General features: G+C 67.9%; 54 protein-coding genes and 1 pseudogene. 36 read left to right on the top strand and 19 right to left on the bottom strand.

Annotated elements, in window-relative coordinates; genetic code table 11:
• From ACFVYA_RS29735 to ACFVYA_RS29720, 4 genes are all read right to left on the bottom strand, one after another.
• Positions 1-2,598: caspase family protein (locus tag ACFVYA_RS29735; RefSeq protein WP_387049646.1), on the bottom strand; the 2,598-nt coding region annotated here is incomplete at its 3' end.
• Complete coding sequence (locus ACFVYA_RS29730; protein ID WP_387049644.1) at positions 2,588-3,451, bottom strand: hypothetical protein; 864 nt, start codon at positions 3,449-3,451, stop codon at positions 2,588-2,590. The genes ACFVYA_RS29730 and ACFVYA_RS29735, both read right to left, overlap by 11 nt.
• An 888-nt stretch (positions 3,452-4,339) precedes the next feature.
• Complete coding sequence (locus tag ACFVYA_RS29725; RefSeq protein ID WP_387049642.1) at positions 4,340-8,506, bottom strand: caspase family protein; 4,167 nt, start codon at positions 8,504-8,506, stop codon at positions 4,340-4,342.
• Positions 8,496-9,362, bottom strand: a complete 867-nt coding sequence (locus ACFVYA_RS29720; RefSeq protein ID WP_387049640.1) for a hypothetical protein — start codon at positions 9,360-9,362, stop codon at positions 8,496-8,498. The genes ACFVYA_RS29725 and ACFVYA_RS29720 overlap by 11 nt, the downstream gene beginning before the upstream one ends.
• 1,133 nt (positions 9,363-10,495) lie before the next feature.
• Between ACFVYA_RS29720 and fxsT the strand changes: the two genes are divergently transcribed.
• The 3 genes from fxsT (at position 10,496) to ACFVYA_RS29705 (ending at position 16,701) form a co-directional block, all read left to right on the top strand.
• Complete coding sequence (gene fxsT, locus ACFVYA_RS29715; protein WP_387049638.1) at positions 10,496-13,042, top strand: FxSxx-COOH system tetratricopeptide repeat protein; 2,547 nt, start codon at positions 10,496-10,498, stop codon at positions 13,040-13,042.
• 179 nt (positions 13,043-13,221) lie between these two features.
• Positions 13,222-15,531 carry a P-loop NTPase fold protein gene (locus ACFVYA_RS29710; RefSeq protein WP_387049637.1) on the top strand — a complete coding sequence of 770 codons (2,310 nt, stop codon included), beginning with the start codon at positions 13,222-13,224 and terminating at the stop codon, positions 15,529-15,531.
• Positions 15,532-16,200: 669 nt separating this feature from the next.
• Positions 16,201-16,701 carry a hypothetical protein gene (locus ACFVYA_RS29705; protein WP_387049635.1) on the top strand — a complete coding sequence of 167 codons (501 nt, stop codon included), beginning with the start codon at positions 16,201-16,203 and terminating at the stop codon, positions 16,699-16,701.
• A 6-nt stretch (positions 16,702-16,707) separates the two neighbouring features.
• On the opposite strand, the gene ACFVYA_RS29700 is transcribed toward ACFVYA_RS29705, so the two are convergent.
• Complete coding sequence (locus tag ACFVYA_RS29700; protein ID WP_387049633.1) at positions 16,708-17,307, bottom strand: TetR/AcrR family transcriptional regulator; 600 nt, start codon at positions 17,305-17,307, stop codon at positions 16,708-16,710.
• Positions 17,308-17,554: 247 nt separating this feature from the next.
• On the opposite strand from ACFVYA_RS29700, the gene ACFVYA_RS29695 reads away from it, so the two are divergent.
• Entirely contained in the window at positions 17,555-17,974 is a 420-nt protein-coding gene (locus tag ACFVYA_RS29695; RefSeq protein ID WP_387049631.1) for a DUF2871 domain-containing protein, read from the top strand.
• 13 nt (positions 17,975-17,987) lie between these two features.
• On the opposite strand, the gene ACFVYA_RS29690 is transcribed toward ACFVYA_RS29695, so the two are convergent.
• Positions 17,988-18,899 carry a LysR family transcriptional regulator gene (locus ACFVYA_RS29690; RefSeq protein WP_387049629.1) on the bottom strand — a complete coding sequence of 304 codons (912 nt, stop codon included), beginning with the start codon at positions 18,897-18,899 and terminating at the stop codon, positions 17,988-17,990.
• Positions 18,900-19,029: 130 nt separating this feature from the next.
• On the opposite strand from ACFVYA_RS29690, the gene ACFVYA_RS29685 reads away from it, so the two are divergent.
• The 4 genes from ACFVYA_RS29685 to ACFVYA_RS29670 all read left to right on the top strand — a co-directional run bounded on the left by ACFVYA_RS29685 (position 19,030) and on the right by ACFVYA_RS29670 (position 21,751).
• Positions 19,030-19,611 (top strand): dihydrofolate reductase family protein, encoded by a 582-nt coding sequence (locus ACFVYA_RS29685; protein ID WP_387049628.1) that lies wholly within the window; start codon positions 19,030-19,032, stop codon positions 19,609-19,611.
• Between the two features lie 60 nt (positions 19,612-19,671).
• Positions 19,672-20,313 carry a Type 1 glutamine amidotransferase-like domain-containing protein gene (locus tag ACFVYA_RS29680; protein WP_387049626.1) on the top strand — a complete coding sequence of 214 codons (642 nt, stop codon included), beginning with the start codon at positions 19,672-19,674 and terminating at the stop codon, positions 20,311-20,313.
• A 22-nt stretch (positions 20,314-20,335) separates the two neighbouring features.
• Positions 20,336-20,779, top strand: coding sequence for a carboxymuconolactone decarboxylase family protein (locus ACFVYA_RS29675; RefSeq protein WP_285993702.1), 444 nt, complete (start codon positions 20,336-20,338; stop codon positions 20,777-20,779).
• 66 nt (positions 20,780-20,845) lie between these two features.
• Positions 20,846-21,751, top strand: coding sequence for an NAD-dependent epimerase/dehydratase family protein (locus ACFVYA_RS29670; RefSeq protein WP_387049623.1), 906 nt, complete (start codon positions 20,846-20,848; stop codon positions 21,749-21,751).
• A gap of 675 nt (positions 21,752-22,426) precedes the next feature.
• On the opposite strand, the gene ACFVYA_RS29665 is transcribed toward ACFVYA_RS29670, so the two are convergent.
• Both ACFVYA_RS29665 and ACFVYA_RS29660 read right to left on the bottom strand, forming a co-directional pair.
• Complete coding sequence (locus ACFVYA_RS29665; RefSeq protein WP_387049621.1) at positions 22,427-23,074, bottom strand: response regulator; 648 nt, start codon at positions 23,072-23,074, stop codon at positions 22,427-22,429.
• Positions 23,071-24,219 (bottom strand): sensor histidine kinase, encoded by a 1,149-nt coding sequence (locus tag ACFVYA_RS29660; RefSeq protein ID WP_387049619.1) that lies wholly within the window; start codon positions 24,217-24,219, stop codon positions 23,071-23,073. Before ACFVYA_RS29660 ends, ACFVYA_RS29665 begins: the two co-directional genes overlap by 4 nt.
• Positions 24,220-24,350: 131 nt before the next feature.
• On the opposite strand from ACFVYA_RS29660, the gene ACFVYA_RS29655 reads away from it, so the two are divergent.
• The 4 genes from ACFVYA_RS29655 (at position 24,351) to ACFVYA_RS29640 (ending at position 27,953) form a co-directional block, all read left to right on the top strand.
• Positions 24,351-25,262 carry an ABC transporter ATP-binding protein gene (locus tag ACFVYA_RS29655; protein ID WP_387049617.1) on the top strand — a complete coding sequence of 304 codons (912 nt, stop codon included), beginning with the start codon at positions 24,351-24,353 and terminating at the stop codon, positions 25,260-25,262.
• Positions 25,259-26,068 (top strand): ABC transporter permease, encoded by an 810-nt coding sequence (locus ACFVYA_RS29650; RefSeq protein ID WP_387049615.1) that lies wholly within the window; start codon positions 25,259-25,261, stop codon positions 26,066-26,068. The genes ACFVYA_RS29655 and ACFVYA_RS29650 overlap by 4 nt, the downstream gene beginning before the upstream one ends.
• Positions 26,069-26,083: 15 nt before the next feature.
• Complete coding sequence (locus tag ACFVYA_RS29645; protein WP_387049613.1) at positions 26,084-27,271, top strand: alpha/beta hydrolase family protein; 1,188 nt, start codon at positions 26,084-26,086, stop codon at positions 27,269-27,271.
• Positions 27,272-27,449: 178 nt separating this feature from the next.
• Positions 27,450-27,953: a GNAT family N-acetyltransferase gene (locus ACFVYA_RS29640; RefSeq protein WP_387049612.1), complete on the top strand. Its 504-nt coding sequence runs from the start codon at positions 27,450-27,452 to the stop codon at positions 27,951-27,953.
• Between the two features lie 425 nt (positions 27,954-28,378).
• Here ACFVYA_RS29640 and ACFVYA_RS29635 read toward each other — a convergent pair whose 3' ends face one another.
• From ACFVYA_RS29635 to ACFVYA_RS29625, 3 genes and pseudogenes are all read right to left on the bottom strand, one after another.
• Positions 28,379-28,549 (bottom strand): hypothetical protein, encoded by a 171-nt coding sequence (locus ACFVYA_RS29635; protein ID WP_387049649.1) that lies wholly within the window; start codon positions 28,547-28,549, stop codon positions 28,379-28,381.
• 31 nt (positions 28,550-28,580) lie between these two features.
• Positions 28,581-28,787: pseudogene (locus ACFVYA_RS29630) on the bottom strand (GNAT family N-acetyltransferase); the annotation flags it as partial.
• A 21-nt stretch (positions 28,788-28,808) separates the two neighbouring features.
• Positions 28,809-29,000 carry a hypothetical protein gene (locus tag ACFVYA_RS29625; protein ID WP_387049610.1) on the bottom strand — a complete coding sequence of 64 codons (192 nt, stop codon included), beginning with the start codon at positions 28,998-29,000 and terminating at the stop codon, positions 28,809-28,811.
• 74 nt (positions 29,001-29,074) lie between these two features.
• On the opposite strand from ACFVYA_RS29625, the gene ACFVYA_RS29620 reads away from it, so the two are divergent.
• Positions 29,075-29,497: a helix-turn-helix transcriptional regulator gene (locus ACFVYA_RS29620; protein ID WP_387049609.1), complete on the top strand. Its 423-nt coding sequence runs from the start codon at positions 29,075-29,077 to the stop codon at positions 29,495-29,497.
• An 8-nt stretch (positions 29,498-29,505) separates the two neighbouring features.
• Here ACFVYA_RS29620 and ACFVYA_RS29615 read toward each other — a convergent pair whose 3' ends face one another.
• From ACFVYA_RS29615 to ACFVYA_RS29600, 4 genes are all read right to left on the bottom strand, one after another.
• Entirely contained in the window at positions 29,506-30,081 is a 576-nt protein-coding gene (locus ACFVYA_RS29615; RefSeq protein ID WP_387049607.1) for a DUF3558 domain-containing protein, read from the bottom strand.
• Positions 30,082-30,110: 29 nt separating this feature from the next.
• Positions 30,111-30,620 (bottom strand): WXG100 family type VII secretion target, encoded by a 510-nt coding sequence (locus tag ACFVYA_RS29610; protein ID WP_387049605.1) that lies wholly within the window; start codon positions 30,618-30,620, stop codon positions 30,111-30,113.
• Positions 30,621-30,799: 179 nt separating this feature from the next.
• Complete coding sequence (locus tag ACFVYA_RS29605) at positions 30,800-31,093, bottom strand: hypothetical protein (RefSeq protein WP_387049604.1); 294 nt, start codon at positions 31,091-31,093, stop codon at positions 30,800-30,802.
• Between the two features lie 70 nt (positions 31,094-31,163).
• On the bottom strand, positions 31,164-31,307 hold the full coding sequence (locus ACFVYA_RS29600) for a hypothetical protein (protein ID WP_387049602.1): 144 nt from the start codon (positions 31,305-31,307) through the stop codon (positions 31,164-31,166).
• 789 nt (positions 31,308-32,096) lie between these two features.
• Between ACFVYA_RS29600 and ACFVYA_RS29595 the strand changes: the two genes are divergently transcribed.
• The 7 genes from ACFVYA_RS29595 (at position 32,097) to ACFVYA_RS29565 (ending at position 37,488) form a co-directional block, all read left to right on the top strand.
• On the top strand, positions 32,097-32,342 hold the full coding sequence (locus ACFVYA_RS29595; RefSeq protein ID WP_387049601.1) for a hypothetical protein: 246 nt from the start codon (positions 32,097-32,099) through the stop codon (positions 32,340-32,342).
• Between the two features lie 108 nt (positions 32,343-32,450).
• Complete coding sequence (locus ACFVYA_RS29590; protein WP_387049599.1) at positions 32,451-32,585, top strand: hypothetical protein; 135 nt, start codon at positions 32,451-32,453, stop codon at positions 32,583-32,585.
• Positions 32,586-32,625: 40 nt separating this feature from the next.
• On the top strand, positions 32,626-32,979 hold the full coding sequence (locus ACFVYA_RS29585) for a hypothetical protein (RefSeq protein ID WP_387049598.1): 354 nt from the start codon (positions 32,626-32,628) through the stop codon (positions 32,977-32,979).
• A gap of 98 nt (positions 32,980-33,077) precedes the next feature.
• Complete coding sequence (locus ACFVYA_RS29580) at positions 33,078-33,575, top strand: SigE family RNA polymerase sigma factor (RefSeq protein WP_285993677.1); 498 nt, start codon at positions 33,078-33,080, stop codon at positions 33,573-33,575.
• Positions 33,562-34,497 (top strand): hypothetical protein, encoded by a 936-nt coding sequence (locus ACFVYA_RS29575; protein ID WP_387049595.1) that lies wholly within the window; start codon positions 33,562-33,564, stop codon positions 34,495-34,497. Before ACFVYA_RS29580 ends, ACFVYA_RS29575 begins: the two co-directional genes overlap by 14 nt.
• Positions 34,498-35,092: 595 nt before the next feature.
• Positions 35,093-35,710 (top strand): hypothetical protein, encoded by a 618-nt coding sequence (locus tag ACFVYA_RS29570; RefSeq protein WP_387049594.1) that lies wholly within the window; start codon positions 35,093-35,095, stop codon positions 35,708-35,710.
• 617 nt (positions 35,711-36,327) lie between these two features.
• Complete coding sequence (locus ACFVYA_RS29565; RefSeq protein WP_387049593.1) at positions 36,328-37,488, top strand: IS110 family transposase; 1,161 nt, start codon at positions 36,328-36,330, stop codon at positions 37,486-37,488.
• Positions 37,489-37,543: 55 nt separating this feature from the next.
• Here ACFVYA_RS29565 and ACFVYA_RS29560 read toward each other — a convergent pair whose 3' ends face one another.
• Entirely contained in the window at positions 37,544-38,740 is a 1,197-nt protein-coding gene (locus ACFVYA_RS29560) for an ester cyclase (protein WP_387049591.1), read from the bottom strand.
• A 183-nt stretch (positions 38,741-38,923) separates the two neighbouring features.
• Between ACFVYA_RS29560 and ACFVYA_RS29555 the strand changes: the two genes are divergently transcribed.
• The gene (locus ACFVYA_RS29555) at positions 38,924-39,463 is read left to right on the top strand and encodes a TetR/AcrR family transcriptional regulator (RefSeq protein WP_387049590.1); all 540 of its coding nucleotides are present in this window, start codon (positions 38,924-38,926) and stop codon (positions 39,461-39,463) included.
• A 97-nt stretch (positions 39,464-39,560) separates the two neighbouring features.
• Here the strand turns inward: ACFVYA_RS29555 and ACFVYA_RS29550 are convergent, their stop codons facing one another.
• Entirely contained in the window at positions 39,561-39,959 is a 399-nt protein-coding gene (locus tag ACFVYA_RS29550; protein WP_387049588.1) for a winged helix-turn-helix transcriptional regulator, read from the bottom strand.
• A gap of 62 nt (positions 39,960-40,021) precedes the next feature.
• Between ACFVYA_RS29550 and ACFVYA_RS29545 the strand changes: the two genes are divergently transcribed.
• The 13 genes from ACFVYA_RS29545 to ACFVYA_RS29485 all read left to right on the top strand — a co-directional run bounded on the left by ACFVYA_RS29545 (position 40,022) and on the right by ACFVYA_RS29485 (position 53,566).
• On the top strand, positions 40,022-40,861 hold the full coding sequence (locus tag ACFVYA_RS29545) for an NAD(P)H-binding protein (protein WP_387049586.1): 840 nt from the start codon (positions 40,022-40,024) through the stop codon (positions 40,859-40,861).
• Between the two features lie 472 nt (positions 40,862-41,333).
• Positions 41,334-41,471, top strand: coding sequence for a hypothetical protein (locus ACFVYA_RS29540; RefSeq protein ID WP_387049585.1), 138 nt, complete (start codon positions 41,334-41,336; stop codon positions 41,469-41,471).
• 547 nt (positions 41,472-42,018) lie between these two features.
• Positions 42,019-42,996 (top strand): sugar ABC transporter substrate-binding protein, encoded by a 978-nt coding sequence (locus ACFVYA_RS29535; protein ID WP_387049583.1) that lies wholly within the window; start codon positions 42,019-42,021, stop codon positions 42,994-42,996.
• A gap of 542 nt (positions 42,997-43,538) precedes the next feature.
• Complete coding sequence (locus ACFVYA_RS29530; protein WP_387049581.1) at positions 43,539-45,086, top strand: PHB depolymerase family esterase; 1,548 nt, start codon at positions 43,539-43,541, stop codon at positions 45,084-45,086.
• A 496-nt stretch (positions 45,087-45,582) separates the two neighbouring features.
• Positions 45,583-46,287, top strand: a complete 705-nt coding sequence (locus ACFVYA_RS29525; protein WP_387049648.1) for a transposase — start codon at positions 45,583-45,585, stop codon at positions 46,285-46,287.
• Positions 46,288-47,299: 1,012 nt separating this feature from the next.
• Entirely contained in the window at positions 47,300-48,202 is a 903-nt protein-coding gene (locus ACFVYA_RS29520) for a hypothetical protein (protein ID WP_285993663.1), read from the top strand.
• On the top strand, positions 48,199-49,314 hold the full coding sequence (locus tag ACFVYA_RS29515) for a hypothetical protein (protein ID WP_387049579.1): 1,116 nt from the start codon (positions 48,199-48,201) through the stop codon (positions 49,312-49,314). Before ACFVYA_RS29520 ends, ACFVYA_RS29515 begins: the two co-directional genes overlap by 4 nt.
• 5 nt (positions 49,315-49,319) lie before the next feature.
• Entirely contained in the window at positions 49,320-49,670 is a 351-nt protein-coding gene (locus ACFVYA_RS29510) for a hypothetical protein (RefSeq protein WP_387049578.1), read from the top strand.
• Positions 49,671-50,327 (top strand): caspase family protein, encoded by a 657-nt coding sequence (locus ACFVYA_RS29505; RefSeq protein ID WP_285993660.1) that lies wholly within the window; start codon positions 49,671-49,673, stop codon positions 50,325-50,327.
• Positions 50,328-50,848: 521 nt separating this feature from the next.
• Complete coding sequence (locus tag ACFVYA_RS29500; RefSeq protein ID WP_387049576.1) at positions 50,849-51,409, top strand: phosphoribosyltransferase family protein; 561 nt, start codon at positions 50,849-50,851, stop codon at positions 51,407-51,409.
• Between the two features lie 227 nt (positions 51,410-51,636).
• On the top strand, positions 51,637-52,233 hold the full coding sequence (locus ACFVYA_RS29495; RefSeq protein WP_387049574.1) for a hypothetical protein: 597 nt from the start codon (positions 51,637-51,639) through the stop codon (positions 52,231-52,233).
• Between the two features lie 89 nt (positions 52,234-52,322).
• Positions 52,323-53,177, top strand: a complete 855-nt coding sequence (locus tag ACFVYA_RS29490; protein ID WP_387049572.1) for a DUF1963 domain-containing protein — start codon at positions 52,323-52,325, stop codon at positions 53,175-53,177.
• A 113-nt stretch (positions 53,178-53,290) separates the two neighbouring features.
• A complete protein-coding gene (locus tag ACFVYA_RS29485) occupies positions 53,291-53,566 on the top strand; it encodes a hypothetical protein (protein ID WP_387049570.1) in 276 nt (91 codons plus the stop codon).
• Positions 53,567-53,778: 212 nt separating this feature from the next.
• Here ACFVYA_RS29485 and ACFVYA_RS29480 read toward each other — a convergent pair whose 3' ends face one another.
• Positions 53,779-54,996, bottom strand: coding sequence for an amidohydrolase family protein (locus ACFVYA_RS29480; protein ID WP_387049569.1), 1,218 nt, complete (start codon positions 54,994-54,996; stop codon positions 53,779-53,781).
• 91 nt (positions 54,997-55,087) lie between these two features.
• On the opposite strand from ACFVYA_RS29480, the gene ACFVYA_RS29475 reads away from it, so the two are divergent.
• On the top strand, positions 55,088-55,537 hold the full coding sequence (locus ACFVYA_RS29475; RefSeq protein ID WP_387049567.1) for a MarR family winged helix-turn-helix transcriptional regulator: 450 nt from the start codon (positions 55,088-55,090) through the stop codon (positions 55,535-55,537).
• A gap of 57 nt (positions 55,538-55,594) precedes the next feature.
• Here ACFVYA_RS29475 and ACFVYA_RS29470 read toward each other — a convergent pair whose 3' ends face one another.
• A complete protein-coding gene (locus ACFVYA_RS29470; RefSeq protein WP_387049566.1) occupies positions 55,595-56,500 on the bottom strand; it encodes a DUF1963 domain-containing protein in 906 nt (301 codons plus the stop codon).
• A gap of 110 nt (positions 56,501-56,610) precedes the next feature.
• On the opposite strand from ACFVYA_RS29470, the gene ACFVYA_RS29465 reads away from it, so the two are divergent.
• Positions 56,611-56,919, top strand: coding sequence for a hypothetical protein (locus tag ACFVYA_RS29465; RefSeq protein WP_387049564.1), 309 nt, complete (start codon positions 56,611-56,613; stop codon positions 56,917-56,919).
• Positions 56,920-56,969: the final 50 nt, after the last annotated feature.

Genomic DNA, 56,969 nt, shown 5'->3' with positions numbered 1-56,969 from the left:
GTCCCAGACCTGCGCGGTGCCGTCGGAGCTGGCGGTGACGGCGACAGGGCGGTCGTCGAGGAGGGTGCAGGCCACCGCGTGCACCATGTCGGTGTGGCCGGTGAAGGTGGTGAGTTTTTCGCTGGTGGCGAGGTCCCAGACCTGCGCGGTGCCGTCGAAACTGACGGTGACAGCGACCGGGCGGCCGTCGAGCTCGGCGCAGGCCACCGCCTCCACCGAGTTGGTGTGGCCGGTGAAGGTGACGTGGAGGGTGTGGTCGGCTTGCTGTCCGGTTGCCCAGCGCGGCTGCCAGGTCAGTGGTGCGGACAGGTCGTGTTGGAGTCGTGGGGCGCGAAAGCGGGCGGCGTCGGCGGCGAGGACCTGGCGACGCCGTAGAGGCGATAGGTGGCGATGGATGTCGGCGGTGCAGCGGTAGACCGCGGCGGTGAGCCTGCCGGTGTCGGTGCTGGTCCGGTGCAAGGCCAGCAGGAGCGCGTCAGGCTCGGCATACGCGAGGTAGTCAGCGTCGGGGATCAGGGCGTCGATCTCCTCTGCGAGGGCGGCGTGGGTAGCGAGGTGTCGCAAGGTGTACGGGTGGGCGCGAGGCCAGTCGCGATGGCCTTCGAGCGTGCGTGGTACGCGGGCGATCAGGACCTCGGCGATGGCGTTGTGGATGGCAGTGGCGTCGATGCCGTCGCGGAGGTGGTCGGCGAGGGCTTGGTGGTAGAGCCGGTAGGTGGAGCGACCGTCTTCGGTGGCTTCCACGACATAGGAGCCAGCATTTTCGCGTAGCCAGAGCAGGTCCTCGTCGGTGTAAGTAGTGCCAGCTGCGCGGGACGCGACGGCGGCCCAGATGTCTTCCCAGGGCAGTCCTTGGCCTTCGGCAAACGCAAGCGGGCGAAGCAGATCCCGGACTTTGGCGGCGTTGTCGCCGAGGCGAGTTTCAAGGTCCCGGTGCATCGCATCGCCGGGATAGGCCGGCAGCGAGCTGTGCCAGGCGGGATCGCTTGGGTCAGCGGCGTGGTCTTGGGCGGCGAGGGTGGCGCTGGTGATCCGCGCGACCAGGAACGAGGGGTGCGCGGCGGTGGCGACAGCGTCAGCGACGGCGCGCAGCAGCTCTGGTGACTGATCGCGGTAGGGGCTGTCGGGATGGGCCTCGAGCAGGCCGCGGGCGGCATAGGTGGTCAGGGCGAGCGGGTCGGCGTAGCGGTCGGCGTCCAGATCGATCGCCTCGTCGCGGCGCAGGCCGAGGCGGTCGAGCAGGAAGTCCCGGGTGCCTAGCAGCATCCGGAGCCGTCCTGCCGCGTGCTCGGCCAGCGGGCGTAGCAAGGTGCGGACGAGGTGGTCGGGGTCGCTGGCTTCGTCGAGGGCATCGATAAGCACCGTCAAGGGCGTGTCTCGACCGCTGAGGTCGTCGAGGAGCCGGCCGGGGGTGTCGGCGCGGGAGTGCATGGAGGCGCTGATCCCGGCCTGCACTTGGTCGGTGGTCAGGCTCTGCGCGTAGATCGCGACATCCACCGCCCCGATTTCCGGGACCGCGGCGGCGGGGAGCGCGAGGCTGTGCAGGGGAACCGTGGCCCGGCGCTGAGGGTGGGTGAGGGTGGCGATGAGGCCGAGGACGGCGGTTTTCCCGGAGCCGGGGTTGCCGGTGACGACCTGCAGCGGCCGCGCCGGGTCGGGGTGCTGCAGCCAGGTGGTGATTTCGAGCAGTGCGGCGTGCCGGCCGGCGAACCACCAGCCGCCGGTGCCGTCGCTGCTGCCGCCCATCGCCCGCACCAGCAGCCGGGTCCGCAGCTCGGTGTCGCGGCGATCGGCCTGGGCCTCGAACTCGCTGGCCTGCTGGATGGCCAGGTCGACCTCCGTCATCCGCGGGTCGTGGCGGGGGTTGGGCAGGAACGGCGGGACCTCGCCGGTCAGCCCGGTCACGCCGTACCCGATCGTCTGGTAGCCAGGCTTGTGAATGCTGGCGTTCATCGCGGTCACGAGCGCATCCAGCGGCAACGCCGCCGGGTTCGATCCGGCGGTCGGCAAGGCGTGGACTGCCTCGCGCAGCAGACGCGGGAATGCGCCGGATCCGGCTTGCTGAGCTGGCTGGGCGGAGGTGATCACTGCCAGCCCGGATCCGGGTTCGTCGCCCCAGCTGTGGGTCGTCGCGGTGATGGCGGCGGCGGTGAGTTCGTTGCCGCCGTGGCCGGAGTAGCAGGTGTCCAGCATCAGCAGCACCCGCCGGACCCGGGTTTTCTGGAGCATTTTCTGAGCTAGCTGTGCGGTGCGCAGCGCGTCCTCGACGTCGTCCGGGTCGGTGTCGGCGGTCAGCAGGACGTGTTCGTGGGTGTCGTCGAGGACTTCGCCATGGCCGGTGATGTAGACGGCCAAGATGTCGTCCGGGTGCCGGGCTCCGTCGCGGCAGAAGGCGCGCAGCAGGCGGGTCAGCTGCTCTCTGGTTGGATCGAGGCCGAGGGTGTGGACGTGCTCGTAGCCCAGTTCGTCGGTGAACAGGGCGATGATCTCGTCGCGGGCCTCGACCAGGCCGGGTCTGTCCAGCTGCGGAGCGTTCGGGTGGTGGGCGATGGCGGTGGCGATCAGGTAGCGGCGCGGGCCTGGGGTGTCAGCAGGCATGCAAGCCGTCCGCGATCGCTTTTCCGGTGAGCTTGTCGGTGAGATAGGCGGTGACGGCATGGGCGTGCGCACCGTTGTGCACGACGGCGTTGACCATCCGCGGCCCGAATCGGGGCCGCAGGTCCTTTTCCAGCGCGACAACGTCGCCATGGTCGGCGATGTTCGTCCAGGCCAGCTCGTCCGAGCCGGGCCAGGCGCCGAGCCCGTCACGAGGGGCCGGATCCAGCCGCCTGAAGATCAGGTGCGCGATCCCCAGCGGCGACCCCAGCGTCACCAGCGCCCGCACCTGATGGCCGGGCATCGCCGCGAGCGTCTCGTACGCGACCACCGATCCGAGCGAGTGCGCCACCACCACCTGGGTGTCCTCGGTGATCAGCTTCGCGACCGTGGCTCGCGCCACCTCCCGCAGGTTCGGGTCCTGCAGGTAGCGGCTGACCTGCTTGAGGTCGAACACCATCGCTCGCAACGCCAGGCCCCCAAAGAAAGGGGAACGGGACAGTTGCCGCAGCGCCGCTTGCACCGAGCCGGGCGCTCGCACGAGCGTGTCCGCCCCCGGCGGCGCGACCTTCGGATCCACCCGTGCGGTCTCCCGCCACCACGCCAGCAGGAGGTCCTCCTCCAGACCGGCGTCGACGTCATTGGCGGTGAAGATGGGATCGCCGACGGCCAGGCGTTGCCCGGCCGGGCGGAACAGGTGCCCGTAGAACGCCATCACGACGTCGCTGGCGCTGACGGCGCCGGAATGGTCGGCGCGAGTGAGCCCGTCGAGCAGGGCCGGCCTCCAGTCACGGAGCAGAAGTTCCTCGCCGGTGGCTTGCTGGCCGATGCCGTGCACGCAGACGATCCGCCCCACCATGTCTCCCCACACGAGAGTGCACCCTGAATGGAGCACTACGGCTAGTGATCGTCGGTCACGCTGGCCCCGTTCCAGTGCAGACTGCCGACCACTCGAATGGCCCAGCGGTCCTGCGTGATCGAAGGACCGGATGCGGGCCAGTTGCGGCAGGGCTTACACAGACCTGGGTGATTGGCGCCGTAAAAGCATGTGTCAAGTTACCGTGGGACAATCGCCGCCATGACGATTGACAATATTTGCTGCTCAATATTTTGAGGTGAATGCCGCCCATGGCGTTTATCGCGTGTCGAAGATGCGGCGGACTGATTAAGGTATTGCCAGCCCTTCCCTTGCGTTCTCGATGGCTAACGGGACGAAGAATAAATAGTCGGGAAAGCCGGGTCCCGTCACACTGTCGTACGATGTCAGCCGCTCGAAGGACGATCTCCATTCGGCTTCCGGCTCGTCCGGCTGCCCGCCTACTAGAAAGAACACGACTGGCCGAAGCGTGGGGTCATAGTGCCAGGCGAGCAGCAAGCTGTGCGTGTGGCTCCAGGAGATGTATCTGGAGCCGAGGGCTGCGGCGCCGGCGTGGCGGGCGACGAGACAGGGTCGGGTTTGTGGACATCTAACGTGGGAGAGAACTTCGACGGCGAGGACGAAGGCGACGGGCCAGACGGCGGCGCCGAGCTGTGGTGGGAGTTGCTGGCTCCAGCCCGGCGAGGTGGCCGTCGGGTGGATGCCGGGTGTGGAGAACGTTGGCGGCGATGGAGGCGAGTGAGCCGAACATGAAGCCGAGCCAGCTGACGAATCGGCCGCCAGGCTCGACGGCGTCGTCGTCATCGGCGGCTGGTGAGCTGGTGTCAGCGGCGCACCCAGCATGGGGCCTTCCGTCATTTACCCGTATCAGGGTTCCGCAACATGGTGAAGGACGATGATGTCCCAGCCCAATGCAAGGATGAGCTCTCTGCTTGGCCCAGTTGCTACAGTGCCGACTTGCTGGAAGTCGAAGACGCCAACTTCGTCTCCCGTGGCAAGGTCCCAAGCTCGCGTGGCGTAGTAGCCGGCGGTGACGGCGATGGGGCGGTCGTCGAGGTGGGTGCAGGCCACTGCTCTCACGCCCTTGGTCAGTTTGGTGAGTTCGGTGCCGGTGGCGAGGTCCCAGATCCGCGCGACGGTGTCATTGTCGGTGGTGACGGCGATGGCCCGGCCGTCGAGGTGGGTGCAGGCCACAGCGCGAACCCGGCTCTTGTGGGCGAGAGTGGTGAGTTCGGTGCCCGTGGTGAGGTCCCAAACTTGCGCGGCGTCGCCGTTGGTGATGACGGCGATGGGGCGGCTGTAGAGGTGCGTGCACGTCACGGCGTTGTCCGACCCGGCGTAGAGGGTGTAGGCGGTGAGTTCGGTAATTTCGGTCCCGGTGGCGAGGTCCCAGACTCGTGCGGCGTCGGTGCCGGTAGTGACGGCAATGGCGCGGCCGCCGAGGTGGGTGCAGGCCACGGCGTTCACCCACCCGCTGTGCATGGTGGTGAGTTCGGTGCCGGTGGCGGGGTCCCAGACACGTGCGAATTCATCGCGGCCGGCGGTGACGGCGACGGGACGGCCGTCGAGGTGGGTGAAGGCCACGGCGTTCACCCACCCGGTGTGCTTGGCGAAGGTGGTGAGTTCGGTGCCCGTGGTGAGATCCCAGACTCGTGCGGTCCCGTCCTCGCCCGCGGTGACGACCACCGACAAGCCTCCGAGCACACCGCATGCCCCGGCCAAAACCGCAGCAGAATGACCCGTAGCTGCGGTCCAGCTCGTGCTCTCGACCGGTAATCGCCAGACTCGTGCGATGTTGCCGCTGGCGGTGACGACTACAGCGCGGCCGTCGACGTCGGTGCAGGCCACCGCCTTCACCGATCTGATGTGTTCGGTGAAGGCGGTGAGTTCGGTGCCGGTGGCAAGGTCCCACACTCGAGCCGTGTTGTCATTACCAACGGTGACGGCAACTGGGCGCGCGTTGAGGTGCGTACAAGCCACGGAATAGATCCACCCGGTATGCCTGGTGAAGGTGGTGAGTGCGGCGCCGGAGGCGAGGTCCCAGACACGTGCGGTGTCGTCGTCGGTCGTGACGGCGATGGGCCGGTCGTTGAGGCGGGTGCAGGCTACCGCCTTCACCCGGCCGGTGTGGCCGGTGAAGGTGGTGAGTTCGGTGCCGGTGGCGAGGTCCCACACTCGGGCCGTGTTGTCATCGCTGGTGGTGACGGCGACGGGGTGGCCGTTGAGGTGGGTGCAGGCTACCGCCCTCACCCAGCCGGTGTGGCCGGTGAAGGTGGTGAGTTCGGTGCCGGTGGCGAGGTCCCACACTCGTGCGGCTTCTTCGTCAGCGGTGACGGCGACGGCGCGGCCGTTGAGGTGGGTGCAGGCGACGTCGTTCACCCATCCGGTGTGCTTGGTGAAGGTGGTGAGTGCGGTGCCGGTGGCGATGTCCCAGACCCGAGCGACGCTGTCGGCGCCGGCGGTGACAGCGACGGGGCGGCCGTCAAGGTGGGTGCAGGCCATCGCATTTACCCATCCGATTCGGTCACTCAGAGTGATGAGCTCGGTGCCGGTGCCGGCGCCGGTGACGAGATCCCACACTCGTATGGCTTCTTCGTCCGCGGTGACGGCGACGGGGTGGCCGTCGATGTCACTGCAGGCCACCGCCATCACGTAGTTGGCATGTTCGGTGAAGGCGGTGAGGAGTGTACGACCAGCTTGCTGGCCCGTTGCCCAGCGCGGTCGCCAAGTCAATGATGCGGACAGGTCCTGTTGGAGCCGCGAGGCTCGAAAGCGGGCGGCATCGACAGCAAGGACTTGGCGCCGTCGTGGGGGCGGAAGATGACGGTGAATGTGTGAGGTGCAGCGGTATACAGCAGCGGTGAGTGCGCCGGTGTCGGTGGTGGTGTGGTGTAGCGCAAGTAGGAGGGCGTCTGGTTCCGCGTGCACGAGATAGTCGGTGTCGGCGAGCAGCGCGTCGATTCTGCCTGCGAGGGCGGCGTGGGTAGCGAGGTGGCGCAGGGTGTATGGGTGGGCGCGTGTCCAGTCAAGGCAGCCGTCGAGCTTACGCGCTACGCGGGAGGCCAGGACCTCAGCGATGGCGCCATGTAGGGCGGCAGCGTCGACGCCGTCTCGTAAGTAGTCGGCAAGGGCTTGGTGGTAGAGCCGGTAGGTGGAGCGGCCATCCTCGGTAGCTTCGACGACGTAGGAACCTGCGTGTTTGCGAAGCCAGAGCAGATCTTCGTCGGTGTAGGTAATTCCGGCGGCGCGCGAGGCAACGGGAGCCCAGATGTCCTCCCACGGCAGACCCTGCCCTTCGGCGAACGCGAGCGGGCGAAGCAGGTCTCGGACCTTCTTGGCCTTGTCATCGAAGCGCGTTTCGAGGTCGCGGTGCATCGCCTCGCCAGGCAATCGGGGAAGGGCCCGGCACCAGCCTGAATCCTGCGGGTCGACGGTCTGGTCTCGGGCAGCCAGGGTGGCGCTGGTGATCCCCGCGACCAGGAACGATGGATCAGCGGCCGCGGCGACGGCTTCCGCGACCGCGCGCAGCCGTCCAGGCGTCTCGCTGCGGTAGGGGCTGTTGGGACTGGCTTCGAGCAGGCACGTGGTGGCGTACGTGGTGAGCGCCTGCAGGTCGGCGTACCGGTCGGCGTCCAAGTCGATCGCGGTGTCGCGTCGCTGGCCGAGACGGTCGAGGAGGAAGTCGCGAGTGCCGACGAGCAGTCGTATCTTCCCGGCGGCGTGGTCGACGAGGGGGCGCAGCAGGCGGCGGGTCAGGTCGTCGGGGTCGGCGGCTTCGTCGAGAGCGTCGATGAGCACGGTCAGCGGCGTGTCTCTGTCGACGAGCTCCTCTAGAAGCTGGCCGGGGGTGTCGGCGCGGGAGCGGACGGCGGTTGCGATACCGGCGAGAACCTGATCGGTGGTCAGGCGCTGGGCATAGATCGCGACGTCCACTGAGGCGAGGGCCGGGACGGCTGCTGCCGGAAGTCCGAGGGTGTGCACGGGAACTGTGACGCGGCGCTGGGGGTGAGTCAGAGAGGCGATCAGGCCCAGCACGGCGGTCTTGCCCGATCCCGGGTTGCCGGTGACGACCAGCAGTGGACGGGACGGGTCGGGATGGTGCAGCCAGGCGGTGATGTCCAGCAGTGCCGTGTGGCGGCCGGCGAACCACCAGCCGCCGGTGCCACTGCTGTTGCCGCCCATCGCCCGGATCAGCAACCGGGTCCGCAGTTCGGTGTCGCGGCGTTCTTCGTGGACTTCGAATTCGCTGGCGTGCTGGATAGCCAGGTCGACCTTGGTCAAGCTCGTGCCGTGTCGCGGGTTGGGCAGGAACGGTGGAACTTCCCCGGTCAGCCCGGCGACGCTGTAACCGATCGTCTGGTGACCGGGTTTGTCGCTGTCGGCGTTCATTGCCCGGACGATCGAGTCCAGTGGTAGGACCGCGGGATTGGATCCGGCGGTGGTCAGGGAGCCGACGGCGTCGCGCAGCAGTCGTGGGAACACGCCAGTTACGGCTTGCTCAGAAGATTGGGCAGAGGTAATGACGGCCAGACCCGATCCATGGGTATCGCCCCATTTACGGGTCATGGACGTGATGGCGGCGGCGGTGAATTCGTCGCCACCGTGGCCAGAGTAGCAGGTGTCTAGCATGAGCAGCACTCGCCGAATCCGCGTCCCGCGGAGCATCTTGCGGGCCAGTTCGACGGTTGGCAGCGCGTCGTCGACGTCGTCGGGATCGGCGTCTGCGGTCAGCAGCATGTGCTCGTGGGCGTCATCGAGAACCTCGCCGTGGCAGCCCAGATAAACGGCGACGATGTCGTCGGGGCGTCGGGCCTCGTCACGGCAGAACGCCCGCAGCTGCGTGGTCAGCTGATCTCCGGTCGGGTTGGGGGCGAGGGAGCTGACATGCTGATAACCGAGCTCTCGGGTGAAGAGGGTGACGATCTGCTTGCAAGCCTCGATGAGCCCGGGTCGGTTCCACTGCGGCGCCTTGGGGTAGTGCGCGACTGCGGTGGCAACCAGGTAGCGTCGCGGCTCCGTGGGATCAGGACGCACCCAGGCCTCCTGCGATCGCGGCGCTGGTGAGCTTGTCAGTGAGGTAGGCAGTGACGGTGTGGGCGTGGGCGCCGTTGTGGACGACGGCGTTGATCACCTGTGGTCCAAACCGTGGTCGGAGGTCTTTCTCGAGTGCGACGACGTCGCCGCGGTCGGCGATGTTCGTCCACTTCAGGTGGTCGGGGCCTGACCAGGTGCCGAGTCCGTCGTGTGGGGTCGGGTCGAGTCGGTCGAAGATGAGGTTGGGGATCCCGAGCGGTGACCCCAGGGTGACTAGCGCGCGGACTTGGTGGTCCGGCATCGCGGCGAGGGTCTCGTAGGCGACCACCGATCCGAGTGAGTGTGCCACCACCACCTGTGTCTCCGCGCTGATCAGCTTGTTGACCGTGGCGCGGGCCTCTGCTCGCAATTCCTGGTCTTCGAGGTACTGGCGAACCTGTTTGAGGTCGAACACCAACGCCCGCAGCGCCAGACCACTGAAGAAGCGTGATCGGGACAGTTGCCGCAACGCCGTCTGTGCCGAGCCTGGCACTCGTACCAGCGTGTCCGCCTCCGGCGGTGCCACCGTCGGATCCACCCGCGCGGCTTCCCACCACCACGCCAGCAGGAGGTCTTCCTCCAACCCGGGCTCGACATCGGCCGCAGTGAACATCGGATCGCCGACGGCCAGCAAGTCGCCGGCGGGGCGGAACAGGCTCCGGTAGAACCCCATTGCCACGTCGTCGTCGGCGGTGGCGGCGTGGCGGTGGCCGGCGCGGGTGAGCCCATCCAGGAGGGCAGGCGTCCAGTCACGCAGCAGCGACTGTTCCCCGGAGATCTGCTGTCCGATGCCGTGCACGCATACGATCCGCCCCACGACGCCTCCCAACGCGAGCGCACCAGCCTACGGGTGCGCCACGGCTAGTGATCGCTTGTCGCGCGGCGGCTGTTCCGGCGCAGCGTGCCGTCCACCCGAATGGCGCACCGGTAAACCTGACTGGCCTCGTCGGGGAGTCGCGATCGTCCCTGCGCCTGCTCGTATCGATGAGGTCACCAGCAGCGAGTCAGACCTCCAAGACGTTTCCATGAGGTCCCCGCACAGTCGGACGTGCGTGCGACTACGGATTGAGTGGCCTCTCGGTAGCTGCTTCGGAGGCATTGGGACGGCGGTGCCGGAGGGCGGCGCCCCGGGCCATGGGGAGGGGGAGGCGGCGCGCGCGGGCTTCACGTAGGGCTCGGGCGGCTGCGATGAGGTCGTGACAGCCGCCACGCTTGTAGACCTTCCAGAGGAACATGAGGGTAGCCAGCAGGCTGAGGAAGGCGCACCCGCTTGTCGCCGCGACCACAATCGCAGTCGTCGTCACGTCGATCATCTGTGTGTCCTTTCCCCGTCGTCGCCGGCAGGAAGGCTCAGAACGGCGGTTCGGAATCCAGAATGAGCTCGACATCGAACCCGGCGCTAATGGTCGGTGTCACCCCGCTCGCTTGGCAGGTGCTCCGCTCCGCCGCTAGGGCAACCACACGCCCTTCGGCGAGTGGTCGAATGCTTACCGCCAGGCCGCCTCTATCGCGCGCTGCAGCCGGGGGCTACGCCAGCGGTAGGTCACCTGCGCCAACCACTCGATAGCGTCAGTCAACTGTCCGCTCACGGCCTCGTCTGCGACCGTCGTCAGCGGCCAGGCCGACGTCGCCCGTGCTGGTGGTGATCCGCTCAATCAGTTTGAACGAGGTTGTCGCTTCATCGAAGCACCTCGCTGCGGATCTGGCCGCCCTTCCGTCGTGTCTGTGCCGCAGCATCGAGCCATAACGCTTCGGTGGTCATCAGCTGTTCCCTTCAGTAATTGAGGCCGACCAGGCTGGGCGGCTGGTGACAACGATCATCGAGCAGAACCGCGCTGATGCGCGGGTCCGGAGAACTCCGGAGTTTCCGGACGACTGGGCCTCGTTGAGCTACATTTTTGATAGTCGGTTTCCGGATGACTCCGGAGCGTCGCAGGCCGAGGAGGCGGGTTGGGGGAGCGCGCGCCACAGGAGCGGTTCGTCGAGCGGCTGAAGCGGGTGCGTGCGGCAGCGGGTGGACCGAGTCAGGCGGATCTGCTGAAAGCCGACCAGGCTCGGGAGCACCCAGGGCTGACCAGGTCATCGCTTTCGGATCTGCTCAATGGCAAGTTCACCAGGTCGCCGCCGTGGGAACGCGTCGAGGCCTTCGCGACTGCGTGCGTCCAGACTGCTCGGGACCGCGGGATCCACCTGCCGCTGGTGCAGGTGGTGCAGCGTCTGCGGCTTGACCACGACATCCTGACCGAGCAACTGGCCGATCCCAGTACACCGATGGCGGAAGACCGGGTGCCACAGGATGGGCCGTGCGAGGCGCGGCCGCGGCGCCGTTTCGGGGCGGTGCCGCCGCGAGCCGGCAGTTTCCAGCAACGCGCGGTCGCTCGGGTGCTGGACGACTCTGTCGGGGGTGTAGACGCGACGGTGCTCGCTGGCGCTATGGCGACCTCGGCGATTGCGTTGATCGGGCTCGGCGGGGTGGGCAAGACGCAGCTGGCCGCCGACTACGCCCACACGCAGTGGGAGGAGGGTCGGGTAGATCTTTTGATGTGGATCTCCGCTGGCGGCCGGGACGCCATTACCTCGGCCTACATCGATGTTGCCGTTGAGCTTCTCGGTCAGAACCCCACCCAGCCTGAGCGGGCGTGGCGGCGGCTGTTGGAATGGTTCGCCGAGACCAGCACCCGGTGGCTGATCGTGATCGACGATCTCCAGGCCCCGGCAGACCTGTCCGGGCTGTGGCCGCCGTACTCGCCGAACGGCCGGGTGGTGGTGACTACCCGGTGCCGCGACGCCGCTCTGCAGGGCGACCGGCGCCGCATCGTTGACGTCGAGCTGTTCACACCTGACGAGGCCTTGGCCTACCTCGCCGAGAAGCTCCCCGGCCGAGCTCGAAGGGACACCGGGATCGCCGAACTCGCCGGACTCGCTGACGACCTCGGGTATCTGCCGTTGGCGTTGGCACAGGCCGCCGCCTACCTGATCAACAAGCCGCTTCTCAACTGCAGGGACTACCGCGCGAAGATTGCGGACCGGCGAACCACGCTGGAAGAGCTGCTGCCGGCGGCGAAGCACCTGCCAGACGAGCATGACCGGACAGTGGCCGCGACCTGGGCGTTGTCGACAGAGGCTGCCGACCGGCTCGAACCCGTTGGCGCCGCACGGCCCGTGCTGGAACTGGTGTCATTACTCGATCCCGCCGGCGTCCCCATGGCGGTCTTTACCGCCGATGTCATAGTCCAGTACCTCGCCTCCCGGTTGGAGCGGGAGGTCGCAACAGCAGACGTAGTCGGAGGCCTCGAGTGTCTGCAACGATTCAGCCTGATCACCCTTGAACCTGGCCAAGCTCACCGCACGGTGCGCGTGCACGCGCTGGTCCAGCGCGTCGTCCGGGACACACTTCCATTCGGCGATTTCGCCGCCCTCGCCCGCAGTGCTGCGGACGCATTGCAGCACGCCTGGGGTGATTTTGATGTCGACCAAGACCTCATGCTGGCGCTGCGGTCGAACACCGCCGCACTGCAGGACATAGCTGGCGAATACCTGTGGCAGCCTCACCCTCACTCAGTGCTGCTTCTTCTCGCGCGAAGCCTCGGAAACGCCGGGTTGCTCAGGTCAAGTATCTCGCTTGCCGGCGAGCTGTATCACCGGGCGTTGATCCAGTGTGGGCCGGACCATCGTGACACCCTCTCAGCTCGCCGTTTTTGCGCCGTCTCTTCTGGTATGCGTGGGGATGCGGCTGGTGCAGTGGCTGCACTCGAAGAGTTGCTCGTCGACTCCCTGCGGGTTTTGGGCCCCGGCGACCTCGACACGCTTCGCACACGCAGTGTTCTTGCCAACTGGAAGGGGACGTCCGGAGATGTGGTGGATGCGATTGCCGCGTTCGAGCAGTTGGTTCCGGATCTAGAGCAGGTCATGGGACCAGACCACCGCGAGACCCTCGTTGCACGTCACAACCTCGCCGCCAAGCGCGAGACTGCCGGGGATGTGGCTGGCGCGACCACCGCACTTGAACAGTTGGTTCCGCACCTAGAGCGCGTTTTGAGGCCGAACCACCGCCTGACCCTCGCCTCCCGCCAGGACCTCGCCATCTTGAGAGGCCGGGCAGGAGACGCCGCGGGCGCGGTGGCGGCACTTGAAGAATTGGTAGCCGACTACGATCGTGTCCTTGGGCCTGACCACCCCGACACCCTGTCCAGCCGGGCCGACCTTGCTCACTGGCGCGGCGAGGCCGGAGACGCGGCGGACGCGGTGACCAGGCTCCAGCAGCTGCTTGCTGATACTCGAAAGGTTCTGGGGTCCGATCATCTCCACACGCTCACCATCCGCACGGCCCTCGCTTCGTGGTTGAGGAAGGCTGGCGACACCGCTGGTGCCGAAGCCGAGTTTGAGCAGGTTTTCGACGATTACGTGCGCGTCCTCGGGCCCGAGCACCCCGAGACCCTTGCCGCCGGCGAAAATATTGCCCCGTCGCGCGGCTGCGCTTCCGAAACCAACCCCTGACCTAGTCATTGGTACCTCGGCAAAGTAAGGTTCGGGCCGTTGGTCTGGACGCTGCACCGACAGCGTTTATGGCGTAAGCGGCCCTTGGTCACCTCCGGATAACGGCGGCGTTCGGCCAACAGGGCGCACCTGCTCCGGAACTGGCGCCCGGCACCGAACGGGGTTGGCACCATGTCACGATGAGCGATGAACCGCCCAGAGATCTCGGCCCCAGTCTGCTCCAGGAGTGGAACGTCACGACGTCGGACGACTTCGAGTTGTGGACGGCGGCCCTCGCGCTCGAAGTCATGCTGGACGACGCCCTCGCCGACCCTGATCTACGAGCGACGTTGCGTGGCGAGGGGCTTCGCGTCGAAGACGCGAAAGCGGCTGTCCTGAGCAGCGAGTCCACTCTCGCTCGCGTGCGGATGGCACAGGACGAGTACGCCCGGCGTCCCCACGCCGAGCCGAGCCGACCGAGGATCCGGTCTCTCGGTCCGGCCAAGATCCTCTGGTTGGGCGTCGCGGTCGGAATGACCGCGGGCTATCTCTCATGTTTCGTCTACAGCTATTCCGCGCTGTCGTGGCTTCTTGCAATCATGGGCGTCGTCGGCCTGGTCGGAGTCGTCGGAATGTCCGGCCGGATTGTGCTGCAGCGCGTTCCGGAGCTCTTCCCGATCACCAGCGCAGGCGAGCTGGGCCGCATCGTCCCGCACGAGGACCTCGTCGGCCTCGGCAGCCGGCTTGCCGACGTCCAGGCCGAGATTGTCGTGCCGGCGATCCGGGAGTTCATCCGGCGCAATCGCAAGCTAACGTTCGGGACCAAACTCATCTTCCGCGAAGTCACGGGCCTCTATCAGGAAAGCGGCAGCAACATCATCCAGACGGCGGCCACGCGGCGCCTGACCCGCGTGCTCGACCGGGCCGATTCCGTCGCCGTGGCTCTGGCCGGCAACCGGGGTGTGGGGAAAACGACCGCGATCAAGTCCATCACCACCGGCCTGCACAGCAGCGGTGGCAGCCCGACGCCCTTTCTTGTGCTCGCGTCCGCCCCGGCCAACTACGAGGCCCGCGACTTCGTCCTGCATCTGCACGCCCTGCTCTGTCGCGCGGTGCTCGACAATGTCGGCCGCCCGTCGTCGCGCGGGCGTCGACGGCTCCTCCGCAGCGCCTTCGATCGGCTGACGGGGGTCGTCGCGCAGTTCGCCTTTGGCGCCGCGATCTCGATGCTGCTGTGGGGTTCGCCCGACATCGTCGCTTTCGGACGAGAGATCGCTGACCTGCTTCGCCGCACCTTGGACACTCTGCCCGGCAGTCTTTCCCAGCTCCCGGACAGCCAGCACCCGGCGCGCATCGCCGCTCTGGTCATTTTGGCTCTCGTTCCGCTCCGTGTCTTCGCCGTGTTGGTCACCGCTGCTGTCCGCGCTTGGTACAAGGCCGCCCGCGACCGCACCTCGCCCGGCATCACCGCACTCCGGAAACAGGCCAAGAAACAACTCGATCAGATCCGCTTCCTGCAGACCTACACCACCGGCTGGTCCGGCAAGCTGAGCATGCCCCTTAAGGGCGAAGCAGGCCGGACCTGGTCCACCCAGCGCGCCGAGCAACAGCTCACTCATCCCGAGGTGGTCGACAAGTTCCGGGAATTCGCCACGTCGACCGCGCGGCAGCTCGAGCAGGAGAAGCTCGCCGGCCTGGTCGTCGTCGCGATCGACGAACTCGACAAGATCGGTGAACCGGAGAAGGCCCACCAGTTCATCAACGACATCAAGGCCATCTTCGATGTTCCGGGATGCCTGTTCTTCGTATCCGTCTCCGACGACGCGGTCCTCAACTTCGAGAAACGCGGGCTCGCGGTGCGCGACGCCTTCGACAGCGCGTTTACCGAGATGATCCGCGTCGAGCACTTCACCCTCGAGGAAAGCTGCCTATGGATCACGCTGCGGCTGCCGGACCTCCCCGAACAGTTCGGGTACCTGTGCCACTGCCTGTCCGGCGGGCTGCCGCGCGATCTCCGGCGCTACGCCATCGAAATGGTCGACATCGCCAACGAGATTTACCACCCGACCTTGGATACTGTCACCCGAGCCTTGATCGACAACGAGCTGCGCAGCAAAGCGCACGCCCTGGCCAGCATGGCCGACATGCTTCCGCCGACCGACGAGGTGACGCGGCTCTCGGCGGCGCTCCTGCACCTCAAGGAAGTCGACCAGTCACTTCAGCTGGTCGAGTTCGCCCACCGCATGCTCGACCCAGTGGGCGACGGCGATCCGGACAATCCGGTCGAGCGACTGCGCCAGCACGCCGCGTGTTTCGCGCTGCTGTGCGCGACAGTGCTCGACGTCTTCACCGACGATCTGAACGAGGTCGACCTCGACCCGGACCTCCACCTCATCGCCGTGGCCCGGCAGCGCATGGTTGTTCACCCCAAGTTCGCCATGGAGACCATTCGCGCGGTCCGCAAGTCGCTGGACCTCGATCTCGCCGGGCCTGCCGAGCCGCCCGGCTGACCACCGGTGGCGTAAGCACACTTCCGGGGCGCGGCGCCTCGCTCGAGCGGCAGTACAGCTGGCTAGCTTGGCCTCAGGTGACACTCGTCGACATCGTCTTCCGGCGGACTTGTAGTCAGGTGGTCAGGCCGTCCACCTCCTGGTGGAGCGCCCGTAGCGCGCAACGCGGATGGCGTCGTTGGGACTGCGGGGCTGGCGCGCGGCGGCCTGGCTGTTGAACTAGGGGCGATTTAAGGGCGAAATTGCAGGTCGCACGAGGACGACTGACGTCGACTTAGGGCATGAGCGATTGCAAACATCCCAGCTAGACCGACTGACGTCGACTCGAAACCACTCGAACCAATAATCCGGAGGGTTCTTGGTTCGAGTCCAAGCGGGGGAGCAGAGGCCCAGGTCATTGACCTGGGCCTTCTTTGCGTTTTGGGTCGGGGCGGTTTTAGTGTCTATCTTGACGATCGTCCAACGGTGGCCTGCCCAGCTGCCGCTGCTGTCCGGGTGACGCTGTCTGCTGGCTCTAATGGCCGTCGGCAGGGCTTCGCGGGCGCGGCTTCGCGGTGCAGTAGCGCCTCCGGTGCGTCGCTGGCCGGCTGCATCGGTGGTGCCCATCATGTTCTTCAGCGACGCCGTGCGAACGTCGGGCGTGCAGGTCCGTCAGCCAGGCATGATCCGTTGCCGTTTTACACCTCACCGGGCGACCTCATCGCGGCATGGAGTGCGTTCACAGAAGTCATCGAACGCGTGACAGCATTGAGCATCGAACGGCATCGCCACACCGACGTGGACGCAGGCCAGCTCGGGATGGGGTTTGTGGATGTATGTGGTGACCGAGCTCGTCGAGGTGGGCGCGGCCTTGGCCGATCCCGCCATCGGACGCCAGACCCCATCTTGGTGGATGCGAACCACGTCGGCATCTGCAGCGCAACGTCCTTCCGCGTCAGCTACATCCATCCATACCGTACGCATCGACGAGTGGTTGCAGCGTTGCTACTCGCGGCAGCACGGACAGGATGCCGCCGGGGCCAGGCTGAAGCGGCGATCGGCCTGCCCGCCCTGTTCGAGCCGTTCCCGAACATGACCCTCGCGACCTCGCCGGATGCCTTGGGGTACCTCGATTCCTTCCTCTCCAGCGGACATCGCACGCTGCTGCCGGTCCTGCTGAACGCGGACTGACCCCACTTACCGTTCCTCGGCCGCGGGGGCTTGCCCTGGAGCCGGGGAGATCAGGGTGTTCACGATGGTGTCGGTGTAGTCGCTGGTGATCGGCTCGCCGGTCACCAGCAGCCGGTACCAGAGCGGGGCGACCAGCATGTCGTCGTAGAGCGCGGGGTCGCCGGCGGCCAGCTGCCCGGCTTCCTGTGCCTTGACGAGCCGGGCCCGGTTGATCGCGGCCAGCGCGGTGTGGACCTTGCCCTGGATCATGGCGGCGAGTTCCGCGTCGAGCTGGGCCGAGCCGATCACGCCCGAGATGATCTGGCCGTGCCGTTCGTCGGCGAAGACCTCGGCGAGGGTGCGCAGCCAGGTGCGCAGGTCGGCGTCGATGTCACCGGTGTCGGGATAGAGGAAGAACCGCTCGCCCAGCCGGTCCATCAGGGCGTCCAGGAACAGCGCCCCCTTTGACGGCCACCAGCGGTAGACCGTCGGTTTGCCCACTTTCGCCCGCGTGGCGACCGCCTCCATGGTCACCGCGGCGTAGCCGCGCTCGGCGCAGAGGTCGACGGCGGCTTGCAGGATCTCGTCGCGGGAGCGTGCGGTCCGGCCGGCGGGTGGGGTGCTCACCGCGATCACTCTACCCAACTACAAAACGTTCTGTTACGTTCTGCCGGGGCATAACGTTACGTAACGTTTTGAAGAGAAGAGGCGACCGTGACCCTCAGGAACGTCAACACCGTCCTGGCCACGGTGGGGGCCTGTTCATCGCCTGCACGCCGCTCGGCGACATGATCACCGTGCCGGCCCACGACGGATCGTCGGCCGCCGCGTTCGGAGTCAATTCCCGTCACCCTTTCCCGGAAAGAGCAAAGTAATGTCCAAATCCTATTACGCGGCACACATCTACATGATCCTCGGAGTGGTTTCCGGCTTGTACTACCGGGAGTTCACCAAGCTCAACGAGTTCGACGGGCCAACCCAGCTCGCGCTCATCCACACGCACCTGCTCGCGCTGGGCATGCTGGGCTTCCTCATCGTCCTGGCGCTCGACAAGCTGTTCCAGCTTTCCGGGACCAGGCTGTTCACCCTTTTCTTCTGGTTCTACAACGCGGGCATCGCCGTCTCGGTCGCCATGATGTTCGTCCACGGCACTCAGACGGTTCTCGGCCTCTCCGTGCCTATGGCCGTCTCCTTGACCGCCGGGCTCGGCCACATCCTGCTCACGGTCGGGCTGATCCTGCTGTTCGTCCTCCTCGGCAAACGCCTCAAGAAGACCGTTCAGCCCGCAGCATGAGCACGGCGGCCCGTCAGTGGCGGATGGCGAGATAGACCCGGGCGGCAACGTCCTGGGCGGCCTGGTTGAAGGCGTGGATCTGGGGTGCGGTGTTGGTGCGCAGCCAGGTCGGCGCCCATTCCAGGGGTGGCGCGTCGCTGATCGGGAGATACACGACGCCGGGCCGCGCGTAGAACCGTGACACCTGCGCGCCCATCACGAAAGCGCCTTCCCCTGCGCCGATCAATGCCAGGGCTTCCTGGAGTGTTTCGAAGCGTGGGCCCGGTTCGATCGGGTCGCCGCCGGGTGTGCGGTCCGGCGTGCGATCCGCGCGCCAGTAAGCCGGGAACGCTTCAGCCACTTGCAGCATTTTGACCGCGGCGAGATCTTCCAGCGAAACGGTGTCGCGGCGGGCGAGCGGATGCCGGACGGACACCCCCAGCACCCGCGGCTCCGAGAACAGGACCTCGCCGGTGACCATGTCGGGTTCGTCGTGCGGCAGGCTCACGACCAGCAGGTCGGTATCGCCCGCGCGCAGCCGCTGTAGGCCGTCGACGATCTGCACTTCCCTCGGCTGGGCCCGCCAGCCGGGGTGACGCCGGTCGAACAGCTGGGCCCCCTGGACCATGAGCTGTCCCGCCGCGGCGCCGAGGAAACCGACCCGCAGCACACCGTGGACACCGCGCGCGGCGTCGGTCGCCCTCCGGAGCCCGGCTTCGATCAGGTCGTAGGCGGGGCGCAGATCGTCGTACAACCGTTGCCCCGCTTCGGTGAAGGCGACATGGCGGCTGGTGCGTTCGAACAGCGGCGTCCCGATCTGGCGTTCGAGCTTCTTGATCGTCTGGCTGATCCGCGCGGTGGTCACGTGCAGGCGGTCGGCAGTGCGGCCGAAGTGCAACTCCTCGCCGACGGTCAGGAACGCTTCCAGTTCAAGCCGCTCCAGCACATGCGCCTCCGGACGTTAAACCCACCTTAATGACTGTTGCACTATGTCACCTTGTTGGCGGATCAGGCCCCCGAAAGACTGAATGAGACAACATCACTCGGTGTCACCGACTCTCACTCAAGGACTCTCTGTGGGCAAGATCGTTTCGCTCGTCTACCTGTCGCTGGACGGGGTGATGGAGAAGCCGACCTGGACCGGGCCGTATTTCAGCGCCGAGCACGCCAAGTTCGCCTACGGTCAGTTGTTCTCCAGTGACGCACTGCTGCTGGGCCGCGTCACCTACGAGGGCATGGCCGCCGCCTGGCCGCACATGGAGGGGTCCGACGGCGACTTCGCCGTCCGGATGAACGCCCTCCCCAAGTACGTCGTGTCGACCACCCTGGAAACCGCCGAGTGGAACAACACCACCGTCGTGCGAGGCGATCTGGCCGCCGAGATCCTCGAGCTCAAGGCGCGCTACGCCGGCGACATCCTCATCTACGCCAGCGGAGTCCTGGTGAACTCCCTGATCGAGCTCGGCCTTCTCGACGAACTGAAACTCTGGCTGCATCCCGTGATCGTCGGATGCGGCAAACGCCTGTTCCGCGCGGGCATCGATTCGACCTCCTGGCGTCTCGCGACGACGGCGGCCTTCAGCTCCGGAACGATGATCCTGGACTACCGGCCTCACCCGCCGAGGCCCGGTCTCTCGGACTCCGTTCCGTCTTCATGATCACCGAAGCCGGGCGCACCGTCTCCGCCTGATCCTTCCCCTTCTCACGAGAGCAGGCCCATGCGTTTGTTCCTTTCCTCCTGGAAACTCGGGGACGCCCCCGAACTTCTGGACGACCTCGCCGGCGACGTCCGGACCGCGGCCGTCATCGGCAACGCGCTGGACGCCCTCCCGGGTCCGGCGAGACGGCAGGCCACCGGCCGCGAGGTTGCACTGCTTCGCGACCGTGGCTACTCAGTGTCCGAAGTGGACTTACGTGACCATTTCGGTGCTTCGAAAGGACTCGCGGAGCGCTTGTCCGGCTTCGGGGTCATCTGGGTCCACGGCGGCAACCCGTTCGTCCTGCGGCTGGCGATGGCCCTCAGCGGCGCCGACGGGATCCTGCCCGGCCTGCTCCGGCGCGACGCCGTCGTCTACGCGGGCTGGAGCGCGGGCGCCTGCGTCCTGTCGCCCAGCCTCCACGGCCTCGAACTCGTCGACGACCCCGCGGACACCGTCACCGCCTACGACCTGCCGGCGATCTGGGAAGGGCTCGGTCTCTTGGACTACGCCTTCGTCCCCCACTACCGCTCTCCGATCCCCGAGAGCGAGCCCATCGAGCGCGTCGTCGAGCGCTACGACCGCGAAGGAGTTCCGTACCGCACCCTCCGCGACGGCGAGGTCACCATCATCGACCGGCCGTCGACCCCCGCGAACCGCTGACACCCCAACGAAAGAGAGAACCATGAACGCCGTACGACTCCCCGTCGACAAGCTGGCACCGCACATCAACCGCGCGCTCAACTCGCTCGACGCGGCCTCCCGCAAGGTCAGCCTGGAGCCCGCGCTGCTGGAACTGGTGCGAGCGCGCGCTTCCCAGCTCAACGGCTGCGCCTACTGCGTCGACATGCACACCAAGGACGCGCGTACCGGTGGTGAGACCGAGCAGCGGCTCTACGCGCTGCCCGTGTGGCGCGAGACGCCGTTCTTCACCGACCGTGAACGGGCGGCACTCGAGCTGACCGAGGCGGCGACCCGGCTCGTCGACGGCCCCGTCACCGACGAGGTGTTCGGCCGGGCGGCCGCCGAGTTCACCGAGGTCGAGCTCGCCGAGCTGATCTGGACCATCACCGTGATCAACGCCTGGAACCGGCTCGGCGCCACCGCCCGGCCCTGGCCGCTGGACTGACGGCCTCCCTTCTCCCACCTCACCACAGCCATACGCGCGAACGCGTCTACCGGATCGGAACATCACATGCGCGTCTTCATCACCGGGACCACCGGCTACATCGGGGGTTCGGTCGCCGATCTGCTCCTGCGCTCAGGACATCGGGTCGACGGTCTCGTCCGTAGCGAGGACAAGGCTCGCGAGCTGGAGCGGCGCGGCATCAACCCCGTCATCGGCACGCTCGACGACGCCGCACTGCTCACCGCGCGCGCCCGCGAGGCCGACGCCGTCGTCAACGCCGCCAGCAGCGATCACCGGGGCGCGGTCGAGGCGCTCGTCGAAGGGCTGGCCGGCACCGGCCGTCCGCTGGTGCACACGAGCGGGTCCACCGTCGTCAGCACCGACTCACGCGGTGCCGTCGCCGACGAGGTGTACACCGAGGAGGTCATCGCCCCCGGCTCTGGCTGGAGACCCATCGAAAAGAAGGTCGCCCGTGTCGCACTCGACCGGTTCGTCCTGGACGCGGCGAGCCGCGAGGTGCGCTCGGTGGTGCTGTGCAACTCCCTCATCTACGGGCACGGCCGGGGCATGTCCCGCGACAGCCTGCAAGTCCCCGTCCTCGCCAGGCAGGCCCGCGAAAGCGGGGTCGCCCGGTATGTCGGGGAGGGCCGCAACATCTGGTCGACCGTGCACATCGACGACCTGACCGACCTCTACCTCCGTGCGCTCACCGACGCTCCGGCCGGATCGTTCTACTTCGTCGAAAACGGCGAAGCGTCTTTCCGCGACATCGCGGCCGCGATCGCCCGGAAGTTCGGTCTCGGTCCCGCCGAGGCGTGGGACACCGACGATGCCGTGGCCCACTGGGGAGAAGAACTCACCTTGTACGTTCTCGCCTCCAACAGCCGGATCCGAGGCCGCGCCTCCGCCGGACTCGGCTGGCGTCCGGCGCACGCCTCCGTCTTGGACTGGATCCAGGACGAGCTCGACTAACGCGTCGCGCGGGTGGTTTCCGGGGCGGTGTGGATCACGACATCCGCACCGCCCCGGAGCCGCCCTCGAACAGCTACTCCTCCGGGCGTACGCCGGAAAGCGTCCCGCGACGACGCAGTGCGACGAGCCGTTCACGCCGTCTCCGGCGCTCGACGAGACTGAGCGCGATAAGCCCCAGCCGGTCGCCGATGCCGCGGTGAGTAGTGCCTCGAATTGCAGGTGTGACAGGCAGAGGGTTGGTGACTCGTTGGGCACCATCGGGCGCCGGACGTACTCCGCAGGCGAGTGCTCGAGCACGGCGTCGATGACGCAGGTGCGGTAAATGCCGGTGACCACGGACATCCTGCGCGATACCGTGGAGGGCTTACATCGTCGCACCTCCTGGGGCGAGGTCGCGTTCACCGCACCAGGTCAAGAAGATCTGCAGGTCCGACTCCGAATGCGTCCGCGAGACGCCCGTATAGCGTCCGAGGTACGCCGTAGCTGCCAGTCGTAACATCGTTTCGTCCAGCGCTGAGGGCTCCGTGACCTCTCATGCTGGGCAAGAGCACACCAGGCGCAATGCAGCGCGAGCGCGCCATACGCGCTCTTCCTGCCCAGCTGTGCTCGTTGCGCGCGACCTGCGGCATCAGCGGACGTTGGTATTGGAACCTGGGAACATCGCAGACCTGGCTGTCACGGGGTCGGGGTCATGAGGCCGGCTTCGTAGGCGGTGATGACGAGCTGGACCCGGTCACGGGCGGCGAGTTTGGTGAGCAGGTTGGCGACGTGGGCTTTGGCGGTGCCGTGGCTGATGTGCAGGTGTGTGGCGATCTCGTGGTTGGACAGGCCGCGGGCCACCAGGACCAGCACCTGGTGTTCTCGTTCGGTGACGGCGTCGAGCTTGCGTGGGGGCGAGGTGGGTTGGGGGCGTGCGGCGAACTCCTCGATGAGCCGGCGGGTGACGGTCGGTGCGATCAGGGCGTTCCCCGCGGCGACCACGCGGACGGCGGTGAGGATGTCGTCCAGTGCCATGTCCTTGACGAGGAACCCGCTCGCTCCGGCGCGCAGGGCGGCGTAGACGTTGTTGTCGTCGTCGAACGTGGTGAGGATGACGACGCGGGATTCGGCGGTGATCATCCGGGTGGCTTCGATACCGTTCATGCCGGGCATGCGGATGTCCATGACGACCACTTCCGGGCGCAGGTCCCTGGTCAGCTGGACCGCCTCGGTCCCGGTGCCGGCTTCTCCGACGACCTCGATGTCGGGTGTGCCGGTGACGACCATGCACAGGCCGGCGCGGATCAGCGGCTGGTCGTCGGCGAGTACGACCCGGATCGTCATCCTGCCTCCCGTGGCAACGGTAGCCGAGCGGTCACCCGGAAGCCGCCCTCGGCTCGGGGGCCCGCGCTGAAGTGGCCGCCGAGGAGGGCGACGCGTTCGCGCATCCCGGGAATGCCGTAGCCGGTTTCTCCTGGCGTGGTGCCGGTTCCCTCGTCGACGATCTCGATGCGCAGTTCGTCGTCGGAGTAGTCGATCAGCACCTGGCAGTGGTCGGTGTCGGCGTGGCGGGCCACGTTGGTCACCGATTCCTGGATGATCCGGAACGCGGACTGGTCGAGGGTGGCGGCTAGCGGGCGACGCCGCCCGTGCCACCGCACGTCGACGTGGACATCGGCGGCCACCGCCATCTCGGTCAGCCGATCCACATCGGACAGTCCGGTTGACCGGGTGTCCCGCAGTGCGCCGAGTACGTGCCGCAACTCCTTGAGGGTGTCGCGGCTGGTCGCTTCGATGGCGGTCAGCGCGGTCTTCGCGTCGTCGGGCCGGGTGTCGATCACCCGCCGGGCCGCGCCGGACTGGAAGGCGATGACGCCGATGCTGTGGGCGACCATGTCGTGCAGTTCGCGGGCGATGCGCAGCCGCTCGGCCGTGGCCGCCTCGGCGGCGGCGTGGGTGTGCAGGACGGCCGCGTGCTCGCGGCGCTGCCGGATCGTGGTCCCGGTGATCCAGGCGAGCAGGACGAACAGGGCGATCAGGACCGTGAGCCCGACCATGCCCACGGCCAGCGCCCTGCTCTTCCCGCCGCCGGTCCACAGGTCCAGCTGCCACACCGCTTCCTGCACGGCAAGGGTGACGATCGCGGCGGTGACGCCGGCGCGACGGGAAGCCGTCGCCGTGATCAGGCCGACCAGAACGTCCGCGGCGAGCACGAGCGGCCAGATCTGCCCGGTGCGTGCGTGCAGCGCGGTGGCCACGACCATGCCGGTCAGGAGGGCGGCGAGCACGGGGGACGGCCGTCGGCGGACCCAGCCCAGCGGCAGGGCGAGCACCAGCGCCGCGACCCACTGCTGCCAGGCCGCGGGCGTCTGTTCGTGCGCCGGTTCCGGACCCGACCCCAGGGCGCCGTAGAGCACCACGGCGAAGCCGCACACCGTGAGCGCCGCCCACGCAAGGGGTGGCAGCCGGCGCGGCGGATCATCGGGCACACCCCGATCGTGCCACCCGCGACCGAACCCCGGCATCGGTCTCCAGGCCTAGGCCCACAGGCCGATCGGCCGATGCGGATCTGGCCCGCGGCGGGATGTCCTGCCCGCACGGTCGGCGGAATCTTGATCACGTGATCGAAGTCAACGGACTGACCAAACGCTACGGCGACGTCCTCGCTGTGAAAGACCTGACCTTCACGGTGCGACCGGGGCACGTCACGGGATTCCTCGGCCCGAACGGCGCCGGCAAGAGCACCACGCTGCGGATGATCCTCGGCCTGAACCGGCCGACCAGTGGGACCGCCACCGTGGACGGCCGGCCGTTCACCGCCGTCGGTACCGGCTTGCGCCATGTCGGTGCGCTCCTCGACGCGAACGACGTGCACGGCGGCCGCAGCGCGGCGGCGCATCTGTCCGCGCTGGCGCGCACCAACGGCCTGCCGAAGCGGCGCGTGGGCGAGGTGCTGGACGAGGTGGGGCTCGCCGGGGTGGCACGCCGCCGGGTCGGCGGGTTCTCCCTCGGGATGCGGCAGCGGCTGGGCATCGCCACGGCCCTGCTGGGCGATCCGCCGGTGCTGCTGTTCGACGAGCCGGTCAACGGATTGGACCCGGAGGGGGTGCGCTGGGTGCGGGACCTGTTCCGGTCGCTCGCCGCGCAGGGGCGCACGGTTCTGGTCTCCAGCCACCTGATGAGCGAGATGGAGCACACCGCGGATCGGCTCGTGGTCATCGGCCGGGGCGAGCTGATCGCGGAAGAGACCGTCGCCGAGTTCGCCGCGCGCGGCACCGGCGCACTGGTCTCGGTGCGAACGCCCGCCGCGACGGAACTCGCCCGGGTCCTCACCCACGCCGGCGCCTCCGTCGCACCCGACGGGGCCGGGGCGCTGTCGGTGACCGGGATGAGCGCGGCCCGGATCGGTGAGGTCGCGTTCGGACACGGGATCGTGCTGCACGAACTCGCCACCCGTACCGCGTCGCTGGAGCAGGCGTTCATGGAGCTCACCGCCGACCGCGTCGAGTACCTGGCCGGTGAGCGCCGATGACCACGATCACTACCCCCGCCCGGTTCCCCGACCTGATCGCCGCCGAGTGGATCAAACTGTGGTCGCTGCGCTCGACCCGCTGGCTGCTCGGGATCGGCGCGGTCGTGCTGATCGGGCTTTCCGTGCACGGCAGCGCCGGCACCTACGCCGACTGGCCGACCTACACCCCACGCGAACGCGCCGGGTACGACCCCATGACGGAGATCCTCGACACCGCGACCGCCGCCCTGCTCTTGATCGGCGCCGGCAGCGTGGGCGCCCTGACCATCGTCGGCGAGTACGCCACCGGCCTGATCCGCCCCACCCTCGCCGCGGTCCCCACGCGCCACCGCTTGGCGGCCGCGAAGCTGACGCTCGTCGCGGGTGTCATGCTCGCCTTCGGCGCACTCGTCGTGCTGGTGTCGTTCGCCGCGAGCCAGGCCATCCTGTCCGGCCGCCAACTCGACGTTTCCCTCACCGATCCCGGCGTCCTGCGCGTCCTCGCCGCCGACACGCTGCTCGCCCCGATCGCCGCACTGGCCGGCATGGGACTCGGTGCCCTGCTGCGGCACACCGCTGCCACCGTCGTCGCGGTGTGTGCGGTGCTGGTCGTCGTGCCGTCGTTCTTCAAACCCACCGTCTACCAGTGGGCCAACGACCTCTACGCCACTGTTCCGCTTTACGTGTGGCGCAACTGCCTGTCCCAGCTGCACCCCCGCGTCAGCGACGCACTACCCACCATTTCCGGCTCCTGGGCCGTGTTCGTGCTCTGGCCGCTGATCGCGGCCCTGCTCACCGTGTTCGCCGTCCACCGCCGCGACGTGTGACCTGAAAGGACAGTGATGAAGCGTCTTCTCGCGCTCGTCATGTGCCTCACCGTGCTGATGCCATCCACCGCGTCGGCGACTCCCGCCACGGTCCATTCAGGACTGCCGCGCCCCACCGGCCGGTACGCGGTCGGCCGGGACGTGCTCGAGTTGGTCGACCACCACCGCACCGACCCCTGGGTCCCCGAAGCCGGCGCCCGGCAGCTGATGGTCTCGATGTATTACCCCGCACGACCCGGTACCGGCCGGCCCGCGTCGTACATGACACGGGCGGAAGCCCAGCTGCTGCTCGAGCGCAAAGCCCCGGACGCGACGGCGCCACCCGAGGTCATCAGCGGCTTGCCCGTCCACGCCCGCGCCGACGCACGTCCGGCACCCGGGCCGTTCCCGCTGGTTGTGCTCTCACCGGGCCTCACCCTGCCCAGAGCCACCCTCACCAGCCTCGCCGAAGACCTGACCAGCCACGGCTACGTGGTCGCGCTGGTCGACCACACCTACGAGTCCTCCGGGACGACCTTCCCCGACGGACGCACCCTGACCTGTGCCATCTGCGACCAACCACCGGAGGGCGGCCCCGCCGCCATCGCCGCCAGCCGGGCACGGGACATCTCGTTCGTGCTCGACCAGGTCACCGGTCACCACACCGGCTGGCGATACGCCAAGCTGATCGATCCCGGACGGATCGGCTTGGCCGGCCACTCCATCGGCGGCGCTGCGAGCGCCACCGCGATGGTCGCCGACCCCCGCATCCGCGCCGGAGTGAACATGGACGGCACGTTCCCCGCAGCAGTCCCGCCCACCGGCCTCGGCGGCCGTGCCTTCCTGCTGCTCGGCACCCGGGCCGACCACGCTCCCGGTCGCGACCACACCTGGGACCGCGACTGGCCCAACCTCGACGGCTGGAAACGCTGGCTCACCGTCGCCGGCGCCCAGCACGGCAGCTTCACCGACACCCCTATCCTGGAAAACCTGCTCGGCGTGCCCGACTCGGCCGAACTCCCCGCCCAGCGGGCCGCCGAGATCACCCGCACCTACGTCACCGCCTTCTTCGACCTGCACTTGAAATGCACACCCCAGCCCGTCCTGGACGGCGTCTCGGCGAACAATCCCGAAGTCGCCTTCGAACAACCCTTACCGGCACCGCGCATCGGCTACGAGCGTCATCACGGTGACGCCAGCGCTGCGGCAGGGCGTTCCCGGTAACCAGGTCGACGACCCCACGCACAGTTTGGACGCGTATCTGATGCGAGCCTTCCGCGATCACGTGCCTTCAGCCGGCCTGCTGACCCAGGCGGGCTTCGCGCACTGATACCGCACGCCCACCGTGTGCGCATGGGAGATTGTTTTCATGACAGCTGGAGGGACCGCAGGACGTGAGGTCATGCTCGAGACCGATCGTCTACTGCTTCGACCGTGGCGGGTGACCGAGGCTGCCGTGCAGCGCGAGCTGTGGACCGAACGTGACCCGCGAGTGCCGCCGCATCGGCGGATCGATGCTGGTGGGCGTCCGACCGTTGCCGAGCTCGAGGAGGCGATTCGCGCCGGCCGGTCGGCGTCGTTCGGGTTGCTGGCGGTCGAGCGGGAGGCCGTCGGCGACGTCATCGGCTACTGCGGGCTGACCGACCGCGGGCGGGGCTTCGAGGGAGAACCTGAGCTGGCGTTCGAGCTGCTGCGCCGGACCTGGGGGCGTGGCTATGCGACCGAAGCCGCGATGGCTGTTTTGGACTGGGCCAGGTCGGCTGGGTACGGACGTTTGTGGGCCATGGTGTGGGAGTGGAACACTGCCTCCCGCCGTGTGCTGGAGAAGCTCGGATTCACCGAAACCGAACGTGAGCAGGTGGACGCGGTCCACGGAACCTCCTTGGTCACCACCAAGCGGCTGTAGCACGGTCGGTGACTCGCCGGACGTATACCCGACCAGCGGCATGACAGCGCGTTACGGACAGTGATTTGACATTTAACGGCCTGAAGGGCCGGAGCGACTGGTCACCACGCTGACATCTCGGCGAGACCGGTCCGGGGACCGCGGAATCTGCGGAGGTATGGGTTGACCGGGCTCTCTGGGGCGCGGCGACGATCGGCACGTCGATAGCGGCGGGGGACAGCGCCGCCGTTCGGTGCGTCGGCGGTGAAGTTCCGGCGGACCAGGTCGTCATGCACCGGCGGCCCGGCTTTTGGAGGGGCCCTTCGTCGTGATGTGCAGTGAGAAGATCTGCTGCATGGAGCAGATCCGCCATCCCCGATTCTCCGACGCGGTGAGGCCGCACCGGGCGAGTGAGCCCGGCTGGTCCGTCCCCTCGGCGGCGTTCGTCACCGATCTCGAAGCTCTGACCGGCTGAGGTCGAGCCGCATCAGCCACCGGATCCGGCCGTCGACGCGAGCTTGTGTCCGCTCCATCCGGTGGAAGCCGGCCTCCTCGAACAACGCGGTCGTGCCCGCGTGCGCGGCGCTCGGGCCGATCCGCGCCCCCTCGGTGTCCACGGGGTAGCCCCTCCACGGCTGGCGCGTCGTGCGAGCGCGCATAGCCGACCGCCCCGTCCAGCAAGGCTTTCGCCACCCCGCGCCCCCGGAACGGCGACGCGACGACGAAACAGACGATGCTCCACACCGGCTGGTCGTCGAGCGCGGGGATCGTCCGTGACCGCTTCAGCCGCTCGAACCGCGACCGCGGCGAGACTCCGCACCACCCGGCCGGCGTGTCGCCCGCATAGGCGAGCACGCCGGGCGCGGGGCGTTCGGCTCAGAGGCTCCGGGTTCGTTCGGCTCGCTGCTCACCTCGCAAGGCGCTGTACTCGGCCGGCGTGACCCGGTGGGCGAGGCACCAGCAGGCGCGCTCGGTTCCGCCGGGGTTGAGGATCACCGCCAGGTCGTCGAAGCACATGGCGTCGACAGGACGGACTTCGAACGATCGCTGGTCTGCGGGGCCGGCCATGGGATCACGTCAGGATCGTCTTCACGACAAAGCCATGTCGGCTTTCGGGATTCCGGCCGGCGGGAGGGGAGCCGATGCCCGCCTCGCCGCGCCTGGTCGGTTCCGGCCGGCACCCGGGCATGACCCAGCTGCACCAGGCGGTGCCCCTGGTCGAACGGCAGCACGCCGTGATCGAGGAGATGCGCGCGCGGGCGCCCCGCTTCGTGCCCGGCCGCGTCCTGGCCGAGCGAACGGGAACGACCGTGCGCACCGTCGAACGTGACGTCATCCGCCTGCGCGCCGCGGGCATCCCGGTCGAAGTCAAACGCGGAACCGGCGGCGGTTACCGGCTCGCCATGCTGTCCCGCGTGCCGCCGCTGACCTTCAGTCCGGGCGAGGTCGCTGCCCTCGTTGCGTCACTCGTCGCCCTCGGCCCCTACACCTCCGCCACCGCCTGCAGCGCACTGGAAAAGCTGGTCACCGCCTTTCCGGCACCGGCCACGCGCGCCCCACACTGAGACCTTGTCTAGTTTTGGTGGAGGTTGTTGACGACGGCTTCGGCCATTTTTGCGACTCCGCCGCAGCGGTCGTTGGCCCAGTAGTTGCGGGGCAGGTCTTTTCCGATGATCTCGAAGGTCAGCATCTGCTGGTCGGTGACCTGGACGGATACCGAGCAGTCGTCGGTGCTGCCGCGTTGGTGGTAGACGATGGCGGGCAGGCCTTCGATCGAGGTTTCGGTCCAGGGCTCGAACATGTCGGCTTTCCGCGCCGGTGACTCCGACAGTTCGGTCAGGGTGCGGGGGCTCTTGGCCGGTTTCGAGGCGGTGGCGTTCGCGCCGAGCGGTTCACCCCAGGTGCAGCCGTAGATGGGCGCAGTTGCTTGCCGGAACGCGCGTACCTGGTCGGGTGGATCGGCCACGACCGCGGCGGCCTGGTCTTTGGTGAGCAGGCTGCACGGGTCGGCGTCGAATCTGGTCAGGTCAAGGGGCTTGTCGACCTGGTCCAGTGGCAGCGGCGCGCCGGTCTGTGCCGGGGTCGGCGGCTGGGCAAGTATTCGTTCGGGTGCCGAAGGGCCGCAGCCGGTGAGCAGGCTTGCCGTCACGAGTAGGGCGCAGCTGAGGACTCGTGTGTTCATGCGGGAGCTGCGGTGGGGTCGATGCGCCATTGCTTCTCGTTGTCCATTCCGGAGTTGGCGGGCATCGGGGGAAGGTCGGGGAAGTCGGTTTCGCTCTGGACGATGGCGGTGGCTTGCGCGCGGAAGTTACCCAGTGTGGTGACGGCCTGGAAGAACAGCCCGTTGATAGCGGTGACGAGGGTGGCGAACGCGTCGACGATGGGAATCGCGGCGGTGGCGATCGCGACGATCGTCTTGTAGCCGAACTTGCCGAGTTCGACGGCGCAGGTGCCGATGAACTCGATGGCTTTGCTGTAGGTCTCGATCACGCAGCCGGCGATCCCGGAGAGGATCTCGGACATGCTGCCGACCACGTCCTGCTGGTCGCTGAGTGCTTTTCCGACGTGGTCGGCGTAGGTGGTGAACTGGGCGGCGGCGCGCCCGGTCCAGGTGCCGGCCACCGCCTGGACCGCGTTGTCGATGTCGTCGACGGCGTCGGCGAGGGTGTGGTTCTTCGCGAACTCCATGGCCATGTCCTGGACCTGGAAGGCGTTGCCCGCAGCTTGTTGCGGACGTCGTCGAGCAGCTGGATGATCTCGCCGCGGCCGAGCAGCTCGGCGATCCTGCGGATCTTCCCGTCGGCTTCGTCGGGATAGGGCTGCGGCGCGGCGGCCCGTGCCGGCGGGGCGGTCGGTGCGCTCACGGGTCAGCCCGTGCCCTTCTCCAGGTCGCGCAGACGCTTGAAGTCCGCTTCGTCCTGGGTGTCGTAGTAGTCGGCCGCCTTGTCCAGCGCTTCGGCGAACTGCCCCAGCTGCATGGCACCTTTGGCGGTTTTGTCGCGGATGTGGGCGATGGCTTCGGTGAACATCTCGACGACGCCGGCCTGTGTGCCCAGCATGCCCACGTCGTCGTCGCGCAGGACCACCTGCGCCAGGTCTTCCTGGCCGAACTTGATCACTTTGTCGCGCGCGGCGAACACGTCGTCGGTGGCTGCGCGCAAGGCCTGCGGGTAGACCTCGAAGCCGGAGCCGGCTGCGGCGGTGCCGAAGGGTTGGTGAAGTCGCCGTCGCTCATCGGACCTCCCGCGCGGCTTCGTCGATCATGGCCTTGCGCCGGGTGGCCGCGGCCGATTCGGCGCCTGCGATCGCGCGCAAGACGTGCCCGGCGAGGCTGGCGCCGGTTTGCCTGGCGACCGCGTCGCGAGCGAGGTCCACTGACACGAGGCTGCCCCAGGCCGTCCACGGTCACGGTGCCGAGGCCGGCGCCGATGTCGAGCACCAGCGGCATACGCAAGTCGAGCAGCTTGCCCTGGCCCGTGACCAGCCGGTCGCCCGAGCGGGCGGTGTGCCGGGCGGCAGCGAGCCGTGCGTCCAGCTCACCGGCCTGCTGCTGCATCAGCCGCAAATCCCGCCTGGGTGCCGTCATGACCGCATCACGAAGTGACGCATCCATCCCCCTGCTCCAGGTCCCGCCAATGTGACGGAACGTGCCCCTCTCGCAGCTTACTGTGCTCCGGAGACGGAGCAACCACATCCCGCGCCAACAGACCTACGTCACGCCGATCGCCGGCAGAGTGCTCCGAAACGCGTGCGTGGAACGGACGTGCTCCCGCACGGCTCCCTGCTGGCAGGTCGCCGGCAGGGACTTCGAACATCGCTGGGCGACGGTCCGGTTCGAGCACCGGTAGCTCGGTAACCACCGCTGCCGAGCTCACGACGGTGCCGTCGCGATCGACGCAGTCCACCGGCGCCGCACTGTGTAGACAGGCGCTGTCACGAACACCTCAACCGACCATGGTCCCGTCTCCGGAGTTGGATCCAGCAACACGCCCACGACCCCACCCTCAACCTGTCGCACTGAGTGTCCCCACCTGCCGGAACGACCATCTTTGGCATGAGTTGAATTCACCCGAGCGGGGTGTTTTGCACCCTGCAGCGCTTCTGGGTGTGACACAACACGAACGCCGCGCGATATCCACGTCAAAGCTGAAGGGAGCGTGGTCGATGGCGGACAGGCAGGTGCGGCTACGGCACGACGTTCGCATCGTCTCGGTCGCCGCCGGGCACACCTCCGAGGAATTCCGCTACTCCGGGATCACCATCCACTGCATCGACGACGGCGCCGTCGTCGAGCAGACCTGGATCCCGCTCGGGACAGCACCGACGTACGCCGATGACGAGGCACTGCTCACCGCCTGGCATACCGCCCTCAACTGGAGCCGCTCCCCGGCCGACACCCCGCCGACGTAACCCGCTCGACCAGGAACCCGACCGGACGGAGACGTAACGAGATCGACCTCTGGGCGGAGAACGCCGAGGCGCTGCGCGGAGGAGTTCGACCTGAGGGCGCGGTCGGGCGTGGGCAAGTCGACGCTCGCGCGGCTGCCGGCGGGCATCGCCGCACCTTCGTCGGTTTCAGTGCGGATCGGCGGCCAGGAGCCTCGTTGCCAGCGCGATCTGGACCAGTTCCTCAAGGACATGCTGAGCGTCTGAGGCCGGAGAGAACCTCTCGCAGCTCTTCGGCGGTGCGCAGGTGACGCGGCGGCCGGTGCGCCGTCGTGCCGTAGGCCTGGCAGAGCTGCCGCCGTCGCTCCCCTTCCCACCCGGCATCGCCTTCATCGTCGCGGCCGGCGTGCTGGTGCTGGTCACCGCGCGCTGGTGGTGGCATGCGGTTTTCGGTGCCTTCATCGGTCTCTGGATCGTCGGTGCCGGCAGCCTGGCCAACCAGCTGCAACCCAACCTCGTCTCGCCCAACCCCGGCACCGTGGCCGGCACTGTCGTCATGGCCACCGGCCTGGCCTTCGGCACCGTCACGGGTGTCCTCAGCATGGTCTCGGCGTTCCGCGTCCGGCGGACCGTCCGAACGACCGGCACGATCCCCACCTGACGCACGCTTCCGCGGCCGAGCGTCACACTGGAACCGATGACAACCTGGTTTCGCATGCGGACGTTCTGAGGGATATGCGGGTAGATCCCAGTTTCGAAGTGTTCGTCGAAGACAGTTCGACGGCGTTGCTGCGCACCGCGTACCTGCTGACCGGTGACCGCGGGCACGCCGAGGACCTGTTGCAGACAGCGCTGTTGCGCACTGCCCGGCATTGGTCGCGGGCGCGTGACTCGCCTCAGGCGTATGCACGCACGGTGTTGCTGAACCTGTCGCGGGACCGGGTCAGAGCGTTGTTCCGGCGCCCCAGGGAGGCCCCGATGCCACCCGACGTGGACACGCTGCACGCGGTGGACGCCGGGTACGAGCAGGTCTCCGAGCGTCGCGTGGTGCTGCGCGCGCTGGCCGAACTGCCGATCCGCCAACGGCAGGTCATCGTGCTGCGCTTCTTCGAAGACATGTCCGTCGAGCAGACCGCCGGGCTGCTCGGCTTCAGCTCCGGGACGGTCAAATCGCACACATCCCGGGCTTTGGCCAGGCTGCGCGAGCTGCTGGCCGACCACGACTCACTCCAGGAGGTTCCCCGTGCTCACCGATGAGCAGTACGGCCGCCGGATCGGTGACCGGCTGCGGCACGAGATCGACGACGTCCACGCGAGCCCGGACCTGGTCCGCAAGCTCCGCCGCCGCCGGACCCGGCGCACGTGGGCGATCACCGGTGCCATCGCCACCCCGGTGGCCGCCGCGGCCGTCGTCGCGGTGGTCGTCTCGACCCAGGCCACCCCCGACCGAGCCGCCACCGCGGCGCCCACCAGCGCTCAGCCCCGGATCGTCACCGTGGCGTACGTCCAGGCGGAGACGGTGAAGGCACTCGGCCAGGGCACCCAGTACGTCATCTACTCGAAGGACACCTACGAGAGCGGCTACTACGAGACCTGGACCGACAAGGCGACCCACCGGTACCGCAACGACGTCTACACCAGCCTTCCGGCCACCACCCAGACGGGTCGTGCCGGGGACCGGAAGATGACCCTCCCGTCCGGCCCACCCACACCCCCCTCCGGCCCGCCCCACCGCCAACAGTCGCACGCCGTCAAAAGCCTCGGGGAGAGCCAGGAGATCACCACGGTCGACTGGGAGAACAAATGGTGGTCCGTCGACCACCTGAGAGACGGCAAACCGCAAACCCCGATCCCGGACCCCACCGACCCGGACGGCATGAGGAAGGCGGTGGCCGAGGGCAAGGTCGAGCTGGTGGGCCAGGAGAAGGTCGGCACCGTCGACACCCACCACCTCCGGGTGATCGGCTCCCGGCGCGAGTACAAGATCGACCTGTGGGTCGACAGCACGACGTACCTGCCGGTCAAGGAAACCGCGGTCAAGGGCGGCAACGAGCAGGGCGGCGAGGAATTCCCGGAGTCCAAGGGCGAAGTGACCACCTACACCTGGCTGCCCCGGACAGAAGAGAATCTCGCCAAATTGACTCTGGCCCCACCCGCCGACTTCAAACAGCTCAAGTAGACCCCAAGCAACAGCCCGCATAAACCTGGGCTCTCCCTCCCGGGCAGCCAGCTCGAGGCCATCCGGGAGGGAGGAGGCACGCCCAGCCGCCGTAACCCGCCACGGCCGAGCCACCCCAGTCCGTGTACGTCCTCGGTCGCTTGTTCCCGGTCACGCTCGGCGGCCTGAGAGTGCGTGTGTTCACGGCAAGGTGTTGATCTGTGGCGGTGCCGGTGTCAGACCCGTGGCCTTAGTGTCCGGCTCGTCACGGCCGGGCGTGCTGGGAGGATGCGAAGATCATTGGCCGGGTGTGGAGTCCTCAGGTACGCAGGGGTGCCCGGCGGAGGCACGCGTTGGCGGTGGTGGGATACGCGACGGCGTGCGGATGGCTGGACCCGGCCCGCGCCGAGGGTCTTCGGCAGGAGGTGTCGAAGGCGGGCATGAGCGGATATCCGTGTGAGCTCACCGAGCCTTTCGTCTCGGGTACGAGTCGACTCATCAACCGTGTAGTCGAGGCGGTCAGGTGGTTGCGTGAGTGCGGGTGGCGAAGATCCGCTAACGCACGTGTTGCTCCGTTCCGCCCCGCGAACCGGGTCCGGCGCGCTAACTTCCCTTCATGGTGCGCGCTCTGATCTGCCTGGTCCTGTTCGCCGGGGCCACGACGCTGGCCGGCTGCTCGTCGGAGGGCGGGTACGAGGTCGCCGTCGACGCGGTCCGCCAAGCCGCTTCCGGCGCCAAGCCCGCGAACTGCCCCGTCGGCTTCGATCTGCCCGGTGCCCTGCGGACCGCCGGTGTCGATCGCCCGGTGCAGCCGGACGCCACCGACGTCGAAGTGTCCGAAACCGACACTCCCGCGGCCGACCCGGTCGCCGCGCAGCAGAACGGGATGTCCGCGCTGGATGCGGCCGCCGGCGCCTACATCGAGTGCGGCTACCGGGTCGGCGGGAAGGCGTTCACGGTCCGCCTGGTCGCCACGCGGGCCACGGGCGCCATGGCGTTGCTCGCGCCGCAGATGCAGCGGGACGCGCACCTGGCGGTCGACGAGCTACGGGCCTTCCTGGACACCAAACCCGGCCCCGGCGAGGTCAAGGTGGTCGGTGGGTCGGTGGCCGTCGGCGGTCTGGCAGCCACCGGCGGGGACGCGGCCCTGCTGGTGTCCTCCGAGGCGCCCGACCTGCACGACGACGCCTTGAGCACGGTCGCCGGCGCGCTCCTCGGCCAGATCAAGTTCTGAGTTCCGCCCCGTGGTCCCGGCTGTCGTAGCGCCAGAACGGCCGCACGCTCAGCGCCCCCGAAAGTGTCAGAAGTCGGCCCACGACGAGCGCCGAGCCGCCCACCGCCGCCGCTAAACCTGCTCGGTTCCGGCGGGGCAAGAGCGCATGCCCTCCCCGTGTGCCTCCGTGCACTCTTGCGCCATTGGTCATAAAACAGCAGGTCAAAGCCACCTTTAAGAGGCGCACAGGGCTCGTGCGCCCTTAAAGTAGGGGACGAGACCCCGGCGCTTCGCGTAGCGGTCGCAGACGGCGATCATGCTGGTGTATCGGGCGTTGATCGAGAAAATTGCGTCGAGCCGTCAGCACGGCATGATGAAGCCGGAGCGCTGGGACCTCACCGCGTCCGCATCTCGGCTACTTGAGACTGGGCGGCAGGACCGGGTCCGGCCAGACTGTGGTCCAGGTGCTCGGTGAGTCGCTCCCACAATCGGCTGCCCGCCGGTCTCATTGGTGTGGCTCTCTCATGGCATGCGTCTCACCGAGCACCGTGCGAGGAGTGGCTGAAAAGGGTCTGTTCTGCTCGAAGTAGCGGTGCCCTCCTTGCTGTCATGGTCGTGATTGAGGCAGGGAGAACCGGATGCCGGTAATTATCGGGATGGATCCGCATAAACGTTCGGCCACGATCGAGGTGATCGACGAACGCGGGGAAATGATCACGGCCGGAAAATTCGGCACGGACCAGATTGGCTATGCCGAGATGCTGGCAACTGGGCACCGATTCAGCGACCGGGTATGGGCGGTCGAGGGCTGCAACGGTGTCGGGCGGCATATCGCCCACCGGCTGGTTCACGACGGTGAGACGGTGCTGGACGTGCCGGCGAAGCTGTCGGCGCAGGTGCGGGTGTTCGCGACCGGTAACGGCCGCAAGACCGACCCGGTCGACGCGCACTCAGTAGCTCTGGTCGCGCTGCGGACCCCGAACCTGGTCCGTCTCCAGCCCGACCCTGAGCTGGTCGTGATGGGCATGCTGGTCGACCGGCGCGATGAACTCGGTCGCGCCAGGACCCAGACCGTCAATCGTCTCCACGGGCTGCTGCTGGAGCTGTTTCCTGGCGGAGCGAAGAAGTTCCTGTCCGCGACGCAAGCACGCGCGATCGTCGCGACAATCAAACCACGCGACATCGTGGGCAAGACCCGACGTCGTCTGGTCGTGGAGTTGATCGCCGAGCTCGAGACGATCGACAGGAAGATGAAGACCGCGGACAAGGATCTCCGTGAGCTGGTGATCGCCCGCGGCTCCACGCTGCTGGACCTGCATGGCATCGGCCCGTCCGGCGCCGCACGGCTGTTGGCCGACGTCGGCGATATCCACCGGTTCAGCACCCGGGATCGATTCGCGTCCTGGAATGGCACTGCGCCGTTGGACGCCTCCTCCGGTGAGCAGCAACGACACCGCTTGCCCCGCGCCGGTAACCGCAGGATTAACAGGACACTGCACATCATGGGCGTCGTCCAGCTTCGTAATCCCACCGCCGGCCGCGTCTATTTCGACGGCAAGAAAGCCGCGGGCAAGACCTCGATGGAGGCGATGCGTGCGCTCAAACGACGCCTGTCCAATGTCGTCTACGCCCGCATGCTGGCCGATCAGACACGACGTGAGGCGGCAGGCTCGGGAGGGCACTCGGGGACGACTCTGCAATCCAGCGTGACCGGCCTGACCTCGGACACCGGCCCTTCGGACAAGCCACAACCCGAACCTGCCGTGGCTCAGCTTACCCCTGCCAGAGCCACCCCTTGACATAAAGGAGAGCCATGAGCGTGTGTTGCGGCAGAGCGGTCAAGGTCCGGGTGTTTCAGGTGCGATGAGGCTGACTTCTCGGAGTGCTCTCCACGTGTACAGAGGTTGCACCTGGTGCAGCGTTCTTCCATGGGTCGGTGGTGATGCCGAGTTGGATGAGCGCGCCGAGCCAGTCGGTTCCGACCCAGTCGCGGATGATGCGGCCATCTTCGAACTCGAGGAAGTCGACCCCCCACGTGGTCACGATCCGGCCAGTGGCAGGCCTTCCTCGAAGGCCGCCGGTGTCGGTCCCGGTGATGGCCCAGCGGACGGCGACTTGGTCGGCTGCGGCGATGAGCTGGTCGACTGTGATCTTCAAATCGGGGAACGTGGTGTGGTAGCCGCGGATGGCCGCGAGCTTCGCGGCTCCCCCGGTGAGGTCGGGAGCAGCGCTCGAGCAGAATCGAGGATGGAAGAGTTCGTCGGCGACGTCGTACCGCCGGTCGTTCCACAGGTCCTCATACACACGTCGGGCGACGGCCTCGCACGAGGACATCGCGGCTGAGCCGGTTCCGGGCGTCGTGCCGGCCACCGGGGTGGCCGTCCCGTGGATCCGGCGAGCATGGCGAGCGTAAGCCCGGGGCCCGAGCCAGGGCATGAGCAGCCGAGCCGGGGCCGGTGCGCGGTGGAGCATGAGCGCCGTGACCTCGGGATCGCCTTCGTACATGAGCATGCCGAAGGCGAGTGCCGCCTGGGTCTTGGGCAAGGAGTCGATGCCATCGCGTTCCAATGCCTGCCATTCGGCCGCCTCGAGATGTCGGGCCGCCAGCGGCAGGATCTGTTCCTCTTCGGCAGTCAGATGCTCGTTCAAAACGGTGGACAGCCGGCCGAGCGTGCCGGCCAGTTGATCGCGCGACTCGCTACCCGCGCGTGCTGCCCAGACAGGCAGCTGCTCGGAGACGTCGTCAAGGAGCGCGTGAATCGTCTCGTGCTGTTGTTCCATCGACGTCACCGCCAGGTCGAACCGTTCGGCAACTCGCTGGTGAAGCTTCGGCCAAAGCAGCCGATCTTCTCCGGAGTGGTGGTGATCCAGGGTTCGGATGAGGAACTTCAGGTGCTTCGCGACCCGTCTGGCCTGGCGCCGGTCGCTCTCGGCAACGCGCTGGACGGCTCTCGGAGCGAGCCGGAACTCTCGGCGGAACGCTAGATGGGCGACCTGCATGTCGCGCACGTCGACGGTGGTCGGGGGGTGGGGATGGTGCGGGGTTTGCATGACGCGGCCTCCTTGCCGAGTCGCGACCCCCAGCAATCCGCTGGAACGTGACTGTATTGAACCAAGGATGACTGTATGATCGCAAGAGTGACCAGCGGTGCGGCGAGCACGCCGCGGAGGTATCGATCTGCCCTCCGAGCGCGCCAGGTCGAGCAGACTCGGCAGGAAGTGCTCAACGCGGCAGTGGACCTGTTCGCCCGGGCCGGGTGGGCCCGGACCACCGTGGTGGCGATCGCCGAGGCGGCCGGCGTCGCCGTCGAGACCGTCTACAGCGGGTTCGGGTCCAAGAAGGGATTGTTGCGCGCGGCCATGGACGTCGCCATCGTGGGTGACGCCGAGCCGGTGCCGCTCGTCGAGCGCGAGGCTTACCTGAGACTGCGCACCGAGCCGCCGCAGCGCCGGCTGGAGGGCGCGATCGAGATAGCGGGGCGGATCTATTCGGGTCCGGTGTCCCGCCTCTGGGCGGCGCTGCTCGAAGCGGGCGCCAGCGACTCCGAGGTCGCGCAGTGGTGTACTCAGCTCGAGGCGGGGAGGCGGACGACCATCGCCGAAGTGCTCGAGCTTGTCTACGGACGGCAATCGGACCAGCGCACGGTCGACATCGTGTGGAGCCTGATCAGCATCGAGACCTACACCAAACTCTGTCTCGATCGCGGTTGGACGACCGAACAGTGGCAGGAGTGGGCGATCGAGGCCATCCACCTGTTCGCCGGCAGGCCATAACTTCATCGGTACGCCGACTGGGAGCCGTCTGCCCGCTCGGCGGCACGAGCGCGCGTTTGGGACTCGGGCGCGGCACGGGAAATGGGGGCAGGCGACCTCATCGGTGTTGCTGGTCGTGGCGGCGCTGGGCGGTGACGACGTCGATCGTGTGCTGCCGGATCCAGCCCAGGAACTGTTCCAGTGACGTGGTGAGGCCCTGGCCGAGCGGCGTGAGTTCGTAACTGACCCGCGGCGGCGTGGTGGGCTCCACCGTTCGCGCGACAAGCCCGTCCCGCACCAGGGTGCGCAGTGTTTGGGACAGCATCTTCTCGCTGATCCCACCGATCGTCGCATGCAGTTCGGAGAAGCGTCGCGGGCCTTCTCCCAGTGCCGCCAAGATCAACATGCCCCAGCGGGTGGTGATGTGCTCGAGCACCTCGCGCGCCGGGCAGTCGCTGTTGAACGCGTCACTCATGCCCTGCCATGCGTCGCGCCCACCCTGGGAACCTACCTCCATCTCCTGAGCTTACCTGAAGGTAGGTCCTTTCGATCAGTAAGCCGCGGATCTACGCTCCCAGCATGGTCACAGTGGTCTTTGGAGGGAGCGGCAATGTCGGTCGACATGTCGCGGCGGGTCTGAGTTCGGCGGGTGAGAAGATGCGGTTGACGAGCCGGAAACCGGGCCCGACGGGCTTCCCGCCGGGAGCGGAAGTCGTCACGGCCGATCTGGAGAACCCGGAAACCCTTCCTGCCGTGCTCGACGGTGCGCAGCGCGTGTTCCTCTACGCCAAGCCAGAAGGAATCGACGGCTTCGTGACGGCGGCCGAGTCCGCCGGCGTAGAGCACGTGGTCCTCCTGTCGTCCGGGTCCGTCATCCACCCCGATGCCGTGCACAACCCCATCGCCCGGGCACACATCGCCGTCGAGTCCGCCCTCGAGAACTCCAGCCTGGCATGGACATTCATCCGGCCCGGGATGTTCGCCACCAACACTCTGTGGTGGTGGCGGAACTCGATCCGCGACGAGAGCACCGTCCGGGTGCCCTACCCGGAAGCGCAGACAGCGCCCATTCACGAGAAGGACCTGGCGGCGCTCGCGGTGACCGCTTTGACCCGGCCGGGGCACCGCGGCCACGCCTACGCCGTGTGGGGGCCCGAGTCACTGTCCATCCGGCAGCAGGTACGCCACATCGGTGCCGCCGCCGGTCGCGAGATCACCCTCGAGATGATCTCGGTCGACCGGGCACGCGCCGAACTCGGCAAGACCATGCCGCCAATCGGTGTCGACGCGATCTTGGCCGCATGGCAGGCCGGAACCACCGCACCGCCGCAGGTGTCTACCGTCGTCGCGGACGTCACCGGCCGTCCTGCCCACACGTTCGCGCAGTGGGCCGAAGACCACGCGAACGATTTCCGCTGAGGCGGCACGGACGCTCACCTTGCGATCGCGCCTGAACGAAGCCGTCCAGACCTACCCTGACATCCGGTACTCGGCAAGACAGTGCGTTGGGTGTCAGGTCGTAGACGCCACGTACACCGCCAGGATGTAGTTCGGTGCCGGTCGAGGTTCTTGCGCGCGGTCGTAGCGCATGGTCGTTCGTGGGTCGGCGTGGCGTGCTGCGATCTGGACGTCGCGTAGGTCGACGCCTGCATCGAGCATCGTGGTGACGGAGCATGTGCGGGGTGCGTCCGAGGAAGCCGCACAGCTGACGCTTCGGCCAGTCGGCGCAGCCGCCGGGTTGCGCAGGGCCGGTCCGTGCGTGCGCTTCGTCGGTTGAGCAGGATTGCGCCGTGGTCGCTGACGGCTCGATCGATCGCCCGTCCGACCGCCGGCGGCAGAGGTACCAGTACGACTGGCCGCCTTTACCGATCACGCGTAACACCCGGTGTCCGTGTTCTTCGCCGATGTCGGCGGCGCACGCCTCGAACACTCGGAGACCGAGCAAACCGAGCATCGCCACCAGCGCGAAGTCGAACGGCTTGGTCGATTCCCGCGCGGCGGTCAGCAGGGTCCCGAACTGCAAGTGTGACAGGCCGAGGGGCGGTGGCTCGTTGGGCGCCATCGGACGCCGGACGTACTCCGCCGGCGAGGCAACAACGGGGCGTGACGGGGAGACGACCGCACGGGTTCTTCGTGCGTGACGACGAAGGAATGGTCACCGGCACGCACCTGGCGGGCTTGCGGAACTGGCCCGGTTCGAGCCCGGTGAACGAGGCAATCCACTCCGGCTGCGACGCTGTGATCACTTGAACCACACCAACATGATCAACTATCGGCCCGGCCGGCCGCTCACCGGGTTACGAGACATCCCTTAGCTCCTGGGAATCGGGATTCTGCTGCACGATCACGAACGCGGCCACCTGAGGCCGTGAATTTCGCACCGCCGATGGGACTGGTGCGCCAGGCACGTTCCCTGTGGACTGTGAGGACGTGCAATCCCTTGACTCCCGCTGCGACGGAGGCTAGAAGATAGAGCGCCCTTACGGACCGCGCCGATCGTTGATTTGCTCCGTTCGACATTCCGCGCGGACGGTTTCCTGACGCCAAAACATTTTCATGGTTCCGAAGGAGTGACTGTGCAATCGTTCAAGAGGCGCCTGGCCGGTGTCGCCGCGTTGGCCGCCCTGGTTCTCACCGCGTGCAGCGGCCCGGAGGCGGAGCAGCCCACCACGGCCGGCGTGCCGGGTCCGAGCGGTGGGAAGCTGAAGGTCGCGGTCGTCACGCACGGCAGCCTGGGGGATGCGTTCTGGAACGTAGTGCAGAACGGCGCTTTCCAGGCAGGGAAGGACCTGGACGTCAGCGTGACCTACTACTCCGACGGCGACCCCCTCTCCCAGACCAAGCTGATCGACAACGCCGTCGCCCAGAGAGTCGGCGGGCTGGTGGTCTCGATGGCGAATCCGCAGGCACTGCAGACGTCGGTGCAGAATGCGGTCAAGGCGGGCATCCCGGTCGTCACGATCAACTCGGGCGAGGACTCCAGCGTGGCGTTCGGCGCCATCGCGCACGTCGGGCAGAGCGAAGGACTCGCCGGGCAGGGCGCGGGACAGCGGCTGAAGGACGCGGGCAAGACGCACTTGCTGTGCGTGATCCATGAAGCCGGGAACATCGGCCAGAACCAGCGCTGCGACGGTGCGAAGCAGAGCTTCGGCCACGCGACCACGCTGCAGGTCGACATCAACAACCCGAACGACGTCCAGGCGCGCATCCGCGGCGCGCTCCAGGCGAACCCGTCGATCGACGCGGTCCTCACCCTGAACTCGCAGATCGCGGCGCGCGCGTACAGCGCGGCGAAGGAGGCGAGCTCGAAGGCCCAGGTCGCCACGTTCGACCTCAACAACGAGGTGGTGTCGGGCATCAAGAGCGGGGACATCCTCTTCGCCGTCGACCAGCAGCAGTACGAGCAGGGTTACCTGCCGATCGTGATCCTCAAGCTGTACACGCAGAACGGGAACACCCTCGGCGGCGGCAAGCCGGTGCAGACCGGCCCCGGCTTCGTGGACAAGTCGAATGTCGACGCGATCACGCCGTACATCCAGGGCGGGACCCGTTGACGGGTCATCGCTCCGCGCCCGCCGGCCGGGAACAGGGGTTCCACTTCCCGCCGGCGACGTGGCGCGGTGGTCGGCCGTCGCCCGCCCCTGTGCCCGGTTGACGCAGGACGGGGACGGGCCGGTTCGGTGGCCCGCTCCTGCTCCCGGCCGACGTCGCGGACCCCGCTCGGGGTGCTGGGCCGCGGAGGATCTTGAAGTTCTTCATCTGGGCCTGAACTGAGTGTATCCGAGGAAATTTCACGGCGGGTGGTTCGTTCGAACTCGGCCAGGCGCCCTGGAAGCCGAACGACACCGACCCGCGGGCCGCGACGGGCACGGATGCAACTTTCAGGCCAGCCGGCGGGTGCGCAGCTTCGGGTGGACAAGGAAATACCAGGTCGGGCCGGGGAACGTGAGCCACATCGAACGTCGACCCACCAGACTCTTGACCTGTCGCGGCGCGCCGGACGAACATTCCTGAACTCGCGTGCCGTCACTGGTGGGCAGCAGGACGATGCCGCGTTTGCGCTGTCAGGCCGCTGGTTTCCGGACGAGGAGGTCCCATGTTCAGGTCGCGGTCCCGGAAATCCTGGATTCTCGGCTCGGTCCTCGCGATCGCTGCCAGCGCGGGCTTGAGCGTGCAGGCTGCTCCCCAGGCCGCCGCCGCCTCACTGACGCAGATCACGAACTTCGGCAACAATCCCAGCGGCCTGCAGATGTACCTGTACGTGCCGAACAAGGTCAAACCGAATCCGCCGATCCTGCTGGCACTGCACGGCTGTCAGGGATCAGGGCCCTACCTGTACTCCAGCACCGATTTCGGGTCGCTGGCCGACCAGTACGGGTTCATCGTCATCTACCCGTCGACGAACCCCGGCGGCAGTTGCTGGGACGTCTCCTCGAACCAGGCACTGACGCGCAACGGCGGCAGCGACCCGGTCGGCCTGATGTCGATGATCACCTACACCGAGCAGCACTACAGCGGCAACCCGAACGCCCTGTACGTCACCGGTGAGTCGTCGGGCGGCATGATGACCAACGTCATGGCCGCCGACTACCCTGACGTGTTCAAGGCCGGCGCAGCGTTCATGGGCGTGCCCTACCACTGCTTCTACACCAACTCGGTCAAGGGCTGGAACGGTCCCTGCGCCGGAGGTCAGGTCTCGATGACGCCGCAGCAGTGGGGCGACCTGGTGCGCAACGCCGATCCCGGCTACAACGGGCCGCGCCCCCGTATGCAGCTGTGGCACGGGACGGCGGACACCACGCTGAACTACAACAATCTCGGCGAAGAAATCAAACAGTGGACGAACGTCCTCGGGGTGAGCCAGACCCCGTCGTCCACCGACACGCCGGTCGCCAAATGGAACAGGACGCGCTACAACAACAGCTCCGGCATGACCCAGGTCGAGGCGTACAGCATCGTCGGCGCCGGGCACCAGCTGCCGATCCAGGGTTCCGGGATGGCCGCCTACGCCATCCACTTCATGGGTCTGGATGGCAACTCCGGCAGCGGCAACACGATCACCGTCACGAACCCGGGCAACCAGACCGCCGTCACCGGCACCCCGATCACCTCGGTCCAGATCCGCGCCACCGACTCGGCGTCCGGACAGGCGCTCACCTACCGCGCCACCGGCCTGCCCGCCGGTCTGTCGATCGACTCCGCCACCGGTCTGATCACCGGCACGCCGACCACCGCGGGCACGTCCAACGTGACGGTCACGGCCACCGACCCGACCAGCGCGTCCGGGTCCGCGTCGTTCACCTGGACCGTTGGCGGCGGCTCGACCGGCGGCGGGACGTGCCAGGTTTCCTACGTGAGGAACGAGTGGGGCGGGGGGTTGTCCGCGAACCTGACCGTCACCAACATCGGCGCCAGCGCGGTCAACGGCTGGTCGCTCAGGTGGAGCTTCCCCGGCGATCAGAAGATCACCAACGCCTGGAACGCCACCATCACTCAGAACGGCCAGGCCGTCACCGCCACGAACGTGAGCTACAACGCGACCATCGCCGCCGGTGGCAACGTCCAGTTCGGCCTCCAGGGCACCTGGGCGGCCAACGACACCAACCCCGCCGCCTTCACCCTCAACGGAAGCCCGTGCAGCTGATCCGCTCGAATCCGGCTGGTAGCGCGGAAGGGCAGGCACACGGCCGGTACGAGCCGCGCGCAGCCGACACACCGTCGCCTTGCCGCTCAGGCGACTTCAGGCCGGCTGCCGCCGTGCGCGGCGCGGACCGCCCGCTGCACCTGGCGTGGCAACCGACGCTGCTCGGCCACCGTGATTACGTCGCTGGAGTCTGTACCAACCGGCATGGTGGGCGTGGCCCTGCCGTTCGAGGGTGTCGGCGGCGAAAATGCTCGCCGCCGCAGGACGCTGTCAGGATGGTCCGGCGGTGCGGGATGAATCGTTGACAATCCGGCCGTTTCGAACGTGCCTTGCCTATGACTCGTCTCCCAAGCTGTTCGGGCCGGCCTGGCCCACCCAGTGGCCAGATAAGCAGCCCGTCCGCCTCTCTCGGCGTGACTCGTCACGGTTTCGCCTGGGTGCCCGCCCCGGCCGACGCCCATCGACAACGTCGTCTGCTAGACGGTATCGCGTGAGCATGCTGTTCGAGTCGCTCGAAGGCGTCATCGGCGTCGACACCCACCGCGACACACTCGCCGCGGCTGCGGTCACCGCGGTCGGTGCCACGCTGGGACATGCCGACGCCCCGGCCAGCGCCGTGGGCTATCAGCAACTGCTGGACTTCGCTCGAACACAGGTGCCTGACCGGCGGTGCTGGGCCGTTGAGGGAACCAGCAGCTACGGCGCCGGACTCACCGCATTCCTCACCGAACAAGGCGAACGGGTCGTCGAAGTCTGCCGCCCCAAGCGTCCACCGCGGCGCGGCGCCCGCAAAAGCGACGCCCTCGACGCCGTCCGAGCCGCCCGGGAAATCCTCAGCAGCGACCGCCTGATCGAACCGCGCAGCCGCGGGCAACGCGAAGCCCTCCGCGTCCTGCTCAACACGCGAGCCGGGGCGGTCTCCGCCCGCACCGACGCGATCAACCACCTCAAAGCGCTGATCGTCTCCGCACCCGAGAACCTCCGCGCGGAACTGCGAGGACAGACCAGCGACGCCCAGATCACCTACTGCGCGAAACTGCTCCTGACCCGCAGCCGGATCGACCCCGCAACCCGCGCCTACATCACCCACCGACTGGCCGAAGGCAAAACCCGCCGCGAGATCAAACGCTGCCTCAAACGGATCATCGCCCGCCAACTCTTCCGCACACTCCAGCAACACCCACACACCAACAACCCTTGACGCCACATAGCAGAAGCCCGTGGTCAACACTTCGGATCAGTCACTTCCCGAACCTGCCAACCACAAGGATAGGACAGCGGCCTCCTCGCCTGCTTGACACAGAGGGGAGCCATGACAGGACGTGAACGCTCGATCAGCGGCATGGGCGTGCGAATCACTACGGGACGAAACTCGGTCGCTGAGGCTAGGCCTCCGACCTACCATCACGGAGAGCTCGCCCGAGGCGCGTCTACCCGGTAAGGGTGCGTCCTGCCCGTCGCATGGTGCAGGTGGCAGCCCGTTCGAGTCGGGCCGGGTCCGGGGAACTCACGCCTCGACGGGAGGTGTCGGGGTTCCCGCGTCAACGCGCGCACGTCGGCAGGAGCGCGCGTTTTGCAGGGTCGCTCGTGGTCGTGGCACGTCGCCCAACGGTCATCCGGTCGCTGCCGGCGTCAGCCTCGAGGTGATCTTTACCGAGACTCGTAACCTCTGTGACCCGGTGATCGATTGCGGTCAGCACCGCCGAACCACCCAGACTGACGACCATGTGCTCCCTCGTCCGGATGTCTCGCATGGTGGTCGGTGCAGCGAACCGCCGGACGGCGAATGTCGTGATCCACCGACGCCGAGAAGACGAAGTCTCCACCTAGGGTGACCACGGGCAGATACCTTCGGCGAGAGGGACTGCTCGCGTTTGTTTCGAACAAAGGCGGGCGGCACACGACCGCCGGGCTTGGAGCCAGTCGGGCAGCATGCAGGCAGGGGAATCGGACTTCACCGAGAGGTAGCCCTATCGCGGTTCTTGGCGGAGCTGCCGGGCTGGACCTGGGCGCGGCCACCCCGGCAAAGACCGCCGTGTCCATCGCGACCGAGGTGATAGCCCTGCACCGGGGTGACCCTGTCGATCACGCAAGTCCCTATTCATCAGGATCCCGTTACGACATCAGGGTGAATGCGTGCGAGTTCAATAACGGAACAGAAGGTGATCGCTACTTTCCCAGTGATTGCACGCCGCCCCTGGGAAGGACCCGCCGTGATCGAAGAGCAAGCCCAGCCCATGCCGGGCTGGCGAGGGGGCGACGGCAACGCCGCCTACCTGGACAAGACCCTGCGGCATCGGCCGATGGACCTGTCCCTGGACGACACCGTGAGCTGGCGGGTCGTGTTCCGGCTCTGGGCGCGCGCGGCCGTGGCCTCGGGCGCGGTATGGCTGGTGTTCGCGCTGATCGCCTTCCTGGTCGGCCTGGGCAGCGTGTCCTCCAGCCGGCTCAGCAGCTCCGGGCTGGGCGCTTCCGCTGTGCTCTATACGATCGGCACCCTGCTGGCCGTCCTGGCCTTCTTCCTGGTGGTGCTGTTGACCAAGCTGCCCGAACCGATCTCCGAATGGCGGGTGTTGCTGGCCGATCGCGCCGAGTTCGCGCCTGCCGTGTACAGCCAGATCGCGGGCACGCTGCGGGAGCGCCAGCTGCCCGTCGGCGGCGGCGCACGGCGCATCCGCACCGGGTTCGGTCCCCTGCACCACAGCAACCGGCTGGTCGTCACCGAGGGCGATTTCCGGGTGTACGTCTCGGTGTTCAGCTACGGCACCAGCATCTACCTGGGCTGGCTGATGTGGCGCTCGCGGCGTGGGAGCACGCTGATCGGCCAGTTCCTGGTCGGTATCGTGCGTGGCATGGCCGGCCACAACGACCCGGAGATCGCCATGCTGCGCGCCGAGCGGGCGCGGGCCATGCGCGAGGCCGTGCACGCCGCCTGCCGTGAAGGCCTGATCGTGGCCGTGGACGGCCTCCAGGTGCCCGAGCAGTACGGCTTTCCCTACGGCATGCCGGTCGTGGAGGACGGAGAGTTCGCCAGCGCGCCGGCGCCCGGGGGCTACCAGCAGGCGGTGCCGCCGGACACCGGACGGCACGCCACGCCGGGACCCCAGACGCCGTGACCACTCCTGGCGTGCTGCTGGAGAGCTCGGCACAGATGAGCTGGGCGTGGGTCGGCCTGCACGTGGGCCCCGCCCCGAAGCTGGCCGACACCCGCGCGTACGCCGACGTGGCCGAGCCCCAGCGGCGCACGCAGTCCACCGCCCGCGAGCGCGCCTGGCTCGCCGGCCAGTGGAACACCGAGTCGCACGCCCGCTGGGAACTGCGGTTCAGCAACGACCCGGCGACCCGGCTGGTGTCCTGCACCCTGCTGGGCCGGGTGCAGGACCCAGACCCCCGGTTGGCCGAGCAGGCAGCGGTGCGGCTGCGGGACCGGCTCGCCGCCGCGCCCGCGCACGTACTGGCCGAGCCGGTGCTCGACGAGCACGAGATCAGCAATCGGCTTGTGCCCGGCCCGCTGGACGGCCGGGGCAGTTTCGAGGTGCGCAAGCGGCTGGACTGGGCGCCGTGCTCGAGGCGCGACACGGGGCGGCAGGTCTGCTTCGCCGTGTCCCCTCTGCTGCCCGAGGACCGGTCCTGGGAACCGCTGTGGCACGAGCTGGCGCGGATGCCCCAGCCCACCGTGCTCAGCGTGTACCTGGAGCCGTACGCGCCCTCCGCAGCCCTGGCAGGTGAGCTGCGGCGGCTGGTCGAGGAGTACGACCACCTTGCCCGGCCCGGCTTCGCCAACCCGCTCTGGCCGGTGCCCCCACCACCCGACCGGTTCGCCCAGCGTGCGGCCCCGCTCTACGTCCGGGCTGCCACCCGCTACACTGCCGGGCTCTGCTTCCGCACCCGCATTTCCCTTGCGTCTCAAGGACCTGTGTCCTACGGCTTCGCCGACCTCGTCGCCGACACCGTCGGCGGCGGGGTGGTCCGCCGGCCACCCGCCGCCGAGCTCGCCGCCGCCTGGCGCAACCTCGCCGCGCTCAACCGGGACTGGCTCGACCACAGTTACGGCCAGGGCTCCCCTCCTGGCAGCCTGCGGGACACCGAGCGCATTCTGTGCGACCTGTGCGACCTGGACGAGGCCGCCGCCGCGTTCAGGCTGCCTTACGAGGTGCCAGGCCACCTGCCGTTGTTCGAGACCGCGGGGCGGCGCCGCCGTCCCGGTACCACCGCCGCCGAAAGGTGACCGCAGTGCACGAGGTTCTTTTCGAGTTCGAGGGCGCCCCCGCCGAGCGCGACCGCGACGCCCGCGACCTGGTCGCCTGGCTGGAGGAGGACCTGCGGGGCAGCGTCAGCCTCCGCATGGTCGGCCCCGCCGAGGGCGAGCTGGGCGGCGCCGCCGACGCAGCCGTCGTGCTGGCCGCCACCGCCCCGCTGGCCCGGCCGTTCTTCACCTGGCTGACCGAGCGGGTCAAGGCACGCAAGATCAGCTTGCGGATCTCCGCCAGCCACAAAGGAAAACCGCTCGAGATCAACGTCGAGGCCCCGCAGGACGCCGAGGCGCTGCTGGACCAGATCGTGCGGCTGCTGGACGAGGACTGAGTGTTCGACTCCCGTGCCGTGCTGGTCGGTACCTGCACCTACACCCAGGGCCTGCCCCAGCTGGACCAGGCCGCCGCCAACCTCACCGACCTGTTCGACGCCCTCACCGAGGTCGTCGACCCCAGCGGCATGCACACGGTCACCGACCCGACCGCCGCCCACCTCGTACTCGACCCGCTCGACCGGTGCGCGTCGTCCCCGGCGGACCTGCTGCTGTTCTACTACGCCGGACACGGCCTGCGCGACCAATACGACCGCCTGTGCCTGGCCCTGCCCGGTTCGGTGGACACCCCACGGGACGCCCGTCGCACCTCTCTGCCCGTGGACTCCGTACTGGAGATCATAAAGCGCGCAGCTGCCCGGCACCGGGTCGTCATCCTGGACTGCTGCTACTCCGGTCTGGCCATGGACTCTCCCGCCGCCGCCGACCTGCACCTGTTGACCGCCACCAACCGCACGGCCAAAGCCGCCTACCGCGTGGACGCCCGCAACACCGAGTTCACCGGCGAACTCGTGCGGCTCCTCGTCGACGGCCCAGGCCCGGTCGACCTCGGAGGCCTGTACCGCCACCTCGACCGAGCGCTACTCGCTCGCGGCCTGCCCCGTCCCCGGCAGCGCTGCGTGGACCATAGCGCCGACCTGGTGCTTCGGCCGTAGGCCGGTCGCTGACGCCATCCGAACTCGACGCGATCAACTGCCCTGAGACGACCCGGTCGGGGAGAGCAGTCAGCTATGTGGGCTGGCTCTGCTCGGCACTTCGGAGCGCTTCCCAGAAGCCTTCGACGTGACGCATCTTCGCCAAGAAATCGTCGACCGCGAGGGCGATCGGTCCCCCGCAGTGAGGATGTGCCCACGAAGGTGGCCGCCACCTGTAGGACGAAACGAGAGCTGCGCATGCGGGATTCCTTCGGCTGCGGTGATGGGGACGGACCCGAGCTTTCCGTCCCGCCGCTCCGCCGACCACCAGGCTGGCAGGCGTTCGCCACTCCGGAAAACCGGAATCCACCAGGGTGGACAGCTTCGTTGACCACCGGCGGCGTTCGCGGATGGGGCCCCGTCCGCTCGCCGGCAGAAGAGTGCGTCGCCGGACCGCGGTCACCGGTCCGAGAAAGCGGACACGTCTGGCAGGTGAGGTAAACCCGATTGCTTGCAGAAGCCGTCGACGCGATCATGGGCCGGTGTCTGTGGACGTGCGGCTGGAAGAGGTGAAGTCCGGGCTTCGTGGTGCGTTCACCTGGCGGGGCGATCGCACGGATCGGCATCGCTATGCCGACGTCACAGGTTGGTGGCGTCGATCCGATCTGCTCAAGTGCCTCGGTCCCGCGCTGGCGCAGCTGTTCGCGGGCGAGCGACCCACGGTCGTCCTCGGGCCGGAATCTCGGGGCTGTCTCTTGGGGCCCCTCGTGGCTCTGAGCTTCGACGTCGGGTTCGTTGAGGTTCGCAAGGACCGCGTGGGGTCGAGCGATAGTGACGTCTGGTTGCAGCGAACCACGCCACCGGACTATCGAGACCGTCACCTCACTCTCGGTTTCCGCAAGAGCTTGGTCAACAGTGGCGATCGAGTGCTGTTCGTCGACGACTGGATAGAGACCGGCGGGCAGGCCTGTGGTGCCCACCTGTTGACCCAGGATGCCGGGGCCACCTGGCTCGGTGCTGCGACGGTGGTCGATGCGCTGAGCAGCCATCAGGTCCGACGACAACTGAACGTCCGGTCACTGCTGCACGTCCGGGAGCTCTGACCCTGAGTGGCCGGCGGCGCCTCGGCCATATCAACTACCGACATGCGGCGAGAGCGGATGTTTCTCACGGCGCTCCTGTGGAAGGCTTGTCCCGGGTAGATGCGGTCCGTGGTCACCCGAGGAAGGCACTGGGGGCGCCGGTTCCTGATCCGGCCGCTGCCACCCAGCGGCGACACGCTGCGGATCGCGCTGCTGAAGCGCTGCTGTGCGTGAACGAGGGGGTGGACGTGGAGTCGTCAAGGACGCTGTTGCTGAAACCGTCGGTCAGGGGCCAGCTGCCGGCGCTCGGCGTGCTGGTCGGATTCCTCGTGTTCGAGGTTTTCATCGCGGTGCGGGGCCTGCTGGAGCCGTGGCTGGCGATCGCCTGCCCCGCGGTTTTCGTCGTAGTGCTGGCGATCGGCACCGTGTCGCTCATGCGGTCGCGGGGGAAGCCGTGGCAGCTGCGCTGCGGACCGGACGGTGTCGAGGCGCGCGGGTTCGACCTGGTGCCGTGGTCGGCGCTCGCGCAGGTGCGGGTCAGCCGGCTTCGGCCGCGCTGGCTGTATTTCGCCGTGCCGGGTCGTCATCGGGTGGTGGCGTTCGTGCCCCGTCCGGGAGTGAGCGTGCCCGCGGTCGCGGTGTTCGATCCGCTGTCCCGGCGTGGGGCGTCGTCGCGCTGGGGTGCGCGGTGGCAGAGGAAGTGGTACGGAAGCACCTTCGTCGTGTTCACGCATACCGTGGACGCGACGTCCGAAGAGATCGCCGAGGCGGTCCGGCAGCTGACCGACGTTCCGGTCGTCGCGGACCGGGTTCGTCTTCGCCGCCGTGGCGCTGGGCTTCGTTGAGGAGGGTGAATCCACAGTGGAGTGCCGGGTTCAGGCTGCCACAGGCGTGGTGACGGTACGGCTGCGAGCATGATGTCATGATGAGCCGGGTGAGCTTTGAGGAAGCCTGCGAGAGGGTGCGGGAGCTGTGCGTCGAGCATCTGGGCGAGCATGTCGGGACACAGGTCGCGGCACTGGCGAAACCCGGGTTCGGGCTGCGTCCGGTGAAGCCGGGCATCACCGCGGCCGGCCTCGGCAGGTGGGGCGGTCCGGCGTTGCTGAATCCCGGCACGCCGTGGCCCGAGCACGACGGCGTTCCGCTCAGCCTGTTCGCCGTCCTGGACGTCGAGGCGCTCGGCTCCTGGCTCGGTGACGAGCGCCCACCCGACGGGCTGCTGAACATCTTCTACTTCGACCCGGACATCCGGCGCGGATACGTGCTCGAGGGCGCGCCCCTCCTGGACTTGGACGACCCGCGATGCTGCCGGATCATCCCGGCGGACCCGGCACTGGCGATCGAGGAGGCAGCACCCGCACCGGCATCGATCCACGCCCCGGAGCCGTTCTACGCGGTGCCCGTCGTGACATTGCCCTCGATGCACGGAGTCTCCTACGACCCGATCCTCGACACGGTGGACTACGGCGGAGAAACGGAAGATTCCCTCTACTACCGGTCGGCGCCGGGCTGGCTGGCTTCGGACCGCCTCGGCGATCCCTGGCTCGAGTTCTGTGAGCGTGAGCAGGGCCTGTACAAGTACGAGGACGTCTTTTTCTCGCCCGACCAGGCGTTCGGCTGGCCGCACCTGGAGAACAGCTTCACCCAGCTGAAAGAGCCGTACCGCCACCTCATCACCATCGGGCACCACGACCTCGGCGATGGCGGCTACGTGCACTTCATCCTGCCGCCGAAGGCGTTCCGCGACGGGGACTACGAGCAGGCAGTCGCTTTGTTCGAGGGTTTCTAGGCACCGGATCAAGGTGGCAAGCGCCACTACGATCTCTTCCATGGAAAAGTGGGCTATGGGAAGTCGGGTTGGCATTGACCATGACCAGTAGGTGGCAGCGGGACCGTCCGGTCATGCTTGCACTGCGCGATCAGTGGACGGCGCAGTTGTCGAGCGAATTTCCTGGCGTTCGCTTGCTGATCGAAATCAATCCCGATCCCGAACCCGGGCCGACCATCACGTGGAACTGGTGGATCACCGTCGAGGTGGACGACTTCGAGTTCGACGGCATGATGAGCGACGATTTGACGGTCGTATCGTTCGAAGACGAGCAGGGAAGATTCGAGGACAACGTTCTTCAGGACAAGGTTGTCGACTACCTGCGGAGGAGAATCGCCGCACGACGCTGACCCCGGGTGAGGGAGAACGGCGTGGGCTGTCAGGGCGTCGGCCGCCATCAAGACGTGGCTGATCGCCGACGGCGCTCCGGAGATCGCCCAGGCCCGTCGGCTCGGGCATCATCTGGACAATCGGGTCGTCGAGACTTGCGCCCACGTCGCCCCGGAGGTTGAGCAGCGGCTCAACGGCAGGCCGATACCTCGGGCACGGAAGCCGGTGGCTGTCACGAGTTCTCCAGCCGGCTGCCGCGTCGCCAGATGGCTCGGGTGTTGAGCGTGTCGCCGATTTTCTCCGTGGGGTCACCGTCCACGAGCAGCAGGTCGGCGCGGAGTCCTTCGGCGATGCGGCCTCGGTCGCCGAGGCCGAAGCGGCGGGCTGTGGTTGCCGTCGCGGCGCGCAATGCTTGGGCGGGAGTCAGGCCGGCGGTCACGAGGTACTGCAGTTCGTGGTGCAGGCTGGCTCCGTGGGCCAGGCCGCCGAAGAAGGTTTCGGCCATGGAGGCGTCGGTGCCGGCCAGCAGGTCCACGCCCGCTGCGGCCAGTGCCTGTACGGTCTCCAGAACGTCCTCGAGCCTGCCCTGGGGGTAGCGGTTGTAGCTCGACCGCAGGGTCTTTTCCCACTTGTCGTCGAGGCGGCGGGCGACCCGGGGGTCGTCGGCCAGTGCACTGCCGGTGATGCCCATCATCGACGCGTCGAGGCAGACACACGGGACGACGAACATCCCCGACCCGGCGATCAGGTCCACGATTTCCGTGGTGTGCGGGCGATCCATGAACACGTGCACGACGCCGTCGACCCCGGCTTCGACGGCCATGCGGGTGGCGTCGAGCGTCAGCGTGTGCGCGACGGTGAGGGCGCCGTACTTCTTGGCCTCGGCGACGCCCGCATTGAGCGTGGCCTGGTCGAGCATCGGCAGCCCGGGGTGGCCCTCGACGCTGCCGTCGTCGACCATGAACTTGATGTAGTCGGAGCCGCGCGCCAGGAGCTGCGGTACGTACGCGGCCGCCTCTTCCGGGGTGGTGGAGAACGGCATCAGCGGCATCACCGGCGGCAGGTTGCCGGCCGGCCGGAACCCTTCGGGCATGAGCTCGCTGGGGTGACCGCCGGGTGGGGTGATGCCGAAGCCTGCCGACCGGACGTCGGCAACCGTGTCGTCCTCGGTGATGTGCGCGCGGTTCTCCCGGGTGTTCATGCCCTGCATCTCCAGTTCGGTGGTGACGCCGAACTGCAGGGCCAGTGCGAGGGAGCCGGGGGCGGAGTGGACGTGCGCGTCGATCAGGCCGGGCAGCAGGGTGGCACCCCGGCCGTCGACGACCTCGGCGCCGTCGGGTACGTCGCCGCCGACCTGGCTGATCTTCCGGCCGTCGAGGACGACGGTCTGCACTCCCAGCGTCTTCTCCCCGTCGAACACCCGGGCGCCGGTGACGGCAGTGGTGGCCATGGCGGCCTCGCTTTCTCGTTCGCAGTTACATACCCGATGCTATGCAGTTTTTCTCTGGTATGCAAATGCCGGAGGTACTACGATCCGGGAGGTGAGCAGTTCCGCCGAAGACGCCCTGCTGGACCAGATCGGGCCGGCCCTGTCCCGGCTGCGCCGCCGCACGCCGGCCACGAGCCGTGACGTCTCGCGGAACCTGGTGCTGAACGTGGTCGCCGACGCTCCGGGTGAGATGACGGTCGGCGGGCTCGCCGCGGAGATGGGCGTGGTGCAGCCGGTGGCCAGCCGGACGGTCGCGGCCTGCATCGCCGACGGCCTGCTGCGGCGGGCGGCCTCCCAGGCCGACGGCCGCCGGACGGTGCTCGAGCTCACCGAACACGGCGAGGCCGAGCGAGCCCGGTTCGCCGCCGAGCAGCGCGCGGCGTTCGAGGGCATCACGGCCGGGTGGTCGCCGGAGGAACGCACCCAGTTCGCGCGGCTGCTCGTCCGCTACACCACCGACGCCGGCGCTTGGTCCCGTCACCGAGCCGAGAAAGAGCGGTGAGGGGTTGTCGCTCAGGCGTGCCGCTCTTGTGCCTTCGGCTCGCTGCGTGGACCTCGTCTACTCCGTGAACATGGTCAGCGACCGAACTCGGTCGAAGCGTCGGGCGGCCAGGTCTTCGTGGCGGATCAGGAAGCGGCCGACGTGTACCTGGTCCTCCAGCTGGAACTGGGCCAGCGGTATCCACTCGCTCATCAGCCGGGCTGTCTCCTCCTCCACGAGCCGGTCGCGGTCGGGCACGTCGTGCGCGATCGAGTCCTCCGCCATGCCGTACTCGGCGTTTTCGCCGATGCCCAACTCCATCGAATAGCCGCCGAGGTAGAGGTCGGCGCCCGTCGTCGCCTGCGGCCAGAGCTCGTTGAACAAGGTGCGGAGATCTTCGAGGTGGGCGGTGTCGCCCACCTGCAGCCGGACGACGTCCGACTGGAACTCGAGGTTCCCGGGTTCGTCGAACCAGCCCGGCATCTCCGGCTGGACCAGCGCGACGAGGTCGGACTGCGGCCGGAGGAAACCCGATTCGAACCAGTCGTCGTCGTGGGGTGGCGGCTGTTCCACCTGCGCGGTGGCGGTTCCGGCCGGAATGTGGACGACCCGGGCGAACTCGTGCTCGTCGTGTGCGTGCAGAGCGTGCTCGTGCGCCAAGAAGAACAGCAGCGTCCCGTCCGCCGGGAGCTCGAGGGCGTCGGCCCGCGGCAGCTTCGCGCAGTCGAGCGAGGCGATGAACGGAAGCGGCAACCGGCCCAGGCCGCTGATGTCGGCGTACGGCCATTCCGTGCCGACCGGCAGGCGGGGCAGCCCGCCGTTCTGTCCGACCACGCCACCGTGCCGATCGGCCGATCCGACGCCGTACCGGTTGGCATTGCACACCCAGATCGCCACCCGGAGAAAGCGGCCGATCCGGTCGGCCGCTTCGGTCGGGATGCCGCGCTCGATCGCCGTACTCCGAAGCTGTTCGAGATGGTTCATGGCCGAGCACTCTCGCACATCCGCCGGTGATCATCCGACCACGGAGCTCTGTGAACCATCCGGGAACCGCTGCCGTCGCCAGTCCCGGTCCCGCACGACACAATGACGCCATGCCCGACCCCACCGAGCCCGGCCACGGTCGCACCTGGCAGCTGGTCACAGTCCCTTCGTACCGTCTAATCACACTGCGTGATCAAGACAACGACGCGGCGACTGGCGCCGACGAGGCCATCGAACGAGCTCGCCACTCGATCGCTGCGTCAACGGGCTACGAGCTCTACATCGAATGTGTCCAGGACATCGCCCCGGTCTCGGTGCTCGTCGCGCTTCGCGCCGAAGCTGCCACTGACGCGGCCGAGGGATACACCTCGGCGGGGGCCTATCTCGTGATCGGTGTTTCCGGCGTTGTTGATCAGTAGGTTTCGGCTCCCGGCCAGCGGTCACCGAAGGTGATGGCGAACGCGTTGAT

This window comes from Amycolatopsis sp. NPDC058278 (assembly GCF_042881395.1).
Lineage (GTDB): Bacteria > Actinomycetota > Actinomycetes > Mycobacteriales > Pseudonocardiaceae > Amycolatopsis.
Note: the sequence above shows the minus strand (reverse complement) of the source record. Positions and strands in the feature narration are given on the sequence as shown.

Excerpts from the sequence above, each read along its gene's own strand:
- ACFVYA_RS29670 (WP_387049623.1), top strand. The coding sequence starts at position 20,846 with ATGCGCGTCTTCATCACCGGGACCACCGGCTACATCGGGGGTTCGGTC.
- ACFVYA_RS29710 (WP_387049637.1), top strand. The coding sequence starts at position 13,222 with ATGAGCGATGAACCGCCCAGAGATCTCGGCCCCAGTCTGCTCCAGGAG.
- ACFVYA_RS29640 (WP_387049612.1), top strand. The coding sequence starts at position 27,450 with ATGCTCGAGACCGATCGTCTACTGCTTCGACCGTGGCGGGTGACCGAG.
- ACFVYA_RS29620 (WP_387049609.1), top strand. The coding sequence starts at position 29,075 with ATGCCCGCCTCGCCGCGCCTGGTCGGTTCCGGCCGGCACCCGGGCATG.
- ACFVYA_RS29610 (WP_387049605.1), bottom strand. The coding sequence starts at position 30,620 with ATGGAGTTCGCGAAGAACCACACCCTCGCCGACGCCGTCGACGACATC.
- ACFVYA_RS29675 (WP_285993702.1), top strand. The coding sequence starts at position 20,336 with ATGAACGCCGTACGACTCCCCGTCGACAAGCTGGCACCGCACATCAAC.
- ACFVYA_RS29565 (WP_387049593.1), top strand. The coding sequence starts at position 36,328 with ATGCCGGTAATTATCGGGATGGATCCGCATAAACGTTCGGCCACGATC.
- ACFVYA_RS29470 (WP_387049566.1), bottom strand. The coding sequence starts at position 56,500 with ATGAACCATCTCGAACAGCTTCGGAGTACGGCGATCGAGCGCGGCATC.
- ACFVYA_RS29595 (WP_387049601.1), top strand. The coding sequence starts at position 32,097 with ATGGCGGACAGGCAGGTGCGGCTACGGCACGACGTTCGCATCGTCTCG.
- ACFVYA_RS29485 (WP_387049570.1), top strand. The coding sequence starts at position 53,291 with ATGCTTGCACTGCGCGATCAGTGGACGGCGCAGTTGTCGAGCGAATTT.
- ACFVYA_RS29525 (WP_387049648.1), top strand. The coding sequence starts at position 45,583 with ATGCTGTTCGAGTCGCTCGAAGGCGTCATCGGCGTCGACACCCACCGC.
- ACFVYA_RS29550 (WP_387049588.1), bottom strand. The coding sequence starts at position 39,959 with ATGGAGGTAGGTTCCCAGGGTGGGCGCGACGCATGGCAGGGCATGAGT.
- ACFVYA_RS29465 (WP_387049564.1), top strand. The coding sequence starts at position 56,611 with ATGCCCGACCCCACCGAGCCCGGCCACGGTCGCACCTGGCAGCTGGTC.
- ACFVYA_RS29645 (WP_387049613.1), top strand. The coding sequence starts at position 26,084 with ATGAAGCGTCTTCTCGCGCTCGTCATGTGCCTCACCGTGCTGATGCCA.
- ACFVYA_RS29530 (WP_387049581.1), top strand. The coding sequence starts at position 43,539 with ATGTTCAGGTCGCGGTCCCGGAAATCCTGGATTCTCGGCTCGGTCCTC.
- ACFVYA_RS29570 (WP_387049594.1), top strand. The coding sequence starts at position 35,093 with ATGGTGCGCGCTCTGATCTGCCTGGTCCTGTTCGCCGGGGCCACGACG.
- ACFVYA_RS29650 (WP_387049615.1), top strand. The coding sequence starts at position 25,259 with ATGACCACGATCACTACCCCCGCCCGGTTCCCCGACCTGATCGCCGCC.
- ACFVYA_RS29625 (WP_387049610.1), bottom strand. The coding sequence starts at position 29,000 with ATGGCCGGCCCCGCAGACCAGCGATCGTTCGAAGTCCGTCCTGTCGAC.
- ACFVYA_RS29480 (WP_387049569.1), bottom strand. The coding sequence starts at position 54,996 with ATGGCCACCACTGCCGTCACCGGCGCCCGGGTGTTCGACGGGGAGAAG.
- ACFVYA_RS29680 (WP_387049626.1), top strand. The coding sequence starts at position 19,672 with ATGCGTTTGTTCCTTTCCTCCTGGAAACTCGGGGACGCCCCCGAACTT.
- ACFVYA_RS29560 (WP_387049591.1), bottom strand. The coding sequence starts at position 38,740 with ATGCAAACCCCGCACCATCCCCACCCCCCGACCACCGTCGACGTGCGC.
- ACFVYA_RS29695 (WP_387049631.1), top strand. The coding sequence starts at position 17,555 with ATGTCCAAATCCTATTACGCGGCACACATCTACATGATCCTCGGAGTG.
- ACFVYA_RS29665 (WP_387049621.1), bottom strand. The coding sequence starts at position 23,074 with ATGACGATCCGGGTCGTACTCGCCGACGACCAGCCGCTGATCCGCGCC.
- ACFVYA_RS29545 (WP_387049586.1), top strand. The coding sequence starts at position 40,022 with ATGGTCACAGTGGTCTTTGGAGGGAGCGGCAATGTCGGTCGACATGTC.